Here is a 54,773-nt window from a genome sequence, read left to right on the forward strand (position 1 = left end):
AATGCCGGCATTGTCGACGACACGGCCCGTCAGCGCCGGCAGTTCGGCGGCAAAGGCCGTGAACCCGACCAACAGCGCCGCCACGGCCACCAGGACTGCCGCGGCGAAGCGGGCGGGTCTCGACAGGCCGACGGTGCGTGTTGTCATGCCATCACCAGCTTCCCGAGGAACCGCCGCCGCCGGACGAACCGCCGCCGCCGGAAAAGCCGCCACCGCTACCGCCTGAAGACCAGCCGCCGCCGGAGCTTCCCGACGACCAGCCGCCACCAGACGACCGCCGGTGTGGCTCGAAGGTCATGCCGAGCCAGCGGTAGCGGCCGGGACCAAGCTTCTGGCCGAAGATCGGCGGCAGGACGGAGACCGCGATGCTGCCGAAGAAGATGATCGCCCAGATGCTGATGAAGACGGCGAAGAACAGGTCGTCGGAATTGAACGGCGCCTGCTGATTGCGCTCGCCACGCGCCACCAACTCCTCCGGATTGCCTTCCAGCACCATGACCATGTCGTCGACGGCCTTGCTGATGCCGCCGGAGAAGTCGCCGGCGCGGAAGGCCGGCACCATGTCGTTTTCGATGATCAGCTTGGTGTGCAGGTCGGTCAGCGTGCCTTCCAGCCCATAGCCGACCTCGATGCGCATCTTGTGGTCGTTCTTGGCCACCAGCAAAAGCACGCCATTGTTCTCGCCGGCCTGGCCGAGCCTCCAGAAGCGGAACAGCCGGTTAGCGTAGGGCTCGATCTCCTCGCCGTCGAGACTGCTGATGGTGGCGACGACGATCTGGTCGGAGCCTTTTGTCTCGAAATCGGCAAGCTTCTGCGTCAGCGCCGCCTTGGTGGCGGCGTCGACAATGCCGGCATTGTCGACGACACGGCCCGTCAGCGCCGGCAGTTCGGCGGCAAAGGCCGTGAACGGGAGGAAGAGGAAGCTGAGAAATAGCGCTAGGAATGCCAGGTTGGCGTTTCTTCCCACCCCCCTCTGGCCTGCCGGCCATCTCCCCCGCAAGGGGGGAGATTGGCTGTCATCACAGGCAGCGTACTCTCCGCAACGCAAACGATTGGCGAAAGCGCCAAAGCTGCCGATCTCCCCCCTTGCGGGGGAGATGGCCGGCAGGCCAGAGGGGGGTGGGACGGAGCTCAAGGTCGACAGAGACCAGACTCACCAAGCGCTCGTTATCCGCCCTGCTTGGTGCCGAAATCGACCTTCGGCGTCTGCAGCTTGTCATCGTCGATGGTGAAGTTGGCGAAGGGCTGGTTGCTGCGGAACCAGAAGGTCGCCCACAGCACCGAGGGAAAGGTCTTCAGCGTCAGATTGTAGTCCTTGACCGCCTGGATGTAGTCGCGCCGTGCTACCGCAATGCGGTTTTCGGTGCCTTCGAGCTGTGCCTGCAGCGCCAGGAAATTCTGGTTGGCCTTGAGGTCGGGATAGGCCTCCGATACCGCGATCAGCCGCGACAGCGCGCTGGTCAGCCCCGCCTGGGCATCCTGGAACTTCTTGAGGGCTTCGGGATCCTTCAGCGTTTCCGGCGTCACCGTTATCTGCGTTGCCTTGGCGCGGGCCTCGACCACCGCATCGAGCGTGTCCTTTTCGTGCGAGGCATAGCCCTTGACCGTCTCGACCAGGTTGGGGATGAGGTCGGCGCGGCGCTGATACTGGTTCAGCACCTCGCTCCATGCCGCCTTGGCGTTTTCCTCCGCCGTCGGGATGGTGTTGTAACCGCAGCCGGCCAGCAGCGGCAGTACGATCGCCATCATCAGGAAGGCGGGCAGCGTGCGGAACATAGACGGTGGAGCAAGGCGCTGGGCAAACATGATGGGATTCCTCGGTAGAAGTTGCATGCGAAGCATTACCACAATCGGCGGGCAAGAAAACCGCCCGACCGGCGGCCGCTTGCCTGGCACGCCCGGTGCCGTTGCAAGGCCCTGTGATTGGCCGCGCGAACGCGATAAGGTCTTGACGAAACGGGACATCATCATGGCGGACCGCCAGGACAGCGAGAGGGAATCGCGCCGTATCCTCGAGCGCATCGCGCGCGAGACGGATCCGGCCGGCAATTCGTTTGTGGCGCGCAGCACCAAAGGCATGCGCGACCACGTCACCGCAGCCGACGCCGACCGTGCCGACCCGATCGAACTCTGGGGCACGCGCATTGGCCGCACACTCGGCCTGCTGCTGACGCTGGGCCTGATGGTCTGGCTCGTGCTTTACGTCATCCGGGGCAGTTAGGAATCAAAGAACAATGAGCGCCGAAAAAACCGACGCGCCGCGTGCGGTCATCGTCATTTCCAGCCATGTCGCGCGCGGCTCGGTCGGCAACCGCGCGGCTGTCTTCGCGCTGGAAACACTGGGCTTTCCGGTGTGGGCGGTGCCGACAATCATCCTGCCCTGGCATCCCGGCCATGGGCGGGCGACGCGGATCGTGCCGCCGCTTGACCAGTTCAAGGCGTTGATGGCCGATCTTGAGCGTGCGCCGTGGCTGGGTGAAGTCGGCGCCGTGCTGTCCGGCTATCTCGGCGAGGCCGGCCAGGCCGAGGCCGTCGCCTCGCTGGTCGCCGCGGTCAAGGCAAAGACGCCTGACGCCGTCTATATCTGCGACCCGGTGATGGGCGATTCGGGTGGCCTCTACGTGCCGGAACCGACTGCTGCCGCCATGCGTGATCGGCTGATGCCGATCGCCGACATCGCCACCCCCAACCGCTACGAACTGGAATGGATGGCCGGCGCACCCTTGCCCGACCTGAAATCGGTAATCGCGGCCGCCCTTCACGCCGGGCCATCGACCATGCTTGTCACCTCGGCACCGTCGCTGATGACCGGTGGCACGGGCAACCTGCTGCTCGACGGCAACCAGGTGCTGCTGGCCGAGCACCGCCTCATCGACAAGCCGCCGAACGGTCTCGGCGACCTGACGGCGGCCGTCTACCTGGCGCGCATCCTGTCCGGCCAGCCGGCGATCAAGGCGCTGCAGTCGACCACGGCGGCGGTCTACGAGATCCTGGCGCGCACCGCCAAGCGCGGCGGCGACGAACTGCAGCTCGAAACCGATGCGCAGAGCCTGGCGAACCCGATGGCGATGGTGCAGCTTCGCCACCTCACGCATCCGGGAAGGGACCGGCGGGCGTGACCCTGGCCACGACCGCCATGACTATCGGCGTCGACGGCTGCAAGGCCGGCTGGATCGCCGTGCGCCGCGCACCCGGTTCGGCACCCTCAGTCGATGTCTTTGCAAGCTTCACAGCCCTGCTTGCATCACTGCCAGCCGACACGGTTGTCGCTGTCGACATGCCGATCGGTCTGCCCGAGTTTTCGAGCAAAGGCGGGCGCGGACCGGAAGCGCTGGTGCGGCCATTGCTCGGGCAACGGCAGTCCAGCGTCTTTTCGATCCCGTCCCGCGCCGCGCTCTATGCCGATACGGGCGACTTCACCACCATCGAGGCCTGGTATGCCGCGCATCGCCGGGCAAGCGAGGTGGCCATGACCACATCCGATCCGCCGCGCGGCGTCTCGATCCAGGCGTTCGGTATTTTTGCCAAGATCCGCGAGATCGACGCCTTGCTCATCGCCCGGCCCGAATTGCGTGGCCGCATCTTCGAATCGCATCCGGAAGTCGCTTTCTGCCGGCTGAACGGCGACCAGGCCATGCAACTGCCGAAGAAGATCAAGGGCAGCATCAATCCGGCCGGCATGGCGGAACGCAAGGCGCTGCTGAGCCGGCACGGCTATGAGATGGGCTTTCTCGATCAGCCGCCGCCGCGCGGTGCCGCCGCCGATGATTTTCTCGATGCGGCGGCGATGATGCTGATTGCCGGTCGCATTGCCGGCGGCGAGGCACGGCCATTTCCCGACCCGCCGGGCCGCGACGGTTTTGGCATCCCCGTCTCCATCTGGGCGTGAACCCAATAGCTCGAGCCATGCGTCTTGCATGGCGATTGGCGGGCAGCCATCTGCAATTCGGCATTGCCCGCAACAGGCTTTTGCCGTTAGAGGCTCTCTGGAGCAATTCTAGGAAAAGTGTGAAGCGGTTTTCCGTTCGGAATTGCGCCAAAGCAAAACAGATAGAGCGGTTCGACGTTTCCGTGAGACGGTGACCCGCTCTAGACCGCAACGAGCTGCCGCATCCAACCCGGAAAGGCTCCAGACGCCGCCCATGCCCCATCTCCCCGACCATCTTCTCGCCGGCTACCGCAGTTTCATGAGCGGCCGCTATCTCACCGAGAGCGGACGCTATCGCGAGCTTGCCCGCGAAGGCCAGGCACCGGAAACCATGATCGTCGCCTGCTGCGACTCCCGCGCGGCCCCCGAAGCGATCTTCGACGCCGGCCCCGGTGAACTCTTCGTGCTGCGCAATGTCGGCAATCTGGTGCCACCCTACGCGCCCGACGGCGAGTTCCATTCGACCTCTGCCGCACTCGAATTCGCCGTGCAGAGCCTCAAGGTCAAGAACATCGTCGTCATGGGCCATGGTCGCTGCGGCGGCATCCGCGCCGCGCTCGACACCACGTCCGCACCGCTGTCTCCCGGCGACTTCATCGGTAAATGGATGAGCCTCATCGCGCCAGCGGCCGAGACTGTGTCCTCCAGCACCTTCATGACGGCGTCGGAGCGCCAGACCGCGCTGGAGCGCATTTCGATCCGCTATTCCATCGCCAATCTCAGGACCTTTCCTTGCGTCTCGATCCTCGAAGGCAAGGGGCGGCTGTCGCTGCACGGCGCCTGGTTCGACATTTCGACCGGCGAACTCTGGGTGATGAACAAGGAGACCGGCGATTTCGAACGACCGGAGATGGCATAGACATGATCCAGAACCGAAGGAACGCGCCAGCGAAAGGTGACAACCGGCTCTTCGGGTAAGCTGATAGCCGAAAGGAAGACGGAGGCAGCACATGATGGGAGATCGCCGTTCGATCACTTTCGTCGCGGCAGCGTTGCTGTTTTCGATCATTCCAGTCCGTGCCGACGATGGCGCAATCATCAGCCGATGGTATTCGGCACTGCTGGTCGCCGACCGCACCGAACTGTCCGACCTGCTCGCCGACGACGTCCGCATCAAGCTGGATGACCTCGGTATCGTGCAGAGCAAGCAGGAATTCATCGCCTCGATCGACGAATGGCAAGGCGCCGTCGCGGGTGCGGAGATCCGGCACCGGATCGAAAAAAGCGAAGGCGGCGTCACCACCGTGATCGCCTGCTATGATTTTCCCAACAACGACATGCTGATGCAGGAAACTTTCGCGGTGACCGACAATCGCATCACCGCGAGTTCGCAAGCGGCGATCGCCGAGAATTGCGACGGTTACTGACGAAAACCTGACCGGTGGCACTGTTGCGCGCGGTAAACCTGCGCCCTACATCGGTACCAACTCACCCTGCCCACCGCCTTCACCGGCGCCCGGCCTGCCTTCACCAAGGAAAGATTGTCCATGCATTCCACGAAAGTCGTCGACCTCGCCATCCATCCGCTGACCGCGTGGCAAGGGCCGCTCGGCCTGCCCGATTTCACCCGCATTGGCGACGACGATTTTGCTCCGGCCTTCGACGCGGCATTGCAGGCGCATGAGGCGGAGATCGAGGCGATCGCCGGCAACAAGGAGGCGCCGACCATCGACAACACGCTGCAGGCGCTGGAACTCGGTGGCGAGGCACTCGACCGTGTCTCGTCGATCTTCTGGTGCCGCGCCGGCGCCCACACCAATGAGACGTTCCAGGCACTGGAGCGCGACATCTCGCCAAAAATGTCCAGGCATTTCTCGGCAATCTCGATGAACGAGCGGCTGTTCGCCCGCATCGACGACCTCTACCATCGCCGGGAAAGCCTGAAGCTCGATGCCGAGACGCTGCGGGTGCTGGAGAAGACCTGGAAGGGGTTTGTTCGCTCCGGCGCGAAGCTCGACGTCGACGGCAAGAAGCGGCTGGCAAAGATCAACGAGGAATTGTCGTCGCTTGGCACGAATTTCGGCCAGAACGTGCTTGCCGACGAGCGCGACTGGGCGCTGTTCCTCGACGCGACTGATCTTGCCGGTCTGCCGGACTTCCTGAAAAGCTCGATGGCCGAAGCCGCCGAGATGCGCGGCCAGAAGAGCCGCTATGCGGTCACCCTGTCGCGTTCGATCTACGAGCCGTTCACGACCTTCTCGGAACGCCGCGACCTGCGCGAGATCGCCTTCCGCGCCTTCACCATGCGCGGCCAGAATGGCGGCGCCACCGACAACACAACTGTTGTGCGCGACATGCTGAAGCTGCGCGCCGAAAAGGCAAAGCTGCTCGGCTACGGCTCGTTTGCCGCGCTGAAGCTCGACGACACCATGGCCAAGACGCCGAAGGCAGTGCATGCGCTGCTCGATCCGGTCTGGGAGAAGGCAGTGGAAAGGGCCGCCGCCGACCAGAGCGAACTGCAGCGGCTGGCGACGGAGGCCGGCAGCAACGAGACATTCGCCGCCTGGGACTGGCGCTTCTACCAGGAGAAGCTGCGCGCCGAAAAGTTCGCCTTCGATGAGGCCGAACTCAAACCCTATCTGCAGCTAGACCGCGTCATCGACGCCTGCTTCGACGTGGCGACAAGGCTGTTCGGCATCACCTTCGAGGAAAAGCAAGGCATTGCCGTATGGCATCCGGACGCACGCGTCTTCGTGGTGAAAAATGCCGATGGCAGCGAGCGCGGCCTGTTCCTCGCCGACTATTTCGCGCGGCCGTCAAAGCGCTCCGGCGCCTGGATGAGCGCGCTCAAGTCCGGGTACAAGCTTGGCCACGGGTCGAAACCGGTGATCTACAACATCATGAACTTCGCCAAGCCGCCGGCCGGCGAGCCGGCCTTGCTGTCGGTCGACGAGGCGAGAACGTTGTTCCATGAATTTGGCCACGCGCTGCACGGCATGCTGACCGACGTCACCTGGCCGTCGGTTTCCGGCACCTCGGTCAGCCGCGATTTCGTCGAATTGCCCTCGCAGCTCTACGAACACTGGCTGACGGTGCCGGCGGTTCTGGAAAAGCACGCGCTGCATGTGAAGACCGGCAAGCCGATGCCCAAGGCGCTGCTCGACAAGATGCTGGCGGCGCGCACCTTTGGCGCCGGCTTCGCCACGGTCGAATTCACCTCTTCGGCGCTGATCGACATGGCCTATCACGCGCGGCCGGATGCGCCAGAAGCGCCACTTCGATTCGAAGCCGAAACGCTTGAAAAGCTCGACATGCCGGACACCATCGCGATGCGTCATCGCACTCCACATTTCGGCCATGTGTTTTCCGGCGACGGCTATTCGGCTGGCTATTACTCCTACATGTGGTCGGAAGTGCTCGACGCCGACGCCTTCGCCGCCTTCGAGGAAACCGGCGATCCCTTCAACCCGGGTCTCGCCGAGAAGCTGAGGAAGAACATCTACGCCGCCGGCGGTTCGAAGGACCCCGAAGAGCTCTACACGGCGTTTCGCGGCAAGATGCCGTCGCCCCATGCGATGATGGTCAAGCGCGGGCTGGTGTAGCGCCTGTTTCTTCCTTCTCCCCTTTGGGAGAAGGACAGGCCGCGCAAGGTCGCAACGCCCCCTTATCCCGGCTCTATACCGCCCATGGGTCCGCCACTCTAGGCCAAACCGGCCGCGTCAGCTTCTTGTAATCGGTCACCGCCGGATTGCTCGGATACGAACTCGGCGCCGAGACATAGATGATCTCGGCGGCGATCGGCTCGAAGCCGGCATAGAAATGGTTGGTCGACTTGATCAGCAGGATGTCCTTGCCCATCGGATCGACACCGACGTTGGAAAAAATATCTGGTTCGAAGGTCTGCGTGCGATTGGTATTGAGGATGATGTCAACCTCGGTGCCTTCGATGCGCACCAGCGCCGTCGGGCCGAGCGTCACCCGGCTTGGCCCGAAACTCTGCCAGCCCTCCGGAACGGCCTTCAGCACCCGCACCCGCGCGTCGATCGGCTCGCCGGCCTGCGGGCCGGCCTTGCCGCCGAAACGCAGGTCGATGACGGCGCCCTCGCCTGCCGCCAGGCAGAAGGTCACCGCGATCGGATCCCAGATTGTAGCAACGCCGACATTGCTCAGGCCGCGCGACAGCATCTGACGCAGCACGATAGTGCCGTCGCCGGGCACACCGCCACCCGGATTGTCCCAGATGTCAGCGATGACCACCGGTTTGCCCGGATTGTCAGCGCGCACGGCCAGCGCCCGATCGATGCCTTCAGCGGCGCTCAGCATCGTCATCGCCGTCTTTTCGCGTAGCGCGTAGAGCTCCCGCCCCAGCCGCTCCGCCAGCGCATCACCCTTGGCCTTGTCATTGTCGGTGACGACCAGGATGCGCGTGCCCATTTCGGCCACGTCGGCTGCCATGAAGCCGTGGACGATCGAAATCGACAGCACGCCATCTCTGCCATGCAGCGCCTTGATGCGGTCGACGAAGGAGCGCATCGGCTCGCGGCTGGTCGGCAGCACCTGGATCATGCGGCAGTCGAAGGTCGAGATGACAGGCCTGATCTCACCACGCGCCGCGGCGAGGCCAAGCTCGACGACATGTTCGCCACGCTCGTAGAAATCGGTGTGCGGGAACTCTAGGAAGTAGGCCATGATGTCTGACGCGGCGACACGCTTGGGTGTCAGATGGCTATGCGGATCGAACTCAGAGGCGATCACCACCTTCGGACCCACCATCTCGCGGATGCGCTCGAGCAGGTCGCCTTCGCAATCGTCATAGCCTTGCGCCACCATGGCACCATGCAGGCCGAGAATGACGGCATCGACCGGCAGCGCCGCCTCGAGCTGGCCGAGGATCTCGTCGCGCAGCGCCTCGTAGGTCTGCCGCTGCACCAGGCCGCCGGGCTCCGCCCAGGTGGCGGTGCCCTCGATGACGGTCAGGCCTTCGGCCGCCGCGCGCCGGCGCAGGGCGACCATCGGCGAGGAGCACAGCGTCGGCGTCTCCGGATGCTTGCCGGGTCCGGCATAGAACGCCATCTCGAACGATGCCCGATCTGTCGGCACCGGCGAGAAGGTGTTGGTTTCCGTCGCCAGCGAGGCGGTGAAGATGCGCATGAAAACTCCGTGGATGCTGCAGCAATTCCCGGAAAAGTACGAAACGGTTTCCATCCGGAATTGTGTCAAAACAAAGAGATAGAGTGGTTCTGCGTTTCCGTGAAACGATGAACCGCTCTAGCGGCTATTTGACCGCCCCGAGCGCCAGCCCCCTGACGAGGTAGCGCTGCAGCCAGATGAACAGGATCGCCACCGGCAAGGTCGCCAGCAGCGTGGCGGCCATGACGTGGTGCCATTCGATGGTGTATCGGCCGGCGACCAGCGAAAACACCTGGATCGGCAGCGTGTAGCTTTCCTGGCTGCGCAGCATGGTAAGCGCCACGACGAATTCGTTCCAGGCATTGATGAAGGTGAAGATGGCGGTCACCGCGATCGCCGGCAGGCAGAGCGGCAGGAACACCTTGCGCAGGGTTAGCCAGCGGCCGGCACCCTCCATCCAGGCCGCTTCCTCGAGATCGCGCGGGATGGTGTCGAAATAGCTTTGCAGCATCCACACGGTGAAGGCGACGTTGAAGGCCATGTAGATGAAGCCGAGCGCCGTGGTGCTTTCGACCAGGCCCCAGGCCGCCATCAGCCGGAACAGGCCGAGCACCAGCACGATCGGCGAGATCATCTGCGAGATGAGCAGAAACTGGCGCAGGGCGCCGTAGCCGGCAAAACGGAAGCGCGACATCGCATAGGCCGCCGGAACCGAAATCAGGATGGCGCCGACAGTGGCGATAACAGACACGTAGAGCGAATTGAGCAGCGCCTGGCCGAAGCCGGTCGCCACCCACATGTCGGAGAAATTCGACCAGCGGAATTCGCTCGGCCACCAGGTCGGCGACAGCACTTCCTGCCTCGGCTTGACGGCAGTCAGGAACATCACGGCAAAGGGAAAGATCGTCACCACGATCAGCGGCGCCAGCAGCAGCCAGGCGATGATCGAACGCTTCAGCTTGCTCGTCATGCGCGTTGCTCCCGCATCGCCAGCCGCACATAGATCATGGTGAAGACCAGCAATATGGCGAACATGACCAGCGATACCGCCGAAGCTTCGCCAAGTTTGCCGATTCGGAAGGCCAGCTTGTAGAGGTGGGTGACCAGGATGTCGGTCGAATTGGCCGGCCCGCCCTGCGTCATCACCCAGATGATCGGGAAGGAATTGAAGACGTAGATGGTGTTGAGCACGATGGCGATGTTGATGAACGGTTTCAGCAACGGAAAGGTGATTTCGCGGAACTGCTGCAGCGATGTCGCGCCTTCGAGTGCTGCCGCCTCGTAGAGGTCGTCCGGAATCGACGACAGACCGCCGAGGAAGATCGTCGTCGTGAACGGCACCGTCACCAGGATGCCGATCAGCACCTGCATCGGAAAGGCGGTCTCGGCGCTCGCCAGCCACTGGATGTTGTGGTCGATGAGGCCGAGGCCAATCAGCGCCGAGTTCAGCATGCCGCTTTCGCCGCTCAGCGCCCAGCGCCAGACCACGGCAGTCATGGTCAGCGACACCGCCCAGGGCAGCATGATGATGACGCGGGCGACGCCGCGGCCATAGAAATCGGTGTTGAGGATCATCGCCACCGGGATCGACAGCAACAGGGCGCCACCGACGACCAGCACCGTCCACTGTCCGGTGCGCCAGAGCGCGGCCATGAAATCGGGATCGGCAGCGAGCGCCGCGAAATTGGCGAAGTCGTTGAATTCGCGAAGCTGACCGAAGCGACTGACCTCATGCGTCGAGATCTGGACCAGGTCCCACACCGGCCAGAAGATGACGACAGCCGCCAGGAACAGGCTGGGCAAGGTCAGGAGATAGGGCAAGAAGCGATTTTGCATCGGCTGACCTAGAGCAATTCCAGGAAAAATGTGGAGCGGTTTTCCGTCCTGGATTGCGTTGAAAACGGAGAGATGGAGCTGTCAGGCGTTTTCTGTTGAACGATGACCCGCTCCGTGGCGAATTCGAAATTCGCCTCGGAAAAGTGTGGCGCGCCCGATCGTCTGGGCGCGCCACGGGCGCGGGAGAGACGCCCTATTTCCTCAGCACTATTTCTTCAGCACTGCATTGGCCTTGGCAGCGGCGTCCTTCAGCGCTGCCTCGGGTTCGGCGCTGCCGAGATAGATTTTCTGCATGGCGTCCGACGTGATCTGGGCGACTTCTTCCCAGCCTGGGATGATCGGTGCGAAGCGGGCGTCGGGCAGCAGGGCGGTGAACGCCGCCAGATCGGCATTGTTCACATAATAGTCCATTTTGGCCTCTTCCTTGTTCACCGGCAGGAAGCCTTCGCCTTGCGTGAACTTGGCGCGCTGCTCGGTGGTGAACAGGAAATCGAGCAGCTTCCAGGCCTCGTCCTTGTTCTTGGAGTTCTTGAACATGATGATGGAATCGGTCACGCCATAGGTGCCGCGCGCACCGGTCGGTCCGGCCGGAATGGCCGCCACGCCGTATTTCAGCTTTGGCGCCTCGTCCTTGATCTGGTTGGACAGGAAGGGTGCCGTGATCATCATGCCGACCTTGCCCTGCTTGAACAGGTTCTGCACATCCTCGCGGTTGTTGGAGGTGACGCCCGGCTCGGTCAGGCCCTCGTCGATCATCGACTTGTAGAGCTTGGCGGCTTCGAGCGCGCCCGGCGTGCCGAGGCCGGAGGTGCCGTCCTTGTTGAGGATTTCGGTGCCTTGGGACCACATCGCATAGTAGTAATAGACGTCGGTCTCGATCTCCTTGCCCTGCAGGCCGAAACCGAAGGTGCCGGAACCGAGCGCCTTGATCTTGCGCGCGTCTTCCTGCAGCTCGGTCCAGGTTGCCGGCGGATTGGCGATGCCGGCTTTCTCGAACAGCTCCTTGTTGTAGTACAGCGCACGCGCCGAGGCCGCGATCGGCAGGCCGTAGGTCTTGCCGTCCATGATCGAGGGTGACAGGAAGGTGTCGATGAAGCGGCCCTTGAAGTCGGGCTTGATATAGCTGTCGAGCGGCTCGGCGACATCCTGCTGGACGAAGTCGATCAGCCAGCGCGTGCCGATGATCGACAGATCGGCATTGGTGCCGGCGGTGATGTCGGTGGTCAGCTTCTGCAGCAGCACATCCCACGGCACCACTTCGAACTTGACGGTGATGCCGGGATTTGCCGCCTCGAATTCCTTCTTGACGCTGTCGAAATAAGGTCCAGTCTTGGCGCTGTACTCGGCGACAGTGACGCGCACCTCGCCCGCATTTGCCTGCGCCGCAAATGCCAGCATGCTCATTCCGGCCATCAGGCCGACAGTCCATTTTGCAAGGCTCATTTGATGTCTCCCATTTTCATTTTGCACCTGCGCGCCTCTCCGCGACCGGCAAAGAAGATTTATGTGACTTTCCTACATTATAGATGATTGTAAGGCTTGCAAGCAGATTATTCTGTTGCTTAATTACATTTAGTGAACTAGGCCTGATACGAATGTCAGAACTCCCGAAGGATGACACACGGTGGTTTCGCAAACCGGATTCGAAGGCAGGGCCAAGTTCGAAAGCAGGGCCGAGTTCGAAGGCAAGACTGTCGTCGTGACCGGTGCTGGCGGCGGCCTCGGCACCGCCATCGTGGCGCTGATGGCGCAGCGGGGCGCCAGGGTCGTCGGTTGCGACCAGTCGAGCGAAGCGTTGAACAGCCCGCACCTTGCCTCCCGCCATGTCTTCGATCTTCTCGACCGGGCTTCGCTAGACGCGGCGATCGCCGCGATCCTCGACCGGGATGGCGTGCCAGACATTCTCATCAACAATGCCGGCTGGACACGCGCCGAGACGCTTGCCGCGCTCACCCCCGACAAGATCGAGCGGGAACTCGACCTCAACCTGACCGGCGTCATGACTTTCGCCGATCCGCTGGTCAGGGCGATGGCCGGCCGCGGCTCGGGTAGCGTCGTCTTCATCTCCTCGGTCAATGCCATCGCGCATTTCGGCAATCCCGCCTATGCGGCCGCCAAGGCCGGCATCAACGCCTATGCCAAGGCGATTGCCGTCGAGCTCGGTCGCAGCGGCTTGCGCGCCAATGTCGTTTGCCCTGGATCGATCCGCACCGCCGCCTGGGACCATCGCCTTGCCAAGGATCCTGAAATCCTCGGCAAGCTGCAGCGGCTCTATCCGCTCGGCCGCATCGTCAACGCTTCGGAAGTGGCCGAAGCCGTCGCCTTCCTTGCCTCCGATCGCGCATCGGGCGTAACAGGGGTGGTGATGCCGGTGGACGCTGGCCTGACCGCCGGTTGCCTGCCATTCATCGACGACATATTGGGAGCGTGATCATGACCGACGTCGAGTTCCGCGACCTGTCGAAATCCTTCGGCCAGCACAAGATCCTTGAAAACGTCAGCCTCGACATCAAGAGCGGCGAGTTCGTCGTGCTGGTCGGGCCATCCGGCTGCGGCAAGTCGACCCTGCTGCGCATGCTGGCCGGGCTGGAGACGATCACCTCCGGCGACCTGTTGATCGGCGGCGTACGCGCCAACGCGCTGCCGCCGCAGCAGCGCAACATCGCCATGGTGTTCCAGTCCTATGCGCTGTTTCCGCATCTGAAGGCGTCGGACAATATCGGCTTTGGCCCGAAGATCCGCGGCGAAGCGCGCGCCACGGTCGACGCAAAGGTCAAGAAGGCGTCCGGCGTCCTCAATCTGTTCTCATACCTCGACCGCTACCCTCGCCAGCTTTCCGGCGGCCAGCGCCAGCGCGTCGCCATGGGCCGCGCCATCGTGCGCGAACCATCGGTGTTCCTGTTCGACGAGCCCTTGTCCAACCTCGACGCGCAATTGCGCGTGCAGATGCGCGTCGAGATCAAGGCGCTGCACCAGCGGCTGAAATCGACGATCGTCTATGTCACCCACGACCAGATCGAGGCCATGACCATGGCCGACCGCATCGTCGTGATGGACCGCGGCAGGATCCAGCAGGTCGGCGCGCCGCTGGAGCTCTATGACCGACCGGCCAACAAATTCGTCGCCAGCTTCCTCGGCTCGCCGTCGATGAGTTTCGTTTCCGGTTCTCTCAAGACAACGCCTGGGAAAACCTGGTTCGAGTCGACAGGTGGCGGGCGGCTCGCGCTTGCCGGCAAGCAGGTGTCGGCTGGCAGTGTGGTGGAGGCCGGTATCCGGCCCGAACATTTTGTCATCGGCGAGGCCGTCGACGCGATGGCGATCAAGGTGGATGTCGTCGAGCCGACCGGCTCCGAAACCCATGTGTATGGCGCCATCGGCACCGACACGGTGCGCGCCGTGTTCCGCGACAGGGTGCCGGTAAGGCCGGGCGACGTGCTGCCGGTGAGCGTCGATCCCGGCAACATCCACCTGTTCGACAAGGCGACGGGTCTGCCCGTATGAAAACACGAATATGAAGACGCCGGCCGACATCATTACACGCCTGCAACTGATGTTGCAGGACGGCACGAAGTCGGATCGCAAGCTGGCCGCCTTCGTGCTTGCCGACCTCGATCTGGTCTCCAAGGCGGCCATCTCGGAAATTGCCGCCCGCGTTGGCGTCAGCGAGCCGACGGTGACCCGGTTCTGCCGCAACCTCGGTTGCGAGGGCCTGCGCGACTTCAAATTCTATCTGGCGCAAGCCATCGCCATCGGCGGCCAGTATCTGTCGCCGGAGCCGTTGAGCCGCGACGCCCGCGAACAGCGCATCGCTTCCGCCATCACCGAGGCAGCGATTGCCGCCATCCAGCGCGCCAGTGAAAACCTCGACATGACGACGCTGGTCGCCGTCGCCGCGCGCATCGCCGTCTCCGGCAACGTTCTGTGCATCGGGTCGGGCGGCATTTCCTCGATGATGGCGACCGAGATGCAGAACCGGCTGTTCAGGTTGGGCGTTTCGGTGCTTGCGCAGATCGACGGACAGCTGCAGCGCATGTACGCGGCCGTTGCCACGCCCGACACCACGCTGATCGCCTTTTCGGTTTCCGGCTATGCCCGGTCGGTCATCGATGCGGTGCAGGTCGCCCAGCAGTATGGCGCCACCACCATCGCCATCACGCCGCCTGACTCGGCACTCGCCAAAGCCGCTGACACGGTCATCCATTTCCAGTCGCTCGAGGACGGCAACATCTACAAGCCAACATCGTCGCGCTATGCGCTGCTGTCGATCGTCGACATGATCGTCACATCGGTCGCCGAGACGCGCGGACCAAAGGTTTTGGAAAACCTGCGCCGCATCAAGCAGAGCGTGAACACGTTGAAAGTCGACGATCCGCGTTTGCCGCTGGGGGATTGAACCGCCAGGGATCAGGACTGCTGGCCGAGCGCCTCGATGCCTTTCGCCAGCGTCGCCGGATCGCCTGCAATGCGCACGGTCTTCAGCCGGGCGGTGCCGCCGGCGACAATCGAGACGGCGGACGCCGACACGCCCAGCGCCTTGGCCAGCAAACGCTCAAGCGCCTGATTGGCGGCGCCGTTTTCCGGCACTGCGCGGACGCGGGCCTTCAGGTGGCTTCGCCCATCCGCCAAGGTCTCGATGCCTTCAAGCCTGTCCAGCGCCGCTTTTGGTGTCAGCCGGACGAACAGGTCGATACCGTCATCGCGCTGGCGGAACGGCGTGCTCATGCAGTCATGGGTTCACAAAACCAGAGGCGCCATTGTGGTGAGCAGGAACTGCCGGAGGAAGAACAGGATCAGCAGGAGGATGATCGGCGAAATGTCGATGCCGCCGAGGTCCGGTATGAAGCGCCGGATCGGTCGCAACGCCGGCTCCGTCAGCCGGAAGAGCATGTTGCCGATGCTGCCGACGAACTGGTTGCGCGAGTTGACGACGTTGAAGGCGTAGAGCCATGAAAAGATCGCCGAGGCGATGATGACCCACCAATAGAGGTCAAGCGCCATGACGATTGTTTGAATGAGGGCGAGCATGCCGGTCTCCAATTGTTGCCGACATGTAGCCATTGCAGGCGAAACCGGCAAGGGCCGCCGTTCTCCGCGTGCTGGCCTGACAACCGGCAGCCGCGGATTTCGGCAAAACGCCGCCTTGACAGGAAAGCGCGGCGCCCGATAAATGCGCCATCCGCTGGACGGGGCTGTAGCTCAGCTGGGAGAGCGCGTCGTTCGCAATGACGAGGTCAGGAGTTCGATCCTCCTCAGCTCCACCAGCGGATTTTGGCGAACCTTTGGCCACAGTACCTGCTCGGAAAAGCCTCGTGTTGTCCGAGGCTTACACCCTTTGCTCTTTGGTTCGGCCGTGACTGAGTCCAGATCTCGAGGCCTTCTGCAGGTGTATTTGCTTCCCGTCTCCCTGGGTCTATTTCCGTGCCCACAATTTCCAAGGAAGATGCGAAGCAGACCTTTCGACAACCCCCGCAGGCTACCGGTCATCTCAGTCGAAACTTTTCCTAAACTGGCCCTTTGAATTTGAATCGTGGATCGACCGTCCGCAAGAAGGTTTGCTTCCTCGCTGTTTCATTCCTGGTCGTCATCCATAAGGATTCGCTCGGCCGCCCCGTCGAGATCGTCATACTGTCCTGAACGCAGCGCCCACATGAAGGCGGCGAGCCCTGCAAGGCCCATCAGAATTGCGATCGGCACGAGAACGGACAGGTAGCTCATGATCCTGTAGCCATCGCTTGAATGTTGGCGTGAGTCGATGCGGCTTGCCAGCGGGGCGGTTTTCGAGATGGGCGATTGCTGAGACGAAGAGCGTTGGACACAACGACAATCGAAGACAGCGACATCGCGACCGCTGCCACAAGTGGAGTCACGTGGCCGAGGATGGCGACTGGTACCGCGATGATGTTGTAGCCGATCGCCAGCGTGAAATTCTGGCGAATCAGGATTCCTGCATTGCGCGAGATTTCGAGAGCGTCCGTCACAGCCGAAAGACTCGCGTGCAAGAAGACGAAGTCCGCGGCGTTGCGGCCGACATCGGCTGCCGTCGCGGGCGCCATAGACACGTGCGCGGCCGCAAGCGCTGGAGCATCGTTCAGGCCGTCGCCGACCATCAGAATCGTGCTTCCGGCCTTGCGCAGTTCGGCGATGCGCGCAACTTTTCCGGATGGAAGCAGTTCCGGCATGAAGCTGTCGATCCGGAGAGATGACGCAAGTTCTTCGACGACAGGTCGTCGGTCCCCAGAGAGGATTCCGACAGCAAGGCCTTGCCGCTGCAACCGGCTCACCGTCTCTCGAACATCAGGACGATTGCCGTCCTCGAATACGAAGCTGGCCAACGGCGCGCCGTCTTTCACGAGGAGCGAAACGGAGAAAGCGCGCTCATCGGAAATTGCGGCTTTGCGGCCAAGCGCCCAGTCCGGTCGGCCGATGCGATAGATATTGTTTCCCGCTCGCGCTTCCACTCCACAGCCCGGATGTTCTGAAATCCGGTCGAACTCCGGACATGCCTGACCGTTTTGTACAGCGTCCGAGATCGCCGCAGACATTGGATGCCTGGAACGGGCGACGATCGCCGCCGCGATTCCCAGGGCATACGGTTCGATGTCGCTGGCGTTGACGAGGCGCGGCTTTCCAAGTGTCAGGGTTCCCGTCTTGTCGAAAAGCACGGTGTCGACTTCCGCAAGCCGCTCCAGCGCCGAGCCGTCCTTAACCATGATACCTTTCTCGAAGAGGCGGCGCGCGGCCACGACCTGGACGATCGGCACGGCAAGGCCCAGCGCGCAGGGGCAGGTGATGATCAGGACGGCTATCGCGATCGTGACCGATGCGTGCCAATCGCCGGTAGCCGATATCCAGCCGAGGAACGACAGCAGGGCCATCACGTGCACCACCGGAGAATAGAGGGCGGCGGCCCGGTCGGCCAGCCGGCGGTAACGCGCCCGTCCGCCCTCGGCTGCCTCCATCATCCGGACCATTTCGGCAATGAATGAGCTGTCCGCACGCGCAACGGTCCTGACCGTCAACGGACCCGTAAGGTTCGTCAACCCTGCCTGGATCATGGTCCCTGGTCCGGCGTGCTTGGGTGCGGCCTCGCCCGAAACCAGCGAGCAATCGAGTTCGGAAGCGCCTTGCGTCACCACCCCGTCGAGCGGGATTCGATCACCAGCGGCAACGAGTAGGGACGCCCCGGGCTCAATCTCGCCAACCGGCACGTAGCGCCGCTGGCCATCGGCTTCGATGATCGTTGCGCCTGCAGGCGCCAGCCTGGCCAGGCCAGCCACCGCCGAGCGGGCCTTTTCACGCATCAAATGGTCGAGTGTACGGCCGATCAGCAGGAAGAACAGAAGCGAAGTCGCAGCATCGAAATATGCATGAGGGGCGTTGTGGACCGTGTCGTAGAGGCTAAGCGCGAAGGCAAGCGTCACACCAACCGAAATCGGCACGTCCATGTTGGTCCGTCGCTGGCGAAGCGCAGACCACGCAGAGGCATGGAAAATCCGCCCCGAGTAGATCAAGGCAGGCAGCGCAAGCACCGCCGATATCAAGTGGAAGGCTTGACGTGTGCCCGCATCGGCGCCCGACCACACAGACGCGGACAGAATCATGATGTTCATTGCCGAGAACCCGGCAACTGCGAGCGCCCGGATGAGCCGCGAATACTCAGGATCGCGCGGATCGGATTCGATCGAGAATACATGTGCATCGTAGCCGGCGGCGCGCAGAGCCCCGATCAGATCGGGCGAGCTGATTTCCGCCGCACGCCAATTCACCGTGACGCGCTTCATGGAGAGGTTCACGCGGGCAAATTCCACACCGGGCAATGTCAACAGGGTACTTTCGACGGTTGCTATGCAGGCCGCGCAATGAATACCGGGAACCGAAAGAGCGCATTGGCGGGCGCCGTTACCGAGATCACGACTGGCCAGCCGGATTTCCTCCGCCGGGTTCGACCCGGCATCAATCCCGGCGATCGACAAGGCGGCCTCCGCACCGGGCGCGCAACAGGTCATGGGTCAGCAGCCTTTTTGCGGCCTGAGCATAGCCGACGTCATTTGATTGCCTTGTAGGCGTGCCAGGTAGCGTGCCCGAGCAGTGGAAAGACGACGATCAGGCCGATCATTGCTGTCAGCAGGCCGACCGCGGTCAGCGCAAGCACAATCGCTCCCCAAGCGATCATGACAGGCCGATTGTTCCAGACGCGGGAAATGCTCATGCCCATTGCCGTAAAAGCGTCCGTCCGCTCGTCGAGGAGCATCGGTACCGAGAAAACGCTGATCGCAAAGGAAAACGCCGCGAAAACCCCGCCGACGACGGTGCCCGTGGCGAGCATAGCCCATCCGATGCCCGTGGTGAATAGCATCGAAGCAACATGGTCGAGGCCTGGAAACGGCCGCAAACCGAAGAACAGCGCATAGAGAATGACTGCGGCTCGCATCCACAGCAAGGCCAGCCCCAGCATGATGAAGCCGGTGAACAGGACCTGGGCGCCGGAGGCCGGCCTGACGAAGATCATGCGCCGCAGCGAAACCGGCTCGCCGGCCTCAATCAGCCGGCTCTTTTCGTAGAGACCGATGGCGACAAGCGGACCGACGACCATGAAGGCAGCCATGGCGGGAAACAGGATGTAGTCGAGACCGAGGAAGAAAAGGCCTGCGACGATCGCGACTGAAACGATGAACACAGCGAGGCCGTAGGCGAGGCTGGAACTCGGCTCTGCCATGAGGTCACGCCAACTGGCGCGCAGCCAGCCGAGGGCGGCGCCGGCTGGAAGATGGCGATTGCGGGCCCCCACGTAGGTAGGGCCATCCGCTGTCAAATCGACATTGCCCATTGTGATGTTCCTTCCTGCCCTGCCTGGTTCATTGCCGTGTTCGCAAGGCCCTAGCAAGCCGGATCGGCGGCTTGGTAGAGGCCTCCCGGAATGGCGGCTCGTGACACCTTGCTGTGTGGAACGCAGTCCGGCTGCGACATGAATGCCACGTAGAGGAAATGCGCGTTTGCAACGGTGAATGTGGCAAGTCCAGAGGCAACCAAGGCGACCGCCAAGGCCTTGCCGCGCGAGAATGCCCGTGGAGCGATCCCTGCTTCTGTTTTTTCAGCGGCGACCGTCACGATCTTTTCTCCGAAAGTGACAGGACATAAAGTGCGAGGATCTTGCGCTGGGTCGTCGAAAGGCGCTGCTCCCAGGACGGCATCTGTCCTTGGTGCCCCGAATAGATCGACGTGTGGATCGACTGGCTATCTCCCCCATAGATCCAACTGGCATCGGTGAGATCAGGAGCGCCTACGTCTTGTTTGCCTTTGGCATCCTCTCCATGACAGGCAACACAGTTCGCGACAAAGACTTCCTTTCCGCGAGAAACGGCCTCAGGCGAAGCGACGGTGGGTTCGGTCGACCCGCCGAGAGACTGAACGTAGGCACGCACATCGTTGATCTGCGCTAGGTTGAGGATTCCGTCACGGCCGAAGGCGAGCATCTGCGAGGTCCGTGTTTCGTGATGCGCTGAATTGATCCCAACGCGCAGCGTTTCGACGATGGTCTCTGGATTACCGCCCCAGAGCCATGCGGCTGCCGTCAGGTCGGGGAAACCCTTACCTCCTGTGCCACGAGCTCCGTGGCACGCCGCGCAATTGTCCTTAAAGAGCGTCGCTCCGGCTTCGCGTACGGTTTCCATCAGCGCGGGGTCGGCCCTGATTGCCGGGAAATCCATCTCGTCAATCCGCTTCGTCCATACCGTGCGTTCGGCGGTGGCCTCTTCGACCTGACGTTCGACCGTCGTTTTCTGGTCGACCCCAAGCAGGCCCTTCGTGTAGGTCCGCCCCAAGGGCCAAGCAGGCATAAGGATCCAGTATCCCACCGCGAACAGGGTCGTGAGGACGAGAAACAAGATCACGACCCGCGGTACCGGAGTGTAGAGCTCCTTTATGCCGTTCCATTCATGACCCGTCGTCAGCTGCCCGGTGACGGGATCGCGTTCGCCTACTTCCATGGCTTGTCGTCCTCATCGAGGATGTTCTTCTTGGCCGCGTGGAACCGCTCTAAGTTCGAAGGCCAGAAAACATAGATCAGGACGCCAACTGCCATAGCGATCAGGTAGAACAGCCCCCAGCTCTTCGTGAAGCCGACGACGGTGTCATGGTCGAAGTTCATTTTGCAGGCTCCGCGGCTGCCGCCTGTTTGTAGGCAGCGTCGGTGAGATGGCCCATGATCTGGAGATAGGCGACCAGTGCATCCATTTCCGTGATGGTTCCCGGATCGCCGTCAAAAGCCCTGACCAGCGTTGCCTGCCCGTAGCGCTTGACAACGCCGGCGGCGAAATCACCGTCCGGAGCGGCCTGGCCGAGAGCATCCTGGGTCGCGTTGGCAATCATGTCGTCCGTGTAGGGAACGCCGACGTCCCTGAGAGCGGCCAAATGCTCGCCGAGGTCGTCGATGCGCAGGGCGTTGCGCTGCAGCCAGCCATATTTCGGCATGACGGATTCCGGCACGACGTCGCGGGGATTGATCAGGTGGGCGACCTGCCAGGCGTCAGAATATTTGCCGCCGATGCGGGCCAGATCCGGTCCCGTGCGCTTTGATCCCCACAACATCGGATGATCGTATTTAGATTCAACGGCGAGCGAATAAGGACCGTAGCGTTCGACCTCGTCGCGCAGTGTTCGGATCATTTGAGAATGGCAGGCGTAGCAACCTTCGCGCGTGTAGATGTCGCGCCCAGCCTGCTCCAGCGGGGTGTAGAGCCGCATGTCCTGTACGTTCTCGACCGTGTCGTCGATCGTGAACAGTGGAGCGATCTCGACAAAGCCGCCAATGCTGGCGACGACGACGATGGCCAGAACGAAGCCCATGGCGTTGCGTTCAATCTTGCGATGAAATTCGGCCATGTCCTACTCCCCCGGCGCGGACGCGAGCCTGGGCTCGGGGAGGTCTGCGGACTCAGGGGCGACCTCCGCCTCGCCACGGATCGTCATCCAGATGTTGTAGGAACCGACGATAGCGCCCATCAGGAACAGAAGACCGCCAAAGGCGCGCGCGATGTAGTAGGGATGCATGGCGACCATGGACTCCACGAAGGAGTAGGTCAGCGTTCCGTTCTCGTTGTAGGTCCGCCACATCAGGCCTTGGATGATGCCCGAATTCCACATCGCGAAGACATAGATAACCGTTCCGATAATGGCCAACCAGAAATGGACTTCGACCAGCCGCGCTGAATACATACGCTCGCGCTTCCAGAGCCACGGAACAATACAGTAGATCGAGCCGAACGTTATCAGCGCGACCCACCCAAGCGCGCCGGCGTGTACATGTCCGACGGTCCAGTCAGTGTAGTGGGATAGCGAGTTGACCGGGCGAATGGCCAGGAACGACCCCTCGAACGTGGTCAGTCCGTAAAAGACCGCCGCGGCCATCATGAAGCGCAGGGTCGCATCGTCGCGGACCTTGTGCCAGGCGCCGTTGAGCGTGGCGAGTGCGTTTCCGGCCGAAGCCCAGGAAGGTACCAGCAGGATCAGCGAGAAGGTCATGCCCAGCGTCTGAACCCATTGTGGCAACGCCGTGTAAAGCAGGTGGTGGGAACCCGCCCACATGTACATGAAGGTGATGCCCCAGAAACTGATGATGGAAAGCCGGTAGGAATAGATAGGCCGCCCGGCCCTCTTTGGCAGGTAGTAATACATCATGCCGAGAAAGCCGGCCGTAAGGAAGAACGCGACGGCGTTGTGGCCGTACCACCATTGAACCATCGCATCCTGGACACCTGAAAAGACGGAATAGCTCTTGGCGTGTCCGAACGATACCGGGACGGCAAGATTGTTCACGATGTGGAGGATCGCAACAACCAGGATGAAGGCCATATAGTACCAATTGGCGACATAGATGTGCGGTTCCTTCCGCCGCGCCAGCGTGCGGATGTAGATGGCAAAATACGTTACCCAGACGACGACCAGCCAGATATCAGCATACCATTCAGGCTCGGCGTATTCCTTCGATTGTGTCACGCCCATGAAGTAGCCGGTCGCCGCGACCACGCAGAACAGATTGTAGCCGATGAGCACGAACCATGGGCTGAACTGGTCCGGCAGCCGCGCCCGGGACGTGCGCTGGAGAACGTGGAAGGAGGTGGCGATCAGCGCGTTGCCGCCAAACCCGAAGATGACGGCGCTGGTATGGGCGGGGCGCAGGCGGCCGAAGCTCGCCCACGCTGCATCGAAGGTTAGGTCCGGCCACGCGAGCAGGCTTGCGACCCAGACGCCGAGGAACATCCCGACCACCGCCCAGGCCATGGTGAGCACAATGCCGACCTTGCTGGGGTCGTCATAGTAATGCTCCAGCCGTTCTGGAGACGGCTCCGGTGCGTAATACGCGCCGAGCACCACAAAAATGAGACCACAGCAAATTGCCAAAACGATGAAGCCATGCACGCCGATTGGGTCTGCGCGCCCGGCGGCAGCCATGGCCAGCCCTAGGAGGGCGACAAGCGAGAGAACAACGATCGCAAGCTGGCGTTCGCCTGTTGTGAGCTGTGCAACCATATCAAGTGTCCCCCACTTGGTTGAACACAAATACGCCTACGCGCATTTCATATGATCCCCTTGTTACCGCATTGTCCAGAATAGTTTCGGCTGCCCGGCACCACTGGATCGCCCGCCCGTCAAGCTGCCGCTGCCTCATCCGCTTTCATTTGAAGGCGGACCGCACTGCCAACTGATTAGAGCCCAGGACGGTGCGTAATTGAGCGCCCTTCCTTGCCGAGGAGTTACGCGCTATGTTGAGAACCCATAACTGACATCAACAAGGTCGCTCGATTAACGAGCGCTGGCAAAGCGGCGTGAGAACTCCCTCGGTCGTTGCAGTCCAACGCCTCGATGTGGTCGCAGGTCTGACGGCCGCAGCCGTCGTCCTGCCTAAGGCGATGGCCTACGCGACGGTTGCGGGCCTGCCGGTAAGTATCGGGCTTTACACGGCGTTCGTGCCGATGATCGTCTATGCGCTGCTAGGCACATCGCGTGTCCTGAGTGTAAGCTCTACGACCACCCTTGCGATCCTCGCCGGGACACAGCTCGGGCTCGCAGTTCCGGACGGTGACCCGGGCAGGCTGATCACTGCGACTGCGACGCTCACCGCGCTGACCGGAGCCCTGCTGATCGGGGCCTCCGTGCTTCGCCTCGGGTTCATCGCCAATTTCATCTCGTCTCCCGTTCTAACCGGCTTCAAGGCCGGCATCGGCCTTGTGATCGTACTCGATCAGGTGCCGAAGCTGCTTGGCTTACACATTGCGAAGGAAGGCTTTCTCCGCGACATTTTGAGTGTGGCGCACCATTTGCCCGACATGTCGGTGCTCACTCTGATCATCGCCATCGCGGCAATAGTCGCGCTGTTGGCCATGGAGCGGCTCTGGCCCCATTCGCCAGCTCCCCTCGTTGTGGTGAGCGCCGGAATCGGGCTTTCATGGTTCCTCGGTTTGGATTCCGTGGGCGTCGCCACCGTGGGGTTCATTCCACAGTCGCTCCCGTCGGTCACCTTGCCCAGTCTCAGCCTTGTCCAGCAACTCTTGCCCGGCGCTCTCGGCATCGCATTGATGAGCTTCACCGAAACGATCGCCGCCGGCCGAGCCTTTGCCGACCCCGCCGAGCCACCCATCAAGCCCGACCGCGAGCTTCTTGCAACTGGCGCCGCCAACCTGGCAGGCGCTTTGTTCGGCGCCATGCCGGCGGGGGGTGGTACCTCCCAGACCGCCGTGGTCCGCGCGGTCGGCGGACACACGCAGATGGCGTCGCTCGTCACGGCCGCCGCCGCAGCGGCCACCATGCTGCTGCTTGCCCCTCTGCTCAGCCTGTTGCCCCAGGCTGTGCTGGCGGCAATCGTGATCGTCTACTCGATTGGACTAATTCAGCCGGCCGAGTTCATCTCCATCCGCAAGGTCCGGCGCATGGAGTTTCGATGGGCGCTGGCGGCCTTCCTTGGCGTGCTTGCCTTTGGCACGCTCCAGGGCATCGTCGTGGCGATTGTCCTGTCGCTGGCGGGCTTGGCCAGTCAGGCGGCGAACCCAAACGTCTACGTTATCGGCCGCAAACGGGGAGCCGACGTACTCCGGCCATTGTCGTCCGAGCACCCGGACGACGAGACATTCGAGGGCCTGTTGATTCTTCGGCCTGAGGGACGGCTCTTCTTCGCCAATGCTCAACGGGTCGCGGATCGGATCCAGACCCTGGTCGCCGAGCATAAGCCGCGTGTCCTCGCGCTCGACATGAGCCGGGTTTTCGACATCGAGTATTCAGCCCTCCAGATGTTGATGGAGGGTGAACGCCGCATGACTGCGCAAGGCGTGACGTGTTGGCTGGTAGGGCTGAACCCCAGCGTACTTGAATACATCCGGGCCTCAGGCTTCGCCAATCGGCTGGGACCCGAGCGCCTATTTTCCAATGTACGGGCGGCCATTCAGCATTATACGACGCGTTTCAACCAAGACTAATTGGGCACCCATTGGCGCTTGTGTCAGACATGTCGGTCGCGGTGCCGAGTTACTTCCAGAAGGGGCGGATCTCATCCAGGTTTTCCCACAAGGTTTTTGCGCCAGCCCAGCCGAATTCCGCACGCGCCTGGCTCGCCCCGATCACCCATCCGATGGCGCGTTGCGCGGTCGGATCGCCGGCGCCGTGCGCTTCCGCCCCCGTCAACATGGCTCTGACCATCGCCGCGTCGTTCAGGTCGCCGAAGACCGCCTGAAGTTTCTTCAATTGCTTCAGGAACTGTTCAACACGTTTCGCCGGGTACAAGGGAGAGAAGAACTCAACCGTATAGCGCAGCGTCTTCAGCTCTTTCCTCAGGTCGTGGCGTTGCTCAACCGTCAAGGTCTCAAGTCCGTGCGCGCGCTTGCTAACCTTTTTCCAGCGCTTGCTGAGTGCCTTGCCGGCCAACTCGACGACCGGCGCTGCAAGCCGCTCGGTCTGGCCAAAATCCTGAGGAACGAGCCAGCCTCGCGCCTCCACGAACCGCGCTAGGTCGATCAGGAACGCCTGCACGCGCGCCTCGGGGAGAAGCTTGCGAAGGTGATCACGCTGCCGCCCCGCCTGCCGCGAGAGAGCATCGGCCAGGGGCGGCAAACCCGGTTCATCCACGTGGGCATCGGCCTCCCGTCGCACGATGTCTTTCGCCACCACGTCGATATCCCTGAGACGCCCGACCTCCTGACCAAGCCAGCGGGCTTCCATGTTGAGCCGCGTCATTTCCGGACTCTTCAGAACGGAAACGCAGGCAGAGAACGCGCTTCGCAATCGGCGCAGGCCGATCCGCAACTGATGCGGCCCTTCGGGATCGTCCAGCTTCCGGATGACCACGACATTCGTGGCGATCTGCTCGAGGCACTCGCGAAGGACGTCGCGTGCCGCCTGCTCGGCGATCTGAGCCCGATCGAGCGCAACGTCCTCGGCATTGCGGGGCGCGAGCGGCGGGTCGATCCATCCCTGTTCCGCGAGGAGATAGCCGCGCGCCGCCTTGGAAAGGCAGGAGAACCTCAGGCCCCCGTCAGGAAACAGTAGATGCGCGATGTCGAAAAGTCCGCCCAGGCTGCCCTCGATGAGTTCGATCTCGAGTTCACGCAACTCGGCCGAGCGCTCCCCCGCGTGGATTTCGCCGATGTCTATTGCCAGTTCCGCACGCGTGCCGTCCTCAAGGGACAGCTCGCTGACGGAACGCCTGATCACGGTCTCGCAGATGGGCTCAAGCGGCGCGCCGTTCACGCGGCGAATGACCTCCTCCCGGACCGCTGCGTCGGGAATCGCTTCGAGACATGGCCGTCCGCCCGGAGCCGGATTCTCCACCTCGCCAACCTGCGACAAGCCGCCATGCAGCTCTGGCTTGGTCTTGACGGTCTGTATCCAACGTCGCCCGTCGCGCCGGAGTCTGAGCGCGACTCCTGCCTTCTTCAGCGCATGACCAGGAGTGTCGAGATAGATGCTTCTGAGCGTCCTGGTTTTCGGGTGGCCAGTAGCCAGCTTAAGCGCCTTCACGCGCGCGCTCAGTTGGGTCGACGTCGGTTCGTCGAGGAGAAATTTTAACTCGATCTCGCTCATGGCTGATTGTTGTCAGGCCTTTTACAAATCTGTAGACTTAGTTTACGCTAATAAAATTACTATGCCAGCTAAGGATTCAACCCGGTGGGCGTTCGCCTTCCCGTGCCTGCAAGCCTTTCCGGTTATCAACTGGGCTGGCTGCGAAGCGATGTTTCCGCCGGGCTTGCAGTTGCCGCGGTTGGGCTTCCCAGTGCCATCGCCTACCCCGCGATAGCGGGCCTGCCGCCAGAGACCGGCATCTACGCGAGTATCGCGCCGCTGGTGGCCTACGCGATCTTTGGCCCCTCGCGTCAGCTCATAGTCGGCCCGGACGCGGCTACGATGACGGTGCTCGCGGCGGTTTTAGTTGCCGTTACAGCGAGCGTGCCAGTCGGGCTCGAAGTGGACCGAACAGCGGTCGCAGCAGTCCTTGCGCTTGGCGTTGGGCTGTTGTGCCTGGCGGCGTGGGTGCTTCGGCTCGGCGTTCTTGCGACCTTCCTCTCGCGCCCCATTCTGACGGGGTTCTTCATCGGTATTTCGTTTTCGATCCTGATCGGGCAAATCGGTCGCTTCACCGGAGTCAAGATCGAGGCGGAAGGCCTGCTCGGACCGGTCCTCGAACTTCTGCGCAAGGCCGGATCGATACATTGGCAGTCTCTCCTGCTGGCCATGGGGATGTTCGGTTTGTTGCAGATCGTACGGATCATGCGTTTTCCGGTTCCCGGGCCAGTGCTGGTTGTAGTCCTCGCCGTAGTGCTTTCAGCCGTCTTCGACTTTGAAGGACGCGGCATTGCCGTAGTCGGCGATATTCCGACAGGGTTGCCCTCGTTGTCGTTGCCAGCGATTGCTGGCCTTCCGATCCAGACGCTGGTCCTCGGCGCTGCGGCGATCTTCGTCGTGAGCTACGGCGCCGGCATCATTACAGCCCGCAGCTTTGGGGCAATAGGCGGCTACCCGGTCGATCCAAATCGCGAGCTCATCGGATTTGGCGCTGCGAACATAGGCGCGAGCCTTTTCGGCGCCTTCCCGGTTACGGCCTCCGACTCGCGCACGGCGGTTAACTTGTCCGTTGGCGGACGCTCGCAAGTTTCGAGCATCGTGGCTGCCGCGGCCCTGATCGCGACACTGCTGTTTCTCGGGCAGACCCTAAGGATTATCCCGATCCCTGCGCTCGGGGCAATTCTTGCGGCTACTGCAATCAGCCTGATCGATCTCGCGGCCCTTAGGCAGATTTGGCGCATCAGCCGCATGGAGTTCGTCTTCGCGCTGATCGCGATGTGGGGTCCGATCGGCCTGGGCGTGCTCAACGGGGTCGTCATCGCGATCGGTGCGACACTCGTCTATGTTCTGCGCAAGCTGATGTTTCCCCGCGACGCCATGCTCGGCCGTGTTCCAGGCCATGACGGCTTCTACAAACTGCATCGAACCCCCGAGGCCCGTCAGGTGCCCGGCCTTGCTGTTTGCCTTGTCCAGGGCAGCCTGCTGTTCTTCAACACCGATTACGTCGCATCGCGGCTGCGGTCTATTGCCGAGGAATTGCCGATCGACACCCGCTGGCTGCTGATCGATGCAAGTGCAATTTCCCAGATCGACAGCTCGGCAGCGGCAATGCTGGAAGAGCTATTTGACGAATTGCGCAATCGCGGGATCAGGTTTGGCCTAGCGGACCTTCATGCCGAAGCGCGGGATATCCTTGTTCGGGCCGGCGTGATCGAGCACATCGGCTCAGACATGGTTTTCGACATTCTCGAAGACGCGTATCATGCGTTCGAGGCCCGCGCATGATAGTTCAAGGAATTTGCACCGTGTGAGTTGTGTTGAAGGGAGGAACCCATGGGTAAGAAGAAGAACAAGTCGGCCGTCGTATCTGAGCATGTGGAGGAAAAATCGGAAGGGAAAAATTATGCGAAAGAACTCGCCCGGTTGCATGTTGAGCTTGCTCACCTTCAGGCTTGGGTGAAGAAGACTGGCGCCCGCATCGCGATCGTTTTCGAGGGCCGTGACGCCGCCGGGAAAGGGGGAGTGATCAAGCGCCTGACCGAGCGGGTCAGCCCGCGGGTGTTCCGGGTCGTCGCGCTGCCGGCGCCGACCGATCGGGAGAAGACCCAACTCTATATGCAGCGCTACTTCGCGCACTTTCCTGCGGCAGGCGAGGTCGTCATATTCGACCGCTCCTGGTACAACCGTCCCGGCGTCGAACGCGTCATGGGTTTCTGCAGCGACAAGCAGGCGCGACGCTTTCTCGAACAGGTACCGACTCTTGAGGCCGCCATTGTAGAAGGCGGCGTAACGTTGCTCAAATACTTCCTCGATGTGAGTGAGGAAGAGCAGGAACGGCGTTTCCGGCAGCGTGCTGACGACCCCCTTCGGCAGTGGAAACTGAGCCCGATGGATGTTGAGTCATACAATCGTTGGTGGGAGTACACCCACGCCTACAACGAAATGATCCGTGCAACAGACACAAGGCATGCGCCTTGGTGGATCGTGCCGTCGAACGACAAGAAGAGCGCGCGCATCAACTGCATCTCGCACATTCTGAGCTCAATCCCCTATGAGCACGTCGAGTTCGAAAAACCGAACTTCAGCAAACGCCAAAAGCGACCCGACGACTTCGTGGACGATGCAACTCCGCGCAACGTGGTACCGGACGTGTCCTGACCAGCCACTTCAGAAACCACCACTGGTTTTTATTTGCGTTCCGGCGCCCAATTGAGGAAGAGGCCGATGTCACCAGGAACTCCGCCCGGGAAGTTAATAACCATGGCTTTGAGCTTGTAACCTTGCGGCTTCCCAATGTCCAGGTAGCGCTGGTAGAATTGCTTGGCTTTACCCTGGAGGGTTTCCGTCCATTGCGGATCAGAGCTGTTGATGGCTCGGCCGCTGTCGGTACACAGGTCCGAAGGGAAGCTGTATACTAGTGCTTCGTACTTGCCATTCTTGACAGCGTTCATCACCAGGCGGCGGACCATTGCGATTTCATCGTCGTTCACTTGGTCCTTCAGGAAACTGTTCGTAAACTTCGTGAGTTCCTCATTCTCTCTCGCTCGCAGTTTTTCCTGCTTGTCTACCTCTGCCATCTGCTCCTTCAGAAGAGCCAATCGCAGTTGCTCAGCACTTGGCGGGGCTGCACTTGTGTCTACGTCTTTGGCCATTTGCTCCCTCCACCGAACCGTCCGAGAATTGAACACCAAAGCCGTCGTCGGCCTCGTTCGTTGGGCTCAATTCATGTCACCCAACCGCAAGACGCAAATCAGCATGGGTAGTCGACTAAGGCAGGCTGCCAGCCGCGCGTTTAAGGGGATCGGCCGCCGCGGCAAGAAGTCTTGTCTTCGCAATCAGCTACCATTCCATAATGGCATCTGGGGACATCAAGGTCAATTCGCGACAGGCGGCAGACTGTGCCGCGACAGAGATGCCGCTACGACCGGCCGCTTGATCGTCGACGCGGTGCGCTACGCCATCGAGGTGCAGGCCGCCATGCTCGAACGCAATGCAGGTGTTACGATCGAGCGCCCTATTGAGTTTCGCATCGGAATCCACACAGGAGACGTCGTTGAGGAGAGAGCGACGGCGACCTCATGGGTGACGGCGTCAACATCGCGGCGCGCCTGGAAGGCGTCGTTACCGCAGTTCGAACGCTACCTGCAAGCACAGACCTTTCCTAACAAGGCCACCGCCAAGCTGATATGCGACTACTTCCGGGTCGATGAAGCTGAACTGTACCGGGATCCCGGTGTCCCCGAGCCCAGGGGGCGTGGCCTGCCGCCAATTTCCGAGAGCCTGTTCCCTCAGATGATCCGCCCTCCCAGTCCATCGATCGCGGGAGGCACCTATTTCGCCTATTCTTCGATTCCGCACCACCCCGACCCGTTGATGCGATCGGTGACCTTCGTGCGGCGCGAAGCCGAAACTGGTCACCTTCAGAAGGGTCACCGGATGGTCGGAACGGCGGGATCGGCATGGGCACAGGCCCGCGGCAACCACCATGGGAGGCGACCTCGCGTCTGAACTGGATCTATTTCAGCGGCATCAACCGCCGCCAGACTGGCGAGCCGTCGCAGATCTCCGTGCAATAGGCCCCCATCTTCGAACCGACGCTGACGGGCAAGGCCATGCTTCTGACCGAGGCTTGGCCGGCATTCGTGTCCGTCATCATGCGGCGCGACATATCCAACATCCGCCCGAGGCACGCCATCAGCATGGCACATGTCGTCAGGCTCGACGATCCGAGCGTCGACCAGCTGGTGGTCAGCCTCACCCGGGACGGGCTAAGCCCTCCCGGCCACGCTGTTTACGCTAAATAAGAATAAAAATGCACCAAAAGAGCGCATACCAACGATTGTCAAACTCTGCATCTGAACAAAATCGATATTTTACACTTAACCGTCAGGAAAGATAAGTCGCAAGACCGCCTTTTGCGCGCTCCTTTACTACAATTTTAACAAACCATTAACTCTTTCGACCTTACCTTTCTTGTCGTGGATCCCCGTTTTTAGGGTCTTTCAACGGGTCCCATGAGGTCAAGAAGGGATGAAAATGGCCAGGAAAGCGACCCCCGCTCGAAAGCTGACGATTGCCGCCGGCACGCAGACTGTCTTCTTTTCGCAGGCCGGGCATATCGGCCAGAACATGATGCCTGCGGCGACCAATCATGGCCCGTCGGCATGCCCCACCGCCGCGCTCGGTCATTCGGCGATCAACCGCTTGCTTGGTCTCGTTCGCCTCACCGATGCGCCGATCTATGACCATATCGACGCCGCAAACTGCCCGCCTCCGGTTGGTCGGTCAATTAATTAGTCGGCTAAGTATGACAGTGACGCGTTCCCTGAGTTCCACCAGATGACAGGAGAAGCACGTGCCAAACCAATCCTTACGTCAGTCGGAGATCGATAGTCTTCAATACATCTCGTCGATGACCAATGAGCTCGTGCAGATGGCTGAAGCAAACCGCTTTCCCATGATCTCCTATCTGCTGGGCATGGCCTATGCCGAAGCCTTCGACGTCCTTCGCGGCGCACGGCCGGCCAGGCATCCGCAGCTCAGCGGCAACCCGCTGCACCCGAAGGCGCAGCCAAAGGACAATCGCGCTCACGCAAGGAGAGCGTAGCCGCATGCAAGCGCCAGCCGCATGCGCGGCGGCAGGTTCGACCCTCCGGCCAAACCGTTGGGAGACACTGTGCGCGTTGCAAAGCCTGCTGCCGCTGCTGAAAAGAGCCGCCGCAGATCTCGGCGGCGCCGACATGGTCTACTGGTTCGAACAGGCCGATACCGAGGTCGCCAACATCATCAAGGGCAGGCCGTCCGATGCGGCCGCCATTGCGGCCTTGATTGCATTTGCAGGCCGGCCTCATCTGAATATCAACAGACCTTAGTTGCGCAGGCTGAACACGAACGGTGCCGTGCGGCTTTGGGGCGCGCCAAGTTCCGACGGCGGTGCCGGCACGGTGGCGCCTTGCAACACGGCGAGCGCAGCACGGTCCAGATCGGCATCCCCCGAGGAACGGGTGAGCCTGGCAGACAGGACCCGGCCGGACGAGTCGACCGTGAAGGCGACATACGGCTTGCCTTCCACGCCTCGGGCCTTGGCTGAACTGGGATAGCGCGTGTGCCGCTTGATCCAGGCCCCCAGGCGGGAGTCCCATTTGCTGGAATCGCCTGACCGCGATGCCGATTCCGCCGACTTCGGCGCGGCCGTCCTGGCGGCCGGCCTCGCATCGGCGCTGGCGATGCTTGCCGTGTTCGGCGGCGCCGCCTTCTCCTTCTTAGGCCGCGGCTTTGGCTTCTCGACAGGCTTTTTCGCCTTGGCCTCGACCGGTTTCTTGTCCTTGGGAGCCTCGACCGGCTTGGGCTGCGGCAATGGGATAGCCACGTCGGGTGCGACTGCCTCGACAATATCGGGGACGACCTCATCCGACGGCGGCTGGTCGACCTGTTCAGCCACCTCGGTCTGGGTGGGTTCGGTCTCATCGGGCGGGACGACTTGCCGCTGTTCGACAACCGGCTGTGCCTTCTCGACCAGTTCGGGCGTCGGCTCGGTCTGATCGGGTGTCACCGCGTCCAGCGCGGCCACCTGTTCCTCGACCGCCGGCATCACCACCATCGGCGCCATCTCGATCATCTGGGCCGGTGGCGGGCCGCCATCGGCTTCGTCGACCATGCTGAAGGTCTTCACGGCATAGGCGACCGAGACATGCGCTCCAAGGACCAGCGCGGCCGCACCGGCCCACAAGCCAAGGTCGCGCCGGCTGAAGCGCGACAACTCGACCAAGGGCAAGGCGGTCACTTGCATCATGGCACTGCTGCACCGGTGGAGGCAGGCGCCGGGGCATCGGCCGCGGGACCCGTTTCCAGGCCGACCAGCGCGATCTTCAGATAGCCAGCACCGCGCAGCAGGTTCATCGCCTCCATCAGGTCGCCATAGGCCACCGCCTTGTCGGCGCGCAGGAAGATGCGCGTTTGCTTGTCGCCCTTCGTCCTGCTGTCCAGCGTGGCGGCGAAAGCCGGGCGTGGGACGCTGTCGTTGCCGATCGCCAGCGTCAGATCGTCCTTCAGCGTCAGGAACAACGGTGTTTCCGGCCGCGGCGCGGGCGTAGCGGTCGAGCCCGGAAGATCGACATTGACATCCACCGTCGCCAGCGGTGCGGCGACCATGAAGATGATCAACAGCACCAGGATGACATCGATGAACGGGGTGACGTTGATCTCGTGGCTTTCCTCGAGATCGTCGTCCAAGGTCTGTCGGATTCTGCTTGCCATGGCCTTGCTCCGCTAGTCCGCCGCCATCATTCCGCGGCCATCGCCGTTGCCGGCGCGACAGTGCGGAAGTCGAGGTCACGGCTGACGAGCCGTTCGACACCCGCCGAGGCATCGGCGAGGATCTGCCGGTAGCCGGCTATCGAGCGCGCAAAGACGTTGTAGATGACGACAGCCGGTATGGCAGCGACAAGGCCCATCGCCGTGGCCAGCAGTGCTTCGGCGATGCCAGGCGCGACCACGGCGAGATTGGTGGTCTGCGCCTGCGAGATGCCGATAAAGGCGTTCATGATACCCCAGACGGTACCGAACAACCCGACGAAAGGCGCGGTCGAGCCGATCGTCGCCAGCAGGCCGGTGCTACGCGACATGCGCCGTGACGCCGCCGCCTCGATGCGCGACAGGCGCGAGGTGACCCGTTCCTTCAGCCCGTCTCCCGAGACATGTTCGAGCGCTCCGGCCGAGAGTGCGACCTCCGCCGCCGCGGCCCGCACCAGAAGCGCGCCGGGGCCGCCGCTGCGGTCGAGCGCACGGCTGGCCTGCTTCAAGGTGGCGGCATCGCCGATCGCCCGTACGGCATGACGGATGCGCAGCTTACCGGCGAAAATCTCCAGCGATTTGGCCAGCCATACCGTCCAGGTGACGAGGGAAGCGAAGGCCAGCCCGATCATCACCGCCTTGACGATGATATCGGCCGCCATGAACATGCCCCATGGCGACAGATCGTGCGGCAAAGTCAGTTCCATTGCTGTCGAAGGCCCTCCAGATCGAGCGAAACCGGAGCGAGCAGCGTCCGCTCGCCGACAGCAAAGCGCACCGCGTCGATGTGGAAGGCCGTTTGGGCATCAATTCCAGCCACGGTCATGGCTCTTCTCCAGTACGGCCGCCGCAATTCCAGATACTGGTTGTCGGCACGCCGATGCCAAGTTGATTATAAAACATGACATTGTTAGTCAACATTGAAGGTGAGTGTAACGATCAACAATTGGCCGCCACCGTCAATATCGGCGCGAAATCCGGATCCACGCCGCCGGCATCTGGTGTCGTCGCGTTGTTGCAAAGTGCTATGGTGCCGGTCCAAAAAAGCGGGAGCCAAAGATGATCAAGGCGACGCCCTTCGACTTCCCTTATGACGGCAGGTTGGTCGCCGAAAACACCGCGCTCGTCGTCATCGACCTGCAGCAGGATTTCCTGTCGACGACGGGCTATTTTGCCAGGCAGGGATATGACCCCTCGCCGCTGAGGGCGATCCTGCCGACCGTGGGCCGGCTGATCGCCGCCGCCCGCAAAGCCGGTGTCAGGATCATCCACACGAGGCAGGGCTATCGGGCTGACATGGCCGACATGACGCCTTATGAGAAATGGCGCCGCAAGCGCGCCGGTCTCGAAGGCTCCGAAATCCTGCTTCGTTCAGGCCCGGGGTTTCAGATCGTTCCGGAGATCGACGTCGCGCCGCACGACATCATCGTCGACAAGACCTGCAACAGCGCCTTCACCTATACGGATTTCGAGCTTGTGCTGCGCGCGCAAGGCATCACACATCTGATGTTTACCGGCTGCACGACGGATGTCTGCGTCCACACCACGCTGCGCGAGGCCTGCGACCGCAACTTTCAGTGCCTGACGATTTCCGATGCCTGTGCCAGCGGCGATCAAAAGGCCCATGAGGCAGCGCTTCATATGGTGACGGTCGAGGACGGCGTCTTCGGCGCGCTGGCGGAGTCTGCCGCCGTCATTGAAGGCCTGTCGCGGCTGAGTGGCGCGACAGGTTGATTCCAAGGGCGCCTGCTCAGCCCGCTGCACGCACCACTTGCGGCACGCGCGGCGCATATGCCCCGGGCTGCGGCACCTCCGCCTCACGACGCGCCAGCGAATTGCGCAGCAGCGCGATCGTTTCACGGCCGGCCGTTGCGATCTCGCGCGGCGTGTCGACGCCGACAATCATGAATTCATCGATCCCGAGAGCCGCATAGGCCAGCAGCGACAGGGCCGCTTGGGCCGGCGGCCCGGCAACATCGACTGCCTTGTGGCCGGCGGCGGAAGCGCCCCGGTGAATCCTGACCGGAAGCGCAAAGCGAAGCTTGCCGGCTCGGCCATGTTCGGCTGCGGCGCCGCGCACGCGCTCCATCAGCTGCCGGACCTCGTCGATCGAACCCGGCGCCAGTTCGAAGACATCGGCATGCCGACCGGCCACCTTGAGCGCCGTTCCGGACTGCCCGCCCATGCGGATGACGAGATCGGCGCCGTGCGGACCCTTGCGCGGCACATAACCGCCTTTGATGCTGTAGAACGCGCCTTCATGTTCGAACGGCCGGTCGTTCGACCACAGCCGCTTCAACAGCACCAGATATTCGTCGATGCGCTGCCAGATGACCGTGTGCCCGACCGGCCGCGTTTCGGCATCGTCGTCGTTCAGCGGTTCGCTGATCATCCTGAGCGCCAGCCGTCCGCCGCTTTTCCTGTCGATCGACGCCAGCTGGCGCGCCGCCACCGTCGGTTCGACCACGCCCGCCCAGTGGGTGAGCACGACTTCCAGCGACAACGTCCGGTCCAGCACCTGGGCGGCTAGATCCATATTGGTCAGCAGCCCGGCCGAATCGTCGACGACGATCCTCCTGAAGCCACCATCCTCGATCAGCCCGAGCTTGGTCGCGGTCTCGGCAAAGTCGTAGAAAAAGGGAACTGCTGCGTCTTCGGTCTTGCTGGGAACATGCGTGAACTCGATCGGCATTGCCATCTCCTCCATCTCTGGAATCACTGATGCTGTGAAATTCGAATCCCAGCCGCGCAAAGGCGCGCCGAGGATCCGGTTCATTCAACTCCGATTGCCTGAAAGCGTGGGCGGCTAGTCCCGGTCGATCTGACGACTCAGGGAATGAGGCCCAGAACAACTGCCCCGGTGAACACGAACGCAAGGGCAAAGACGATATAGGCGAAAGCACCGGCATAGGCCGGGCGAAAGGCCTGGGCGTTGACCAGCCGCTGGCTGCTGCGATCCGTCTGGGCGTTCTGGATATAGGACATATATCGACCTCCGTCTCGCCGGTTAATCTATAAAACTTGTAGACTTTGTCGATTGCTATTTTTCGACCATGGGCAGAATAATTTTCTGATATCTGATCAGGAATTGGTACCGAATTGCTGGGATGGCGTGCTTTGGCCACAGCTCGACCCGTCACGCCGTGCATTGCTCTTGCCCTGAATGAACCTATGGCCTTGTCCTCGCTGCACCCAAATCATGCATTGGCCGCCCGGAGCGCGCACGATAGCATCGCGCGATCGGCGAACATGAAATCGTCAGACAGGGGAGCAGGAAAATGGGTGCAAGACTGGCCGGCAAGGTCGCCATCATTTCGGGCGGCGCGACGGGGATGGGCGGAGCGGCTTCGGAGCTGTTCGCCGCGGAAGGTGCCAAGGTGGCGATCATCGACCGCAACGGGGAGGCGGCGGCCGCAACCGCGGCGGCGATCCGCGCGCGGGGGTACATCGCCGAACACTGGGTCGCCGACGTGTCCGATGAAGCCCAGGTCGAGGCGGCGGTGAAGGGCGCGACCGAAAAACTCGGCCCGATCACCGTCCTGTTCAACCATGCCGGCACCATCGTCATAAAGCCGTTCCTGGAGACGACGGTGCAGGAATGGGACTGGCTGCATGCCGTCAACGTGCGCTCGATGTTCCTGATGACGCGCGCCGTGCTGCCCGGCATGATATCGGCCGGTGGCGGCTCGATCGTCTGCACCTCGTCGATCTCGGCAGTGGCGGCGACGCCGATGGAGGTGCTCTACGACACCACCAAGGGCGCCTGCCATATGTTCGCGCGCGCCATCGCCGTCGAGTTCCGCGACCGCAACATCCGCTGCAACGCGGTCTGCCCCGGCTTCATCCGCACGCCGCACGGCCTGCGCGAGGTTGCCGATCTTGGCCGGCTCGGCATCGATGTCTCAGACGCCGCACTGGCCGCGCAGCAGGGCCGTATCGGCGAGCCGGAAGAGGTGGCCAGGGCCGCGCTTTACCTGGCCAGCGACGAATCCAGCTTCGTCAACGGCACGCATCTGTTCGTCGACAACGGCTTTACCGCCATGTGACCAGCTGGACGCTGACAGCCCTTGGCTGTCAGCGCTCCTCGCGACGAAACGGCTTGAGCAGGGCAGACGGCGCCACCGCGTTGCGCGACATGACAGCCATGGCGACTATGGTGAAGATGAAGGGCAGCATCAGGAATGCCTCGTAGGGGATATGCCCCAGCCCGCTCGCCTGCAAACGCAGTTGCAAGGCATCGACAAAGGCGAACAGAAGCGCAGCCCCTGCCGAACGCCACGGATCCCAGCGGCCGAACACGACCAGCGCGATTGCTACCCAGCCGCGCCCCGACACCACGCCGAAGGTGAAGGCGTTGAACTGTGCCATCGACAGGAAGGCACCGGCCAGCCCCATCAGCGCACCGCCGAGGATGACCGCCTGGAAACGCGTGGCGATGACGCTGACACCGGCCGAATCGGCAGCGCGCGGATTTTCGCCGACCATGCGCACCGACAGGCCCCAGGGCGTGCGGTAGAGGACGAAGGCGGCCAGCGGAATGGCAAGGATCGCCATGTAGACCAGCGCAAACTGGTTGAACACCGCCGGTCCGAGCACCGGAAAGCTGGAGAGGACCGGGATAGGCAGCGTCTCGAACCCCTTGATGCTTGGCGGCACCGATTGCTGGCCGAAGATCAGCCGATAGAGGAAATAGGCGAGGCCCGAAGAGAACAGCGTGACACCAATGCCGCAGACATGCTGGCTGAGGCCCAGCGCCACCGTGAACAGCGCATGCAGCGCACCCATCAGCATGCCGGTCAGCACGGCGACGAGCACGCCGAGCCACAGGCTGCCGCTGAGGCTGGTGGCGGTGAAGCCGGTCATCGCCGACAACAGCATGATGCCTTCGATGCCGAGATTGAGCACGCCGGCGCGCTCGGAGAACATTTCGCCAAGCGTCGCGAAAGCAAGCGGCGTGGCGATGCGGATGATCGCGGCCAGGAAGCCGACCTGAAAGATCTGTTCGAACACCGCGCTCATCGGGCCACTCCGACGCGGCGGATGCGGTAGGCGGTGAACAGCAGCGCCACCAGCATGGCAAGCAATGCGGTGCCCTGGATGACATCGCTGAGGAAGGCCGGCACTCCGGTCGCGCGCGACATCGCCTCGGCGCCGGTCATCACGGCTGCCAGGAAGATCGCCGCCGGCACCACGCCGAGCGGATTGAGCCGCGCCAGCATGGCGACGACGATGCCGGAATAGCCGTAGCCCGGCGAGATGTCGCTCATCACCTGGAAATGCACGCCGCCGACCTCGCCGACCCCAGCGAGCCCGGCCAGAGCCCCGGACAGCAGCGCGGCCGAGATCAGCACCCGCTCGACATGGATGCCGCCATAGCGTGCGGCTTCCGGGTTCTCGCCGGTGACCCTGATCCGGAAGCCGAGCGTCGTGCGCACGATCAGGAACCAGATCAATGGCGCCGCCAGCAGCGCCACGACAACGCCGAGATGCAGCCGCGTGCCTTCGAGCAGCACCGGAAAGTTGGCCGAATCCTCGATCGGCGGCGAAATCGGATAGCCGCTGAAACTGTCTTTCCAGGGCCCTTCGATCAGCGCCATCAGCGCATAGTAGATGACCGAATTGAGGAGCAGCGAGCTGACCACGTCATCGACCTTGAATTTGACCCGCAGTGTCGCCGGCACCAAGGCAACCGCCGCGCCGGCGGCGGCACCGGCCACCGCCATCAACAGCATGGCGAGCGGTCCCGGCATCGGGATCGCGCCGACAAAGCAGCTCGCGACCGCGCCGGCCAGCAATTGCCCCTCGGCGCCGATGTTCCAGAATTTTGCCCGGAAGGCGACCGCCACCGCCAGCCCGGTGAAGATCATCGGCGCGGCACGCACCATCGTTTCGGAGATCGCGTAGCTGTCGCCCAGCGAGGCCGTGAACATCACGCCATAGGCTTCGATGACGCCGGCGCCGGCCAACGCGATCAGGCCGCTGCACAGGACAAGCGTGGCTGCGATCGCCAGCAGCGGCAAGGCCAAATTAAACCAGGCGGGCGTCGAGGTGCGTACTTCCAGGCGAAACATCAGCTGTGCCCCTCCGCGCCGGTCATCATCAGCCCAAGCCGGGCCACCGTCGCATCGGCGCTGTCGAGCGTGCCGGCGATTCGGCCCTCATACATCACCGCGATGCGGTCGCAGAGCACCAGCAGTTCCTCGAGATCCTCGCCGATGACGACAATGCCGCAGCCCTTGGCGCGCATGTCGAGGAACTTTTCGTGGATGAAACGGGCGGCGCCGATGTCTAGGCCGCGCGTCGGCTGCGAGACGATCAGCACCTTCGGATCGAAGGCGAGTTCGCGCGCCAGCAGCGCCTTCTGCAGATTGCCGCCCGACAGCGCCCCGGCGCGGGTCATCGGCCCGGGGCAGCGAATGTCATAGGCCTTGATCTGCGCCTCGGCGAAGGCACGGATCGCATCCGGCTTGAGCAGGCCCCTGCTGCTGAACGCCGCCGTGCCGATGCGCGGCAGCACCATCGAATCGGCGAGCGGCAGGTTGGTGACCAGGCCGGTCGTCATGCGGTCTTCCGGGATGCGACCGAGACCGAGCGCCTGCACCTCGCGCGGCGAATACCCAGACACTTTCTGGCCGGCGATGGTCATCTGGCCTGCATCGGGCACGCGCACGCCGGAGATCACTTCCGCCAGGGCGCGCTGGCCATTGCCCGAGACACCGGCGATGCCGAGGATCTCGCCGGCGCGGACGGCAAGCGACACGTCGCGCAACGCCGTGCCCGAATGCTGTGACGTGGAAATGCCATCGAGCGTCAGCACCGCCGCACCGGGTGTCGATGGACCCCTCGCCGGCGGCACGATCTCGTGGCCGCACATCAGTTGCGCCATTGCGGCAGATGTCGTGTTGGCGGGGTCATCGACGCGGCCGGCGACGCGGCCATGCCGCAGCACCGTGCAGCGATGGGTCAGTGCCCGCACTTCATTCAGCTTGTGCGAGATGAAGATGATGCCGAGGCCCTGCGCCGCCATCGACCGCAACGCCGAAAACAGCCCGTCGACCTCCGTTGGCGCCAGCACCGCTGTCGGTTCGTCGAGGATCAACAGCCTGGCGCCGCGAAACAGCGCCTTGACGATTTCGAGCCGCTGCTGCTCGCCGACCGACAACGCCGACACCGGAAGGTCGGGATCAAGCGTCAGCCCATGCTGGCGGCCGATCTCCGCCAGCCGCGCCAGCCCGCCGGCGCGGTCGATCCGCCCTGATCGGCCTGATATGCCGATGAGCAGGTTTTCCAGCACCGTCAGCCGCGGCGCCAGGTGAAAATGCTGGTGTACCATGCCGATGCCGGCGGCCAGCGCATCGGCCGAACTGGTGATCCGCACCGGCTGGCCCTGGATGAGGATCTCGCCCGCATCGGGCGCATAGGCGCCGAACAGCACGTTCATCAGCGTCGTCTTGCCGGCGCCATTCTCGCCCAGAAGACCGAGAATCTCGCCCGGAGCGACGCTGAGATCAACGGCCTCGTTCGCCTTGACGGCGCCGAAGCTCTTGGTGATGCCGCGCATTTCGATGAGTGGGGCGGGCAAGATGGCTCCCGGTGAGATGGCGTTGGCGCCGCTCTTCACCCTCCCCCTTGTGGGGGTGAGAAACGGTCCGCGTAGCGGACGAAAAGCCAATTGCTTGGCTTTTCGAGTTTCGAACGCCCTGAGCCTGCGAAGGGCTGGGCTGATAATTGGCAAGCCCCGCCGGGTCCCCGCTGCTTCGCAGCGTCCCGGCGTTCGCTAGCCTTTCATCGTGCCACTGGCACGATGAATTCGCCTGCGGCGAACCGGCTGCTCACCCCCACAAGGGAGAGGGTGAGAAAAATCAATCCGAAACCGGCGTATTCTCATCCACGTCGACGCGGAAATTGCCTTCGAGGATTTCGGCCTTCTTCTTCTCGACCAACTCCTTCACGTCCGCCGGCAGCGTCTTGTCGAACTTGTGGTAGGGCGCGAGCTGCGAACCGCCCTTGGCCATGCGCGAGAAATCGCCATAGTCCTGCGCGGTGAAGACGCCGGCCTTGACCAGTTTGATCGCCTGCTGGACGGTCGGATACATGTCCCAGACCGGGCCGGTGATGACCGTGTCGGGGCCGAGGCTCGACTGGTCGGACATGTTGGAGATGGCGAGGATCTTCTTGTCCACCGCCGCTTCGATGACGCCGAAACGCTCGGCATAGATCACGTCGACACCGGCGTCGATCTGCGCGACGGCCGCTTCCTTTGCCTTCGGCGGATCGAAGAAGGAACCGATGAAGGCGACCTTCTTCTTGATGTTGGGATTGACCTCCTTGGCGCCGGCAAAGAAGGCGTTGACCAGCCGGTTCACTTCCGGAATGCCCATAGCCGCGACAGCACCGATCGTGCCCGACTTCGACATCTTGCCGGCGATCATGCCGGACAGATAGGCCGGTTCGTGGATCCAGTTGTCGAAGACGCCGAAATTCGGTTCCGCCGGTCCGGCGCCGGAGCCGAACAGGAAGGCGGTCTTCGGGAATTGTTTGGCGGTGCGGCGCGATTCACGCTCGGCTGCGAAGGCATCGCCCAGCACCAGCTGGTAGCCGCCTTGAGCATATTCGCGCATGACGCGGCTGAAATCGGCTGTCTGCACCTTCTCCGACCATTTGTACTCGATGCCGAGTTCCTTCTCGGCCTTCTGCAAGGCGACATGGATCTGGTTGTCCCATGGCTCCTCGATCGGCGTGGCGAAGATCGCCGCTACCTTCAGCTTCTTGTCCTTGCCGAAGGCGGCGCCTGGCAGCATGGCCGCGGCCAGGCCAAGCGCGCCCAATTCCAGCACATTGCGTCGCGAAAGCCCTTCGCGTTTTATCTGGATTCTATTCTTCCGGTTTTCCATTGCATTCCCCTCTGTTCGACAGCCGTGTCGAGCCGGCTGTTCGTGAAAATGTCAGACAGGGAACTATGGAACGGGTCCGCACTTTTGTCCACATGGTCAAATTTGCACGCCCGAATCAGCCTCGATCTTAGCCGGCCAAGAAGGGGCTGCCGCTCAGGCCCGTTCGAGCGCGATCGCTATGCCCTGGCCGACGCCGATGCACATGGTTGCCAGCGCATAGCGGCCGCCGCGTTCGCGAAGCTCCAGGGCCGCCGTACCGGATATGCGGGCGCCCGACATGCCGAGCGGATGGCCGAGCGCGATGGCGCCGCCATTCGGATTGACGTGCTCTGCATCCTCGGCAATGCCGAGTTGGCGCAGCACGGCGATGCCTTGCGAGGCAAAGGCTTCGTTGAGCTCGATAACGTCGAATTGCTGCGGCGAAAGCCCAAGCCGCGCGCACAGTTTTTGCGTCGCCGGCGCCGGGCCGATGCCCATGATGCGCGGCGCCACACCGGCGGCGGCGCCACCAAGGATCCGGGCAATCGGCGTCAGGCCATATTTCTCGACGGCTGCTTCCGAGGCAACGATCAACGCCGCCGCCCCGTCATTGACGCCGGAGGCATTGCCGGCCGTCACCGTGCCGCCTTGCCGGAATGGTGTCGGCAATTTAGCCAGCGCCTCGACCGTCGTGCCGGCACGGGGATGCTCGTCCTTCGAGACGACCACCGCATCGCCCTTGCGCTGCGGGATGGTCACCAGGGCGATTTCCTTCGCCAGCCGGCCATTGGCCTGTGCGGCGACAGCCTTGTCCTGGCTGCGCACGGCAAAGGCGTCCTGGGCCGCGCGGGAGATGGCGAACTCTTCTGCCACGTTCTCGCCGGTTTCAGGCATCGAATCGACGCCATACTGCTTTTTCATCACCGGGTTGACGAAGCGCCAGCCGATGGTGGTGTCATAGATCTCGGCGTTGCGCGAAAACGCCGTGTCGGCCTTGGGCATGACGAAGGGCGCGCGGCTCATCGATTCGACGCCGCCTGCGATCATCAGTTCGGCCTCGCCGGCCTTGATCGCCCGCGCGGCGATGGTCAGCGCATCCATACCGGAGCCGCACAGCCGGTTGACGGTGGAGCCCGGGATCTCCTTTGGCAGACCGGCCAGCAGCAGCGCCATGCGCGCCACGTTGCGGTTGTCCTCGCCGGCCTGGTTTGCGCAGCCATAGATGACGTCGTCGACGGCCTGCCAGTCGACACCGGGATTGCGCTCGACCAGTGCTTTCAGGGGTATGGCGCCAAGGTCGTCGGCGCGCACCGAGGACAGCGAGCCGCCGAAGCGGCCGATCGGCGTGCGGATGTAGTCGCAGATATAGGCCACGGCCATGTCATGCAGCCTTTGCTTTTCCGCTTCCCTCATGCGCCGCCTTGGTACGGGCCTGCAGGTCGCGCAATGTCGTCAGTTCGAGTTCGCTTGGCGCAGGCGTTTCGTCAAGCGCCTCCGCGAACTTTACCATCCAGCCACAGGTCTCCTGCACCTGCTGGCGCGTGACACCGGGATGCAACGACACGACCGTGAATTCCTTGGTCACCGGGTCCGGCTTCCAGATGGCGAGGTCGGTGATCAGCAAGGTCGGGCCCGCGGTGTCGATGCCAAGCCGCTTTCGATGATCGCCGCCCTCGCCATGGCCGAAGGAGGTGAAGAAATCGATCTTTTCGACCATGCCGCGCCTAGTCTGCGCCATGGTGATGTAGATCTCCTTCGACGACGTCGCGATTTCCGGCGCGCCGCCGCCGCCGGGCAGCCGGGTCTTGGGGTGGAAATAGTCGCCGATGACGGTGGTGTTGATGTTTCCGAACTTGTCGAGTTGGGCCGCACCCAAAAAACCGATCGAGATGCGGCCGCCCTGCAGCCAGTAGCGGAACATCTCCGGCACCGCGACCGTGGTGACGGCGGTTTGGCACAATTCGCCATCGCCGATCGACAGCGGCAGCACGTCTGGCGCGGTGCCGATCGTGCCGCTCTCATAAATCAAGATGATGTCGGGTGCATGCGTCAGCCGCGCCACATTGCAGGCGGCGGACGGCGCGCCGATGCCGACGAAGCAGACATCGTCATTCCGCAGCGCGCGGCTGGCGGCGATCGTCATCATCTCGTTGGGGGTGAAGTCCGGATTGTCGCTCATGCCGCTTTCCTCAGATGCTCGACACGGGCCGCGAAATCGTCGGCGCTCTTCTCGATGACGTTCGCCTGCATCCACGCCTGGAATTTGTCTCGGTCGGCGGCGATCTCGTCCCATTCGAGATAGGCCGCATTGTCGCGCGCGTAATAGCCATGCGCGTAGGACGGATGCGAACCGCCGGGCACAACGGAGATCGCCGCGATCGTCCAGCGCGGCAGCACCGTCAGATTGGGGTGCAGATCGTCGAAAGTGTCGACCACTTCCTCGACCGTCACCACCGCTCGGCTAGCCGCCAGCACCGCTTCCTTCTGGATGCCGACGATGCCTTCGACCAGCACATTGCCTTTCCGGTCGGCCTTCTGCGCATGGATGAAGGTGACATCGGGCCGGATCGAAGGAACGGCTGCCAGCACCTCGCCGGTGAACGGACAGGTCACCGATTTGATGTTCGGATTGACTGCTGCCAGCCCGGCACCGCGATAGCCGCGGAACACCGCGCAGGGCAGGCCGGCAGCACCCGCCTCGTAGGCATTGGCCATGCCGGCATGGCTGTGTTCCTCGATCTCGATCGATCTGGGAAAACCGTTCTCTATGGCGTCGCGGGCGCGCCGCAGCAGGCCGACGCCGGGATTACCGACATAGGAGAAGATGATCTTCTTCGCCATGCCCATGCCGATCATCTGGTCGTAGATCAGGTCTGGCGTCATGCGGATCAGGGTCAGGTCGCGAAACCCCTGACGGATCGCCTCATGCGCCGCCGCCGTCGGGATCAGATGGGTGAAGCCCTCGAAGGCGACAGAGTCGCCATTGTTCAGGTTCTCGGCCACAGCCTGTTTGAGCGGCAGGAACTTGACCATCGCATCGGGCTCCCGGGTTCAAGAAAGTTCGTATTGCGAACATATGTTTTGTATGCGATACTTTCTACGTTGAGTGAGAGGTTGAGTCAATCCTGGCAAGGATATCGTTCTGGTAGGTGAGATGGACGAAGAGGCCGCTTCCCGTGATCATGTCGGCTCGCTCGAGCGGGGCCTTGACGTTATGGAGATCCTGGCCCGGCGTCCCTCAGGCATGACGCTGACGGAAATGGCCGAGGAAGCGGGCCTGACCCGCGCCGGCGCCCGCCGCTTTCTATTGACGCTTGTCGCCACAGGCTACGCCACCCAGGCCGGCCGCGTCTTTTCGCTGTCGCCGCGCCTGCTGACGGTTGCCCGCACCTGGCTCGGCGGCGCCTCGCTATGGAGCTTCGCCGCCCCGACCATGCGGGCAGTGGCGGCTGAGTTGAACGAGGCCTGCTCGGCGGCGATCCTGTCGGGCCAGGATGTCGTCTACGTCGCCCGCATTCCCGGCCTCCGCATCCTCAGCGTCTCGCTCGACGTCGGTACCAGGCTGCCCGCCTATTGCACCTCGATGGGGCGCGTCCTGCTTGCCGGCCTGACGCCCCAGGAATTGGACGCATTTCTCGGCCAGGCGACGATCGAGAAACGGACCCCAAAGACAATCACCGACACGCGGCTGCTGGCATATGCCATTGGCAAAGCCAAAGCGGATGGCTTTGCCGTCGTCGACGAAGAGCTGGAGCTTGGCCTGCGCTCGATCGCCGTGCCGATCCGCGACCGCTCGGAGCGCACGGTCGCGGCCATCAACGTCTCGACCCAGTCCGCGCGTTTCACCGTCGCGGAGATGGAACGGGAAATTCTGCCGGCGCTGCTCGAGGCCAAGCAGCGCATCGAGGATTTTTTCGTCGTCTAAAGAGATCTTTGCGAGCTTAGGAATAAGCCCTCATCGTCGGCGCCGCCCCTCATTGCCCTGCCGGGCATTTCTCCCCGTATAGAGACGGGGAGAAAGTAGCTGGCCGCAACGCCGACGCCTTTTTGCGACGCTGGCGATTGGCGAAACCATAAATGAAAGCGCCCCTCTCCCCGGGGAGAGGATGCCGGCAGGCAGGTGAGGGGCGGCGCGAACTTCGATGCGTAGCTGCGGCGTACTCACCCTCAATGCTTGATGCGGTCGCGCATCGCATACCACAGCATACCGAGCACATAGAGCGGACCGCGCAACGCCGTGCCCCCGGGGAACGGCATGGGCGTGAGCGTCGAGAACAGGTCGAGCCGCGAAGCGTCGCCGGTGATCGCCTCGGCCAAAAGCTTGCCCGACAGTGTCGACAGGATGACGCCTTTGCCGGAATAGCCATGCGCGAAATAGACCTCGCCATAGTGCCCGACATGCGGCAACCGCGACGTCGTCACCGACACCAGCCCGCCCCAGGCGTGATCGATGCGGCAGCCCTGAAGTTGCGGAAAGGTCTTTTCCATGTGCGGCCGCACGAATCCGGCAATGTCGGCCGGCGGCGACGGCGTGTAGCGCTCGCCGCCGCCGAACAGCAGACGCCCATCGGCCGACATGCGGTAGTAGTTGACGGCGAAGCGGGTGTCGGAAACCGCGACGTTGGCCGGGATGACGTTGCGTTTGCCCTCCAGCGGCTCGGTGGCGACAATGTAGTTGCCGACCGGCATGATGCGGCTGTTGACGCGCGGCTCCAGCCCATTGAGCAGCGCATCGCCCGCCAGCACGACGTGTTTTGCACGGACCGAACCCTTGGCCGTCGAGACGCGGATCGATGGCTCGCGCTCAAGCCGGACGGCGACCGAATTCTCGTGGATGACGACGCCGGCCGCGACCGCCGCGCGGGCGAGGCCGAGCGTGTAGTTCAGTGGATGCATGTGGCCGCCAAGGGGCTCGTACATCGCGCCGTGGTAGGGCGTGTCGACCTTGCGGCGGGCTTCCGCCGCCGACAGGATCTCGGCATGCGGGAACTTCATCACCGTGGCAAGGCACTCAGCCTCTTCCTCGAGATCCCTGAGGTCGGAGCTATTGACCGCCCCGACCAGATGGCCGGTCAGCCTGAGATCGCAATCGATGGCGTGGCGCTCGATAATGTCGAGCACCAGCCCGCGTGCCTCGAAGGCGAGGTCGAACAGCACTTTGGCCCGTTCGGGCCCGTAGAGCTTGACCAGGCCCTTGGCGCCCTTGCGCAGGCCGGGGATCATCTGGCCGCCATTGCGGCCCGACGCACCCCAGCCGATCTTGCCGCCTTCGAGCAGCACCACCTTCAGGCCGCGCTCGGCAGCGTGAAGGGCCGCCGACAGGCCGGTGCAGCCGCCGCCGACGACAACCAGGTCGGCGTCGACATCGCCCCGCAGGGCGGGATGGTCCGGCGACGGATTTGCCGTCGCGACATAGTAGGATTTGCCGATATCCAAACCGGAATTGAAGCCCATCATTACACCTTCAGCAGCAGGTGGTCGCGTTCCCAGCTCGTCACCACGCCCTGGAACAGGTCGAGCTCGACGCTCTTGACGCGCAGATAGGTCTGGAAGAAGTCCTCGCCGAGGAGGTCCCGCACCGGCTCGCAAGCGGTGAAACGATCCAGCGCCTCCTCCATGGTTTTCGGCAGCGTGCTTTTGATCTTGTAGGCATTGCCCGACGCCTCGGCCGACCGCGCCAGCTTCTGCTCGACGCCGAGATAGCCCGCGAGGAGCGAACCGGCGATAGCCAGATAGGGATTGGAATCCGCACCCGGCAACCGGTTCTCCACCCGCCTCGCGGCGCGGCCACCGGCCGGCACCCTCAGGCCGCAGGAGCGGTTGTCGTGCGACCATTCGATGTTGGCCGGCGCGCTGTGGTTCGGCCGGATGCGGCGGAACGAGTTCACGTTGGGCGCAAACAGCGGCATGATCTCCGGGACATATTTCTGCAGGCCACCGATGAAATGGCCGAACATTTCGGTGTCGGCATCGTCGCTGCCGGCAAACAGCGTGTTGCCGGCCTGGTCGATGACCGACATGTGCAGATGCATCGAGCTCCCCGCCTGTGCCGGGATCGGCTTGGCCATGAAGGTGGCATGCATGCCGCTCTGCTGCGCGGCCTGGCGCGTCAACCGCTTGAACAGCAGCACCTTGTCGGCCAGCAGCAGCGCGTCGCCATGCAGGAAGTTGATCTCCAGCTGCGCCGTACCCGATTCATGGATCAGCGTGTCGAGCGGCAGTCCGGATGCCGCCGCATAGTCATAGATGCGGCGGACCACCGGCTCGAACTCCTCCAGTGCCGCCATATCGTAGGGATGCTGCACGCTCTCGGCGCGGCCATTGCCGCCGACCGGTGCCGTCAGCGGCCGGTCGGGATCGGGATTGGGAGCTGTCAGGTAGAATTCGAGCTCCGGCGCCACCACCGCCCGCCAGCCGCGCTGACGGTAGAGGTCGAGCACGGCTCTCAGCACATGGCGTGGCGAGGCCATCCATGGCCGGTCGTCCATGTGGAAGGCATCGGCGAAGACATAGGCCTTGCCTGCCCCGGCGCCGGGCGCCAGGGTGAGCGTCGAAACATCCGGCACCATGCGCATGTCCGGGTCCGAGTAGGCAAAACCCTCGTCGATCGAACCGGTGTAGCGGCCGTCGATGCTGACCAGAAAGGCGCTGCTCGGCAGGTAGAGCGCGCGGTCCTCCAGCGCCTTGAGGAACTTGGCTGCCGGCAAGGCCTTGCCGCGCAGGACGCCGTTCATGTCAGGCACCAGGCACTCAACCTCGTTGATGCCGTGCTGGGTCAGCCAGGCCTTGGGATCGTTGCCACTGGAGAGGGAAGTATTCGTGTTCATGTCAGGCATTTCGTTCATGTCCGTATCACAGAGAGTATGGCTTGCGCGGCCACATCCGTTCCGGGTTTCAGCGCCATTTGGGCTGCATTGTCCCTGAGGCGGGCGCGCATTGCGTCATCGGCCAGCAGGCCGAGAATGGCTTTCTCCAATACTCCTTCGGTCCAGGCATCACGGCCGATATGGTCGCCAACGCCGGTTTCCTCGGCGCGTCGGGCATTGTCGTGCCCGTCCCAGCAATAGGGCATGATCAGCGACGGCACGCCGAAGCGCAGCGCTTCGCAAAAGCTGTTATTGCCGCCGTGATGGATGAACAGGTCGCATTTCGCAACCACCGACGGCTGCGGAAACCAGGCGTCGAGATAGACATTGTCCGGCACAGCGCGATAGGCGTCGCGCAGGCCGCCGGCATTGACGATGAAGCGGGCCGGCAGCCTGTCGAACACGGCCAGCATGCGCTCGATCAGGCCGACATCCATGGCGCCGAGACTGCCGAAGCTCACATAGACCAGCGGCCCGCCATTGCGCGGGAACACAGGCACTGCGAACGGCCCTTCCGAACGCACGCAGCCTTCGAGATAGACGAAGCGGTCCGGGTCGAGCGGCTCGGCGCGTTCGCGGCGCACGATCGTCGGCGTCAGCAAAAGGTTGAGGTCTGGCGAGGCTTCGAGAAACAGGCCCTTCGGCAGCGGCGCCACGCCGGCATCCGCCCGAAAGCGGTTGAAGCGGTCATGCGCCGGCGCCGAGGCTCTGAGATAGCGGGCCTCGAACGCCGCGCGTTGCGGGTCGTCGGCGCCAAGCCCCGACAGATAGGGGGGCACCCGAGCGTCCGGAAGCTCGGTCTCGGCGCAGGAGACCACCCGCACCCACGGGCAGCCGGCGGCAGCGATCGCCGGGAACATGATGACATTGTCGAGCACCACCGCGTCCGGCTTCAGCCGCGCCAGCAATTGGCGCAGCGGCGCTTCGGCGTTGACCGCGGTGTCGACGATCGCCTGCCAGGTCGGCGCGACATAGGTTTCGAGCTGGTCGATCGGGCTCAGCCTGAAATGCGGCAGATGCCTGCGCACGAAGGCCTGCCAGTAGCTCTGCCGCTCGCTGTCGCTCAGCGGCTCGTCGGTCGGCAGCTGGTATTCCTGAAAACCATAGTCGGCAAAGACGCCGGAGAACCCGGCATGACAGATGAAGACAGGCCGGGCACCTTTCGCCCGCAGCGCCTGCGCGATGCCGACGCAATTCAACGCCGCGCCGAAACTCGCTTCGGGAAACAGCGCGATGGTCGGGCTGGCTTTTCGCGTCAATTAATCCTCGTCATTCCGGCCGGCTGATCATGCCGAACAGGGCGGGCGCCCCGCGACTGGCCGCTTGCGGTCGCTGGTTGCGGGAGAGCCGCAGGTGAATGCGAAGCAGATCGGCAGCCACCTCATACTGCCGGCTTTCAAGATGGTCGAGTATGTTCAGGTGCTCACGCAGCGATTGCCGCAACCGGAAGACGTTGACGCCGGCATAGATGCCCGGCAGCCGGCGCAGCCTGAGATGATCGGCCAGCGCGTCGGCCACGAAGCGATTGGCGGAGCCCTCCGCCAGCATGCCGTGAAAATCGATGTCCAGCCGCTGGAACTCGCGTGTGTCGAATGCGGCGTCCGGCAGCGCCGACAGCGCTTCCATGCCTTGGCGCAAGGCCGCTGCGCGTGCGCCGTCAAGCCGGAAGCCGGGGGTCAGGATGGCGGCGGGCTCCAGCAGCAAGCGGTACTCGTAACTTTCGCCTTGCGCCTCCGGGTCGTCAGGCGCGCGGCGGAAGAGCCAGGACTGGCCGGGCGCACGGTCGAGCAGATTCTCTTCCGTTAGTCTGTTAAGCGATTTTAGTACCGTCTTGCGCTCGGCATTATACCGCCGCATCAACCCGGCGACGGTCACCGTCTGGTCCAGCCGCCGCGCCGACCGGTCGCGCAGGATCGCCTCGGCGAGTTCGTCCTCCTCGGTAAGTGGCAATTCAGCGGCAACGGCCGGCTGGCTCGTGAGGTCGACGGCAAGGTGATAGCCGGAATCCGCCTCCCAACGCACAACGCCCTGTTCCACAAGCAGGCTAAGCGCAGCCCGCACTGGCGTACGCGACACATTGCACAGCGAGGCGATCTGCTGTTCGGGCAGGCGCGCGCCGGGTTCGAAGCCGCGCTGCCGGGCCACATCCAGGATGCGCTGTGCCAGGTCGAGGTGGTTGGTGCGGGGTCGTCGGGCGGCGGCTTGCATGACAATGCTCGTGAACGGACAAGACCTATATGCTTTGACCGATCGGCCCCACGGATGCAATCGGCCAGATTCCACGGTCGCTTGGCAAATTATGGATTGACGTACTTTTTTCTGCAATAGTACTGTCAGGACAATCGGCACAAAAAAGACCGAGGGAACAGGATCGAGGCGGCGGCATGGGTCGCCGCCGCCGAATGAATTCGACGATCAACCAGAATGGGGAACCTGTCATGACCGCCACCACTCTCTTGCGGCATCGTTCGCTAAAGATGCCGTCAATCGCACTTGGCCTGGCCTTGGCGCTGGCCGCACCCGCGGCTGCGGCCGACCTGGTCATTTCCAACTGGGACGGCTACATGGCGCCCGACGCCATGGCTGCCTTCAAGACCGCCACCGGCGTCGCCGGCGAAGTGGTTGTTCATGCCACCAATGAAGAAATCATGGGCAAGCTCATCGCCGCCGGCGGCAAGGGCTATGACGTGGTCTTCGTCTCCTCGCCCTTCGCCGAGGTGCTGAACAAGCTCGGCCTGACCGAGCCGATCGACCACGCCAAGGTGCCCAACCTCGCCAACCTCTACCCTGAAGCGACCAAGCTGCCGCATGATGTCGGCAACGCCTTTTCAGTCCCCTACACCTGGGGCACGACAGGCCTCTGCTACCGCTCCGACCTGGTGAAGGTAGCGCCGACCAGCTGGAGCGACCTTCTCGCGCCCTCCGACGACCTCAAGGGCAAAACCACCATGCTGGCGACCGACCGCTGGCTGCTGGCCGCTGGCCAGCTCGACAAGGGTTTTTCGGTCAACGAGACCGATCCGGCCAAGATGGCCGAGGTCAAGGACCTGCTGATCTCGGCCAAGAAGACCCTGCTCGCCTATGACGACACCACCTTCTATTCGAAGCTGGTTTCCGGGGAGGCGCTGATGGTGCAGGCATGGGACGGCTGGTGCAACTACGGCATCGCCGAGAAGCCCGAGATCAAATACGTCATCCCCAAGGAAGGCTCGGATCTGTGGGTCGACACGATGGTGGTGATGAAGGCTTCCGCCAACAAGGACGCGGCCTTCCAGTTCATCAACTTCATGCTCGACGCCAAGAACCATGCCTGGGCGGCGCAGAACATCGACTACAAGGTGCCGAACAAGCCGGCTATGGAAAGCCTGCCGGCCGATTTCCTGGCCAAGTTCCCCAACATGGCGATGCCGGTGGCCGACCTTGTCAAGTTCGAGCAGCTGCGTGACGTCGGCGACGCCCAGCGCGACTATTCGAAGATAGTCAGCGAGATCAAGGCCGCGCAGTAAGCAGCGTCAAACCAGACATCACGGCCGGCGGCGCTTATGCTGCCGGCCTTGAGCGGTACCCAAACATTGTCCCAGACCAGACTTCGCTCCTCCTTGCTGATGGCCCCGGCGCTGGTCTGGCTGACCGCGCTGATGGTCGTGCCATGCGCGCTGGTGCTGGCGCTCGCCTTCTTCCGCCGCGGCATCTATGGCGGCATCGAATACACCTTCACGCTGGAGAATTTCGGGCTGGTTTTCGACCCGCTCTATGCCGGCATCTTCCTCAAATCTGCACGCATCGCCGGCACGGCGACGCTGATCGCTGTGGTGATCGGCTATGCCGCCGCCTATGCGATCGCCGCGGCACCGCGCCGGTTGCAGCCGGTGCTGCTGTTCTTCGCCGTGCTGCCGTTCTGGTCCAACTATCTGATCCGCACCTATGCCTGGATCGTGCTGCTCAACCGCGAGGGCCTGATCACCCAGCTGTTGCGCTGGTTCGGCTACACCGGCGAGCCGCCATCGATGCTCTACACCGAAGGTGCCGTCATCGCCGGCCTGGTCTACAACTACCTGCCCTTCGTCATCCTCGCCTGCTACGCACCGCTGTCGCGTCTCAACCCAGAACTCGCCGAGGCTTCGCGTGACCTCGGCGCTTCGGCCATCACCACCTTTCGCCGTGTCATCCTGCCGCTGACCGTGCCCGGCATCGCCGCCGGCGCCGTGTTCGTCTTCGTGCTGTCGATCGGCAACTTCGTTACCCCTGCGCTGCTCGGCGGTGGCCGCTTCCAGATGATCGGCAATCTCGTCTACGACCAGTTCCTGACCGCCAATGACTGGCCCTTCGGCGCGGCGCTCGCCATGGTGCTGATCGCCATCATGCTGCTGGTGCTGATGGCGCAGGCGCTGGCCGCCGATCGCACCTCGGGCCGCGCCGCGCAAGTGAGCGGAGGCGCCGATGGCTGAGCGCTCTCCCGCCACGCGGCGCACGCTCTGGCTCGTACTGAGCCTGGTCTTCGCCTTCCTCTACATCCCGATTGCCGTGCTGGTGGCGCTGTCCTTCAACGAGGGCGGCCTGCCGACCGCATGGTCCGGCTTTTCGCTGAAATGGTATGTCTCGCTGGCCGGCAATTCCGCGATCCTCTCCGCCGCGCTCAACACGTTGATCGTGGCGCTGGTGTCGACGGCCATCGCCACGCTGCTCGGCACGCTGCTGGCGATCGGCGTCGAGATGCGCCGGCATTATGGCAAGGGTCTCGAAGCGCTGATCTTTGCGCCAATGATCATTCCCGACATCGTGCTGGCGATCGCGCTGCTGTCGTTCTTCTCCATGCTTAACCTGACCATGGGTCTGCACACCATCATCCTTGCCCATGTCGTGTTCAACCTCGCCTTCGTCTGTTCGGTGGTGCGTGCCCGGCTGAAAAGTTTCGACTGGTCGATTGTCGAGGCGTCCACCGACCTTGGCGCCTCCGCCATCACCACCTTCCGGCGGGTGACATTGCCGGTCATCCTGCCGGCGGTCATCGCCGGCGCGCTGCTTGCCTTCACGCTGTCGGTCGACGAGTTCATCATCGCCTTCTTCACCGCCGGCGCTGGGCGCGCCTCGACCACGCTGCCGATGCAGATCTACGCGATGATCCGATTCGGCATCACGCCGGAGATCAACGCGCTGGCGACCATCGTCATGGCGGTCTCGATCACCGCGCTGACCTTGTCGCAGCGGCTCAATCGAGGGGTCATCGGCCAATGAGCGAACCGCGCACGCTGCTGGCCATCGATCATGTGTCGAAGAATTTCGGCCGCGTGACCGCTGTCGACGGCATCTCGCTCGACATCCGCGAGAACGAGTTCTTCGCCCTGCTCGGGCCTTCGGGCT

57 protein-coding genes, 1 tRNA gene and 2 pseudogenes (1 of these 60 running past the window's edge) are annotated in these 54,773 nt (G+C 63.0%); 25 read left to right on the forward strand and 35 right to left on the reverse strand.

Features of this window, described 5'->3' with window-relative positions:
• Window positions 1-151: 151 nt before the first annotated feature.
• Window positions 152-967 carry a TPM domain-containing protein gene (locus AC1D0I_RS00005; protein ID WP_477392242.1) on the reverse strand — a complete coding sequence of 272 codons (816 nt, stop codon included), beginning with the start codon at window positions 965-967 and terminating at the stop codon, window positions 152-154.
• A gap of 200 nt (window positions 968-1,167) precedes the next feature.
• On the reverse strand, window positions 1,168-1,806 hold the full coding sequence (locus tag AC1D0I_RS00010; RefSeq protein WP_095084414.1) for a LemA family protein: 639 nt from the start codon (window positions 1,804-1,806) through the stop codon (window positions 1,168-1,170).
• A 163-nt stretch (window positions 1,807-1,969) separates the two neighbouring features.
• Here AC1D0I_RS00010 and AC1D0I_RS00015 point away from each other — a divergent pair, with 163 nt between their 5' ends.
• The 6 genes from AC1D0I_RS00015 to AC1D0I_RS00040 all read left to right on the forward strand — a co-directional run bounded on the left by AC1D0I_RS00015 (window position 1,970) and on the right by AC1D0I_RS00040 (window position 7,470).
• The gene (locus AC1D0I_RS00015; RefSeq protein ID WP_457150633.1) at window positions 1,970-2,221 is read left to right on the forward strand and encodes a hypothetical protein; all 252 of its coding nucleotides are present in this window, start codon (window positions 1,970-1,972) and stop codon (window positions 2,219-2,221) included.
• Between the two features lie 13 nt (window positions 2,222-2,234).
• On the forward strand, window positions 2,235-3,119 hold the full coding sequence (gene pdxY, locus AC1D0I_RS00020) for a pyridoxal kinase PdxY (protein WP_477392244.1): 885 nt from the start codon (window positions 2,235-2,237) through the stop codon (window positions 3,117-3,119).
• A gap of 17 nt (window positions 3,120-3,136) precedes the next feature.
• A complete protein-coding gene (locus AC1D0I_RS00025) occupies window positions 3,137-3,889 on the forward strand; it encodes a DUF429 domain-containing protein (protein WP_477392811.1) in 753 nt (250 codons plus the stop codon).
• A 253-nt stretch (window positions 3,890-4,142) separates the two neighbouring features.
• Window positions 4,143-4,787, forward strand: a complete 645-nt coding sequence (locus AC1D0I_RS00030) for a carbonic anhydrase (RefSeq protein ID WP_095084136.1) — start codon at window positions 4,143-4,145, stop codon at window positions 4,785-4,787.
• A 94-nt stretch (window positions 4,788-4,881) separates the two neighbouring features.
• Entirely contained in the window at window positions 4,882-5,295 is a 414-nt protein-coding gene (locus AC1D0I_RS00035) for a nuclear transport factor 2 family protein (RefSeq protein WP_477392813.1), read from the forward strand.
• A 120-nt stretch (window positions 5,296-5,415) separates the two neighbouring features.
• On the forward strand, window positions 5,416-7,470 hold the full coding sequence (locus AC1D0I_RS00040; RefSeq protein ID WP_477392245.1) for a M3 family metallopeptidase: 2,055 nt from the start codon (window positions 5,416-5,418) through the stop codon (window positions 7,468-7,470).
• Window positions 7,471-7,543: 73 nt separating this feature from the next.
• On the opposite strand, the gene AC1D0I_RS00045 is transcribed toward AC1D0I_RS00040, so the two are convergent.
• From AC1D0I_RS00045 to AC1D0I_RS00060, 4 genes are all read right to left on the reverse strand, one after another.
• Window positions 7,544-9,019, reverse strand: a complete 1,476-nt coding sequence (locus AC1D0I_RS00045) for a M81 family metallopeptidase (protein WP_477392247.1) — start codon at window positions 9,017-9,019, stop codon at window positions 7,544-7,546.
• 124 nt (window positions 9,020-9,143) lie between these two features.
• Entirely contained in the window at window positions 9,144-9,968 is an 825-nt protein-coding gene (locus tag AC1D0I_RS00050; protein WP_095084132.1) for a carbohydrate ABC transporter permease, read from the reverse strand.
• Window positions 9,965-10,834, reverse strand: coding sequence for a carbohydrate ABC transporter permease (locus AC1D0I_RS00055; protein WP_477392250.1), 870 nt, complete (start codon window positions 10,832-10,834; stop codon window positions 9,965-9,967). Before AC1D0I_RS00055 ends, AC1D0I_RS00050 begins: the two co-directional genes overlap by 4 nt.
• Before the next feature lie 207 nt (window positions 10,835-11,041).
• On the reverse strand, window positions 11,042-12,277 hold the full coding sequence (locus AC1D0I_RS00060; RefSeq protein ID WP_477392251.1) for an ABC transporter substrate-binding protein: 1,236 nt from the start codon (window positions 12,275-12,277) through the stop codon (window positions 11,042-11,044).
• 181 nt (window positions 12,278-12,458) lie between these two features.
• Here AC1D0I_RS00060 and AC1D0I_RS00065 point away from each other — a divergent pair, with 181 nt between their 5' ends.
• The 3 genes from AC1D0I_RS00065 to AC1D0I_RS00075 are packed head-to-tail and all read left to right on the forward strand — an operon-like array spanning window position 12,459 to window position 15,227.
• Window positions 12,459-13,265, forward strand: coding sequence for an SDR family oxidoreductase (locus AC1D0I_RS00065; protein ID WP_477392253.1), 807 nt, complete (start codon window positions 12,459-12,461; stop codon window positions 13,263-13,265).
• A gap of 2 nt (window positions 13,266-13,267) precedes the next feature.
• Window positions 13,268-14,335: an ABC transporter ATP-binding protein gene (locus AC1D0I_RS00070; protein ID WP_477392255.1), complete on the forward strand. Its 1,068-nt coding sequence runs from the start codon at window positions 13,268-13,270 to the stop codon at window positions 14,333-14,335.
• A 10-nt stretch (window positions 14,336-14,345) separates the two neighbouring features.
• Window positions 14,346-15,227, forward strand: a complete 882-nt coding sequence (locus tag AC1D0I_RS00075; protein WP_477284625.1) for a MurR/RpiR family transcriptional regulator — start codon at window positions 14,346-14,348, stop codon at window positions 15,225-15,227.
• Window positions 15,228-15,238: 11 nt separating this feature from the next.
• On the opposite strand, the gene AC1D0I_RS00080 is transcribed toward AC1D0I_RS00075, so the two are convergent.
• Together AC1D0I_RS00080 and AC1D0I_RS00085 are read right to left on the reverse strand one after the other, a co-directional pair.
• Entirely contained in the window at window positions 15,239-15,556 is a 318-nt protein-coding gene (locus AC1D0I_RS00080) for a DUF167 family protein (protein ID WP_477392257.1), read from the reverse strand.
• 12 nt (window positions 15,557-15,568) lie between these two features.
• Window positions 15,569-15,859 carry a YggT family protein gene (locus AC1D0I_RS00085; protein ID WP_477392259.1) on the reverse strand — a complete coding sequence of 97 codons (291 nt, stop codon included), beginning with the start codon at window positions 15,857-15,859 and terminating at the stop codon, window positions 15,569-15,571.
• 160 nt (window positions 15,860-16,019) lie between these two features.
• On the opposite strand from AC1D0I_RS00085, the gene AC1D0I_RS00090 reads away from it, so the two are divergent.
• A tRNA-Ala gene (locus AC1D0I_RS00090) sits at window positions 16,020-16,095 on the forward strand.
• 307 nt (window positions 16,096-16,402) lie between these two features.
• Here AC1D0I_RS00090 and ccoS read toward each other — a convergent pair.
• The 8 genes from ccoS to ccoN are packed head-to-tail and all read right to left on the reverse strand — an operon-like array spanning window position 16,403 to window position 23,362.
• Window positions 16,403-16,549 carry a cbb3-type cytochrome oxidase assembly protein CcoS gene (gene ccoS / locus AC1D0I_RS00095; RefSeq protein WP_095084125.1) on the reverse strand — a complete coding sequence of 49 codons (147 nt, stop codon included), beginning with the start codon at window positions 16,547-16,549 and terminating at the stop codon, window positions 16,403-16,405.
• Window positions 16,546-18,840 (reverse strand): cation-translocating P-type ATPase, encoded by a 2,295-nt coding sequence (locus AC1D0I_RS00100; protein ID WP_477392261.1) that lies wholly within the window; start codon window positions 18,838-18,840, stop codon window positions 16,546-16,548. The genes ccoS and AC1D0I_RS00100 overlap by 4 nt, the downstream gene beginning before the upstream one ends.
• A gap of 38 nt (window positions 18,841-18,878) precedes the next feature.
• The gene (locus tag AC1D0I_RS00105; protein ID WP_477392263.1) at window positions 18,879-19,661 is read right to left on the reverse strand and encodes a DUF2189 domain-containing protein; all 783 of its coding nucleotides are present in this window, start codon (window positions 19,659-19,661) and stop codon (window positions 18,879-18,881) included.
• A 50-nt stretch (window positions 19,662-19,711) separates the two neighbouring features.
• Entirely contained in the window at window positions 19,712-19,942 is a 231-nt protein-coding gene (locus tag AC1D0I_RS00110) for a hypothetical protein (RefSeq protein WP_477392264.1), read from the reverse strand.
• Window positions 19,939-20,820, reverse strand: a complete 882-nt coding sequence (gene ccoP / locus AC1D0I_RS00115) for a cytochrome-c oxidase, cbb3-type subunit III (RefSeq protein ID WP_477392266.1) — start codon at window positions 20,818-20,820, stop codon at window positions 19,939-19,941. Before ccoP ends, AC1D0I_RS00110 begins: the two co-directional genes overlap by 4 nt.
• Window positions 20,811-20,981, reverse strand: a complete 171-nt coding sequence (locus AC1D0I_RS00120; RefSeq protein WP_095084121.1) for a cbb3-type cytochrome c oxidase subunit 3 — start codon at window positions 20,979-20,981, stop codon at window positions 20,811-20,813. Before AC1D0I_RS00120 ends, ccoP begins: the two co-directional genes overlap by 10 nt.
• Window positions 20,978-21,715 carry a cytochrome-c oxidase, cbb3-type subunit II gene (ccoO, locus tag AC1D0I_RS00125; protein ID WP_477392268.1) on the reverse strand — a complete coding sequence of 246 codons (738 nt, stop codon included), beginning with the start codon at window positions 21,713-21,715 and terminating at the stop codon, window positions 20,978-20,980. Before ccoO ends, AC1D0I_RS00120 begins: the two co-directional genes overlap by 4 nt.
• A 3-nt stretch (window positions 21,716-21,718) precedes the next feature.
• Window positions 21,719-23,362 carry a cytochrome-c oxidase, cbb3-type subunit I gene (ccoN, locus tag AC1D0I_RS00130; protein WP_206073697.1) on the reverse strand — a complete coding sequence of 548 codons (1,644 nt, stop codon included), beginning with the start codon at window positions 23,360-23,362 and terminating at the stop codon, window positions 21,719-21,721.
• A 296-nt stretch (window positions 23,363-23,658) separates the two neighbouring features.
• Between ccoN and AC1D0I_RS00135 the strand changes: the two genes are divergently transcribed.
• On the forward strand, window positions 23,659-25,302 hold the full coding sequence (locus AC1D0I_RS00135) for a SulP family inorganic anion transporter (protein WP_477392270.1): 1,644 nt from the start codon (window positions 23,659-23,661) through the stop codon (window positions 25,300-25,302).
• Between the two features lie 49 nt (window positions 25,303-25,351).
• Here AC1D0I_RS00135 and AC1D0I_RS00140 read toward each other — a convergent pair whose 3' ends face one another.
• Window positions 25,352-26,902: a CYTH and CHAD domain-containing protein gene (locus AC1D0I_RS00140; RefSeq protein ID WP_477392272.1), complete on the reverse strand. Its 1,551-nt coding sequence runs from the start codon at window positions 26,900-26,902 to the stop codon at window positions 25,352-25,354.
• An 84-nt stretch (window positions 26,903-26,986) separates the two neighbouring features.
• Between AC1D0I_RS00140 and AC1D0I_RS00145 the strand changes: the two genes are divergently transcribed.
• Entirely contained in the window at window positions 26,987-28,666 is a 1,680-nt protein-coding gene (locus tag AC1D0I_RS00145; protein WP_477227596.1) for a SulP family inorganic anion transporter, read from the forward strand.
• Between the two features lie 48 nt (window positions 28,667-28,714).
• Window positions 28,715-29,539 (forward strand): polyphosphate kinase 2, encoded by an 825-nt coding sequence (gene ppk2, locus AC1D0I_RS00150; RefSeq protein ID WP_457154169.1) that lies wholly within the window; start codon window positions 28,715-28,717, stop codon window positions 29,537-29,539.
• Between the two features lie 29 nt (window positions 29,540-29,568).
• Here ppk2 and AC1D0I_RS00155 read toward each other — a convergent pair whose 3' ends face one another.
• Window positions 29,569-30,033, reverse strand: coding sequence for a histidine kinase (locus AC1D0I_RS00155; RefSeq protein ID WP_425352276.1), 465 nt, complete (start codon window positions 30,031-30,033; stop codon window positions 29,569-29,571).
• A 277-nt stretch (window positions 30,034-30,310) separates the two neighbouring features.
• Here AC1D0I_RS00155 and AC1D0I_RS00160 point away from each other — a divergent pair.
• The 5 genes and pseudogenes from AC1D0I_RS00160 to AC1D0I_RS00180 all read left to right on the forward strand — a co-directional run.
• Window positions 30,311-30,510: pseudogene (locus AC1D0I_RS00160) on the forward strand (adenylate/guanylate cyclase domain-containing protein); the annotation flags it as partial.
• Window positions 30,464-31,185 (forward strand): annotated as a pseudogene (locus tag AC1D0I_RS00165) (XRE family transcriptional regulator). The pseudogenes AC1D0I_RS00160 and AC1D0I_RS00165, both read left to right, overlap by 47 nt.
• 232 nt (window positions 31,186-31,417) lie before the next feature.
• Complete coding sequence (locus tag AC1D0I_RS00170) at window positions 31,418-31,678, forward strand: hypothetical protein (RefSeq protein ID WP_477392274.1); 261 nt, start codon at window positions 31,418-31,420, stop codon at window positions 31,676-31,678.
• Window positions 31,679-31,736: 58 nt separating this feature from the next.
• Window positions 31,737-31,988: a hypothetical protein gene (locus tag AC1D0I_RS00175; RefSeq protein ID WP_457153733.1), complete on the forward strand. Its 252-nt coding sequence runs from the start codon at window positions 31,737-31,739 to the stop codon at window positions 31,986-31,988.
• A gap of 4 nt (window positions 31,989-31,992) precedes the next feature.
• Complete coding sequence (locus AC1D0I_RS00180; protein WP_477392276.1) at window positions 31,993-32,253, forward strand: hypothetical protein; 261 nt, start codon at window positions 31,993-31,995, stop codon at window positions 32,251-32,253.
• On the opposite strand, the gene AC1D0I_RS00185 is transcribed toward AC1D0I_RS00180, so the two are convergent.
• From AC1D0I_RS00185 to AC1D0I_RS00200, 4 genes are read right to left on the reverse strand one after another with little or no spacing between them, the layout of a single operon-like run.
• Window positions 32,250-33,173 (reverse strand): energy transducer TonB family protein, encoded by a 924-nt coding sequence (locus AC1D0I_RS00185; RefSeq protein ID WP_477392278.1) that lies wholly within the window; start codon window positions 33,171-33,173, stop codon window positions 32,250-32,252. The genes AC1D0I_RS00180 and AC1D0I_RS00185 overlap by 4 nt on opposite strands.
• Window positions 33,170-33,637: a TonB system transport protein ExbD gene (exbD, locus tag AC1D0I_RS00190; RefSeq protein WP_477392280.1), complete on the reverse strand. Its 468-nt coding sequence runs from the start codon at window positions 33,635-33,637 to the stop codon at window positions 33,170-33,172. Before exbD ends, AC1D0I_RS00185 begins: the two co-directional genes overlap by 4 nt.
• Before the next feature lie 26 nt (window positions 33,638-33,663).
• Complete coding sequence (gene exbB / locus AC1D0I_RS00195) at window positions 33,664-34,380, reverse strand: tonB-system energizer ExbB (protein WP_477392281.1); 717 nt, start codon at window positions 34,378-34,380, stop codon at window positions 33,664-33,666.
• Window positions 34,371-34,499: a hypothetical protein gene (locus AC1D0I_RS00200; RefSeq protein WP_280952795.1), complete on the reverse strand. Its 129-nt coding sequence runs from the start codon at window positions 34,497-34,499 to the stop codon at window positions 34,371-34,373. The genes exbB and AC1D0I_RS00200 overlap by 10 nt, the downstream gene beginning before the upstream one ends.
• A gap of 233 nt (window positions 34,500-34,732) precedes the next feature.
• On the opposite strand from AC1D0I_RS00200, the gene AC1D0I_RS00205 reads away from it, so the two are divergent.
• Window positions 34,733-35,407 carry a cysteine hydrolase family protein gene (locus AC1D0I_RS00205; protein WP_477392283.1) on the forward strand — a complete coding sequence of 225 codons (675 nt, stop codon included), beginning with the start codon at window positions 34,733-34,735 and terminating at the stop codon, window positions 35,405-35,407.
• 16 nt (window positions 35,408-35,423) lie between these two features.
• Here the strand turns inward: AC1D0I_RS00205 and AC1D0I_RS00210 are convergent, their stop codons facing one another.
• On the reverse strand, window positions 35,424-36,365 hold the full coding sequence (locus AC1D0I_RS00210; protein WP_477392285.1) for an LLM class flavin-dependent oxidoreductase: 942 nt from the start codon (window positions 36,363-36,365) through the stop codon (window positions 35,424-35,426).
• Window positions 36,366-36,502: 137 nt separating this feature from the next.
• A complete protein-coding gene (locus AC1D0I_RS00215; RefSeq protein WP_095084108.1) occupies window positions 36,503-36,658 on the reverse strand; it encodes a hypothetical protein in 156 nt (51 codons plus the stop codon).
• A gap of 293 nt (window positions 36,659-36,951) precedes the next feature.
• On the opposite strand from AC1D0I_RS00215, the gene AC1D0I_RS00220 reads away from it, so the two are divergent.
• The gene (locus tag AC1D0I_RS00220; RefSeq protein WP_477392287.1) at window positions 36,952-37,719 is read left to right on the forward strand and encodes an SDR family NAD(P)-dependent oxidoreductase; all 768 of its coding nucleotides are present in this window, start codon (window positions 36,952-36,954) and stop codon (window positions 37,717-37,719) included.
• A gap of 28 nt (window positions 37,720-37,747) precedes the next feature.
• Here AC1D0I_RS00220 and AC1D0I_RS00225 read toward each other — a convergent pair whose 3' ends face one another.
• The 7 genes from AC1D0I_RS00225 to AC1D0I_RS00255 form a co-directional block, all read right to left on the reverse strand.
• Window positions 37,748-38,692: an ABC transporter permease gene (locus tag AC1D0I_RS00225; RefSeq protein WP_477392289.1), complete on the reverse strand. Its 945-nt coding sequence runs from the start codon at window positions 38,690-38,692 to the stop codon at window positions 37,748-37,750.
• A complete protein-coding gene (locus tag AC1D0I_RS00230; RefSeq protein WP_477392291.1) occupies window positions 38,689-39,744 on the reverse strand; it encodes an ABC transporter permease in 1,056 nt (351 codons plus the stop codon). The genes AC1D0I_RS00225 and AC1D0I_RS00230 overlap by 4 nt, the downstream gene beginning before the upstream one ends.
• Window positions 39,744-41,255 (reverse strand): ABC transporter ATP-binding protein, encoded by a 1,512-nt coding sequence (locus AC1D0I_RS00235; RefSeq protein ID WP_477392293.1) that lies wholly within the window; start codon window positions 41,253-41,255, stop codon window positions 39,744-39,746. Before AC1D0I_RS00235 ends, AC1D0I_RS00230 begins: the two co-directional genes overlap by 1 nt.
• Window positions 41,256-41,535: 280 nt before the next feature.
• Complete coding sequence (locus AC1D0I_RS00240) at window positions 41,536-42,567, reverse strand: BMP family protein (protein WP_095084104.1); 1,032 nt, start codon at window positions 42,565-42,567, stop codon at window positions 41,536-41,538.
• A gap of 153 nt (window positions 42,568-42,720) precedes the next feature.
• Window positions 42,721-43,926, reverse strand: coding sequence for a 3-oxoadipyl-CoA thiolase (gene pcaF, locus AC1D0I_RS00245; protein ID WP_477392295.1), 1,206 nt, complete (start codon window positions 43,924-43,926; stop codon window positions 42,721-42,723).
• Between the two features lies 1 nt (window position 43,927).
• Window positions 43,928-44,725 carry a CoA-transferase subunit beta gene (locus tag AC1D0I_RS00250; protein ID WP_477392297.1) on the reverse strand — a complete coding sequence of 266 codons (798 nt, stop codon included), beginning with the start codon at window positions 44,723-44,725 and terminating at the stop codon, window positions 43,928-43,930.
• Entirely contained in the window at window positions 44,722-45,579 is an 858-nt protein-coding gene (locus AC1D0I_RS00255) for a CoA transferase subunit A (protein WP_477392299.1), read from the reverse strand. The genes AC1D0I_RS00250 and AC1D0I_RS00255 overlap by 4 nt, the downstream gene beginning before the upstream one ends.
• Window positions 45,580-45,700: 121 nt before the next feature.
• On the opposite strand from AC1D0I_RS00255, the gene AC1D0I_RS00260 reads away from it, so the two are divergent.
• The gene (locus tag AC1D0I_RS00260) at window positions 45,701-46,471 is read left to right on the forward strand and encodes an IclR family transcriptional regulator domain-containing protein (RefSeq protein WP_477392301.1); all 771 of its coding nucleotides are present in this window, start codon (window positions 45,701-45,703) and stop codon (window positions 46,469-46,471) included.
• 242 nt (window positions 46,472-46,713) lie between these two features.
• Here AC1D0I_RS00260 and AC1D0I_RS00265 read toward each other — a convergent pair whose 3' ends face one another.
• Genes AC1D0I_RS00265 through AC1D0I_RS00280 form a run of 4 tightly spaced genes read right to left on the reverse strand, consistent with a single transcriptional unit; the run spans window position 46,714 to window position 51,620 of the window.
• A complete protein-coding gene (locus AC1D0I_RS00265; protein WP_477392303.1) occupies window positions 46,714-48,003 on the reverse strand; it encodes an NAD(P)/FAD-dependent oxidoreductase in 1,290 nt (429 codons plus the stop codon).
• Entirely contained in the window at window positions 48,003-49,382 is a 1,380-nt protein-coding gene (locus AC1D0I_RS00270; protein WP_477392815.1) for a glutamine synthetase family protein, read from the reverse strand. Before AC1D0I_RS00270 ends, AC1D0I_RS00265 begins: the two co-directional genes overlap by 1 nt.
• A 5-nt stretch (window positions 49,383-49,387) precedes the next feature.
• Window positions 49,388-50,671, reverse strand: coding sequence for a nucleotide disphospho-sugar-binding domain-containing protein (locus tag AC1D0I_RS00275; protein ID WP_477392305.1), 1,284 nt, complete (start codon window positions 50,669-50,671; stop codon window positions 49,388-49,390).
• Between the two features lie 10 nt (window positions 50,672-50,681).
• Complete coding sequence (locus tag AC1D0I_RS00280; RefSeq protein WP_457152145.1) at window positions 50,682-51,620, reverse strand: GntR family transcriptional regulator; 939 nt, start codon at window positions 51,618-51,620, stop codon at window positions 50,682-50,684.
• A 230-nt stretch (window positions 51,621-51,850) separates the two neighbouring features.
• Between AC1D0I_RS00280 and AC1D0I_RS00285 the strand changes: the two genes are divergently transcribed.
• The 4 genes from AC1D0I_RS00285 to AC1D0I_RS00300 form a co-directional block, all read left to right on the forward strand.
• The gene (locus AC1D0I_RS00285; protein WP_457152144.1) at window positions 51,851-52,918 is read left to right on the forward strand and encodes a polyamine ABC transporter substrate-binding protein; all 1,068 of its coding nucleotides are present in this window, start codon (window positions 51,851-51,853) and stop codon (window positions 52,916-52,918) included.
• Between the two features lie 99 nt (window positions 52,919-53,017).
• Window positions 53,018-53,860, forward strand: a complete 843-nt coding sequence (locus tag AC1D0I_RS00290) for an ABC transporter permease (RefSeq protein WP_477392817.1) — start codon at window positions 53,018-53,020, stop codon at window positions 53,858-53,860.
• A complete protein-coding gene (locus AC1D0I_RS00295) occupies window positions 53,853-54,647 on the forward strand; it encodes an ABC transporter permease (protein ID WP_477392307.1) in 795 nt (264 codons plus the stop codon). The genes AC1D0I_RS00290 and AC1D0I_RS00295 overlap by 8 nt, the downstream gene beginning before the upstream one ends.
• Window positions 54,644-54,773: the 5' portion of an ABC transporter ATP-binding protein gene (locus tag AC1D0I_RS00300; RefSeq protein WP_477392308.1), read on the forward strand. 944 nt of this gene lie beyond the right edge of the window; the window shows 130 of its 1,074 coding nt (coding positions 1-130); the start codon lies at window positions 54,644-54,646; its stop codon lies off the right edge, out of view. Before AC1D0I_RS00295 ends, AC1D0I_RS00300 begins: the two co-directional genes overlap by 4 nt.

The organism is Mesorhizobium sp. P2_D1, from assembly GCF_056404455.1.

Excerpts from the sequence above, each read along its gene's own strand:
- AC1D0I_RS00255 (WP_477392299.1), bottom strand. The coding sequence starts at position 45,579 with ATGGTCAAGTTCCTGCCGCTCAAACAGGCTGTGGCCGAGAACCTGAAC.
- AC1D0I_RS00240 (WP_095084104.1), bottom strand. The coding sequence starts at position 42,567 with ATGGAAAACCGGAAGAATAGAATCCAGATAAAACGCGAAGGGCTTTCG.
- ccoP (WP_477392266.1), bottom strand. The coding sequence starts at position 20,820 with ATGGAAGTAGGCGAACGCGATCCCGTCACCGGGCAGCTGACGACGGGT.
- pcaF (WP_477392295.1), bottom strand. The coding sequence starts at position 43,926 with ATGGCCGTGGCCTATATCTGCGACTACATCCGCACGCCGATCGGCCGC.
- exbD (WP_477392280.1), bottom strand. The coding sequence starts at position 33,637 with ATGGCAAGCAGAATCCGACAGACCTTGGACGACGATCTCGAGGAAAGC.
- AC1D0I_RS00270 (WP_477392815.1), bottom strand. The coding sequence starts at position 49,382 with ATGCCTGACATGAACACGAATACTTCCCTCTCCAGTGGCAACGATCCC.
- AC1D0I_RS00210 (WP_477392285.1), bottom strand. The coding sequence starts at position 36,365 with ATGCCGATCGAGTTCACGCATGTTCCCAGCAAGACCGAAGACGCAGCA.
- AC1D0I_RS00080 (WP_477392257.1), bottom strand. The coding sequence starts at position 15,556 with ATGAGCACGCCGTTCCGCCAGCGCGATGACGGTATCGACCTGTTCGTC.
- AC1D0I_RS00230 (WP_477392291.1), bottom strand. The coding sequence starts at position 39,744 with ATGTTTCGCCTGGAAGTACGCACCTCGACGCCCGCCTGGTTTAATTTG.
- AC1D0I_RS00225 (WP_477392289.1), bottom strand. The coding sequence starts at position 38,692 with ATGAGCGCGGTGTTCGAACAGATCTTTCAGGTCGGCTTCCTGGCCGCG.
- AC1D0I_RS00010 (WP_095084414.1), bottom strand. The coding sequence starts at position 1,806 with ATGTTTGCCCAGCGCCTTGCTCCACCGTCTATGTTCCGCACGCTGCCC.
- exbB (WP_477392281.1), bottom strand. The coding sequence starts at position 34,380 with ATGGAACTGACTTTGCCGCACGATCTGTCGCCATGGGGCATGTTCATG.
- AC1D0I_RS00105 (WP_477392263.1), bottom strand. The coding sequence starts at position 19,661 with ATGGGCAATGTCGATTTGACAGCGGATGGCCCTACCTACGTGGGGGCC.
- ccoS (WP_095084125.1), bottom strand. The coding sequence starts at position 16,549 with ATGAGCTACCTGTCCGTTCTCGTGCCGATCGCAATTCTGATGGGCCTT.
- AC1D0I_RS00030 (WP_095084136.1), top strand. The coding sequence starts at position 4,143 with ATGCCCCATCTCCCCGACCATCTTCTCGCCGGCTACCGCAGTTTCATG.
- AC1D0I_RS00120 (WP_095084121.1), bottom strand. The coding sequence starts at position 20,981 with ATGAACTTCGACCATGACACCGTCGTCGGCTTCACGAAGAGCTGGGGG.
- AC1D0I_RS00295 (WP_477392307.1), top strand. The coding sequence starts at position 53,853 with ATGGCTGAGCGCTCTCCCGCCACGCGGCGCACGCTCTGGCTCGTACTG.
- AC1D0I_RS00085 (WP_477392259.1), bottom strand. The coding sequence starts at position 15,859 with ATGCTCGCCCTCATTCAAACAATCGTCATGGCGCTTGACCTCTATTGG.
- AC1D0I_RS00205 (WP_477392283.1), top strand. The coding sequence starts at position 34,733 with ATGATCAAGGCGACGCCCTTCGACTTCCCTTATGACGGCAGGTTGGTC.
- AC1D0I_RS00200 (WP_280952795.1), bottom strand. The coding sequence starts at position 34,499 with ATGACCGTGGCTGGAATTGATGCCCAAACGGCCTTCCACATCGACGCG.
- AC1D0I_RS00180 (WP_477392276.1), top strand. The coding sequence starts at position 31,993 with ATGCAAGCGCCAGCCGCATGCGCGGCGGCAGGTTCGACCCTCCGGCCA.
- AC1D0I_RS00025 (WP_477392811.1), top strand. The coding sequence starts at position 3,137 with ATGACTATCGGCGTCGACGGCTGCAAGGCCGGCTGGATCGCCGTGCGC.
- AC1D0I_RS00100 (WP_477392261.1), bottom strand. The coding sequence starts at position 18,840 with ATGACCTGTTGCGCGCCCGGTGCGGAGGCCGCCTTGTCGATCGCCGGG.
- AC1D0I_RS00050 (WP_095084132.1), bottom strand. The coding sequence starts at position 9,968 with ATGACGAGCAAGCTGAAGCGTTCGATCATCGCCTGGCTGCTGCTGGCG.
- AC1D0I_RS00280 (WP_457152145.1), bottom strand. The coding sequence starts at position 51,620 with ATGCAAGCCGCCGCCCGACGACCCCGCACCAACCACCTCGACCTGGCA.
- AC1D0I_RS00040 (WP_477392245.1), top strand. The coding sequence starts at position 5,416 with ATGCATTCCACGAAAGTCGTCGACCTCGCCATCCATCCGCTGACCGCG.
- pdxY (WP_477392244.1), top strand. The coding sequence starts at position 2,235 with ATGAGCGCCGAAAAAACCGACGCGCCGCGTGCGGTCATCGTCATTTCC.
- AC1D0I_RS00075 (WP_477284625.1), top strand. The coding sequence starts at position 14,346 with ATGAAGACGCCGGCCGACATCATTACACGCCTGCAACTGATGTTGCAG.
- AC1D0I_RS00035 (WP_477392813.1), top strand. The coding sequence starts at position 4,882 with ATGGGAGATCGCCGTTCGATCACTTTCGTCGCGGCAGCGTTGCTGTTT.
- ppk2 (WP_457154169.1), top strand. The coding sequence starts at position 28,715 with ATGGGTAAGAAGAAGAACAAGTCGGCCGTCGTATCTGAGCATGTGGAG.
- AC1D0I_RS00290 (WP_477392817.1), top strand. The coding sequence starts at position 53,018 with ATGGCCCCGGCGCTGGTCTGGCTGACCGCGCTGATGGTCGTGCCATGC.
- AC1D0I_RS00170 (WP_477392274.1), top strand. The coding sequence starts at position 31,418 with ATGGCCAGGAAAGCGACCCCCGCTCGAAAGCTGACGATTGCCGCCGGC.
- AC1D0I_RS00285 (WP_457152144.1), top strand. The coding sequence starts at position 51,851 with ATGACCGCCACCACTCTCTTGCGGCATCGTTCGCTAAAGATGCCGTCA.
- ccoO (WP_477392268.1), bottom strand. The coding sequence starts at position 21,715 with ATGGCCGAATTTCATCGCAAGATTGAACGCAACGCCATGGGCTTCGTT.
- ccoN (WP_206073697.1), bottom strand. The coding sequence starts at position 23,362 with ATGGTTGCACAGCTCACAACAGGCGAACGCCAGCTTGCGATCGTTGTT.
- AC1D0I_RS00260 (WP_477392301.1), top strand. The coding sequence starts at position 45,701 with ATGGACGAAGAGGCCGCTTCCCGTGATCATGTCGGCTCGCTCGAGCGG.
- AC1D0I_RS00140 (WP_477392272.1), bottom strand. The coding sequence starts at position 26,902 with ATGAGCGAGATCGAGTTAAAATTTCTCCTCGACGAACCGACGTCGACC.
- AC1D0I_RS00220 (WP_477392287.1), top strand. The coding sequence starts at position 36,952 with ATGGGTGCAAGACTGGCCGGCAAGGTCGCCATCATTTCGGGCGGCGCG.
- AC1D0I_RS00015 (WP_457150633.1), top strand. The coding sequence starts at position 1,970 with ATGGCGGACCGCCAGGACAGCGAGAGGGAATCGCGCCGTATCCTCGAG.
- AC1D0I_RS00045 (WP_477392247.1), bottom strand. The coding sequence starts at position 9,019 with ATGCGCATCTTCACCGCCTCGCTGGCGACGGAAACCAACACCTTCTCG.
- AC1D0I_RS00055 (WP_477392250.1), bottom strand. The coding sequence starts at position 10,834 with ATGCAAAATCGCTTCTTGCCCTATCTCCTGACCTTGCCCAGCCTGTTC.
- AC1D0I_RS00265 (WP_477392303.1), bottom strand. The coding sequence starts at position 48,003 with ATGATGGGCTTCAATTCCGGTTTGGATATCGGCAAATCCTACTATGTC.
- AC1D0I_RS00250 (WP_477392297.1), bottom strand. The coding sequence starts at position 44,725 with ATGAGCGACAATCCGGACTTCACCCCCAACGAGATGATGACGATCGCC.
- AC1D0I_RS00060 (WP_477392251.1), bottom strand. The coding sequence starts at position 12,277 with ATGAGCCTTGCAAAATGGACTGTCGGCCTGATGGCCGGAATGAGCATG.
- AC1D0I_RS00215 (WP_095084108.1), bottom strand. The coding sequence starts at position 36,658 with ATGTCCTATATCCAGAACGCCCAGACGGATCGCAGCAGCCAGCGGCTG.
- AC1D0I_RS00070 (WP_477392255.1), top strand. The coding sequence starts at position 13,268 with ATGACCGACGTCGAGTTCCGCGACCTGTCGAAATCCTTCGGCCAGCAC.
- AC1D0I_RS00155 (WP_425352276.1), bottom strand. The coding sequence starts at position 30,033 with ATGGCCAAAGACGTAGACACAAGTGCAGCCCCGCCAAGTGCTGAGCAA.
- AC1D0I_RS00185 (WP_477392278.1), bottom strand. The coding sequence starts at position 33,173 with ATGATGCAAGTGACCGCCTTGCCCTTGGTCGAGTTGTCGCGCTTCAGC.